Source organism: Rheinheimera soli (genome assembly GCF_031457405.1).
GTDB lineage: Bacteria > Pseudomonadota > Gammaproteobacteria > Enterobacterales > Alteromonadaceae > Pararheinheimera > Pararheinheimera soli_A.
Genome location: NZ_JAVDWR010000017.1, coordinates 1 through 57,671, shown reverse-complemented (window position 1 = coordinate 57,671; position 57,671 = coordinate 1). Strand labels below are relative to the sequence as shown.

The 57,671-nt window shown below is 46.5% G+C and carries 51 protein-coding genes and 2 tRNA genes (1 of these 53 running past the window's edge); 30 read left to right on the top strand and 23 right to left on the bottom strand.

Features of this window, described 5'->3' with window-relative positions; genetic code table 11:
- Positions 1-869: the 5' portion of a Na+/H+ antiporter NhaC family protein gene (locus tag J2W69_RS17335; RefSeq protein ID WP_310280822.1), read on the bottom strand. It extends 451 nt beyond the left edge of the window; only the first 869 of its 1,320 coding nucleotides appear in the window; it begins with the start codon at positions 867-869; the stop codon falls past the left edge of the window.
- A 241-nt stretch (positions 870-1,110) separates the two neighbouring features.
- Between J2W69_RS17335 and J2W69_RS17330 the strand changes: the two genes are divergently transcribed.
- The 6 genes from J2W69_RS17330 (at position 1,111) to J2W69_RS17305 (ending at position 8,682) form a co-directional block, all read left to right on the top strand.
- Positions 1,111-2,265 (top strand): iron-containing alcohol dehydrogenase, encoded by a 1,155-nt coding sequence (locus J2W69_RS17330; protein WP_310280820.1) that lies wholly within the window; start codon positions 1,111-1,113, stop codon positions 2,263-2,265.
- An 84-nt stretch (positions 2,266-2,349) separates the two neighbouring features.
- A complete protein-coding gene (gene dapB / locus J2W69_RS17325) occupies positions 2,350-3,159 on the top strand; it encodes a 4-hydroxy-tetrahydrodipicolinate reductase (RefSeq protein WP_310280818.1) in 810 nt (269 codons plus the stop codon).
- A 196-nt stretch (positions 3,160-3,355) separates the two neighbouring features.
- Positions 3,356-4,486, top strand: a complete 1,131-nt coding sequence (carA, locus tag J2W69_RS17320) for a glutamine-hydrolyzing carbamoyl-phosphate synthase small subunit (RefSeq protein ID WP_310280816.1) — start codon at positions 3,356-3,358, stop codon at positions 4,484-4,486.
- Between the two features lie 25 nt (positions 4,487-4,511).
- Positions 4,512-7,733, top strand: a complete 3,222-nt coding sequence (gene carB / locus J2W69_RS17315) for a carbamoyl-phosphate synthase large subunit (RefSeq protein ID WP_310280814.1) — start codon at positions 4,512-4,514, stop codon at positions 7,731-7,733.
- On the top strand, positions 7,730-8,206 hold the full coding sequence (gene greA, locus J2W69_RS17310; protein WP_008900391.1) for a transcription elongation factor GreA: 477 nt from the start codon (positions 7,730-7,732) through the stop codon (positions 8,204-8,206). Before carB ends, greA begins: the two co-directional genes overlap by 4 nt.
- Before the next feature lie 65 nt (positions 8,207-8,271).
- A complete protein-coding gene (locus J2W69_RS17305) occupies positions 8,272-8,682 on the top strand; it encodes a hypothetical protein (RefSeq protein WP_310280811.1) in 411 nt (136 codons plus the stop codon).
- On the opposite strand, the gene yhbY is transcribed toward J2W69_RS17305, so the two are convergent.
- Positions 8,679-8,975: a ribosome assembly RNA-binding protein YhbY gene (gene yhbY / locus J2W69_RS17300; RefSeq protein WP_008900389.1), complete on the bottom strand. Its 297-nt coding sequence runs from the start codon at positions 8,973-8,975 to the stop codon at positions 8,679-8,681. The genes J2W69_RS17305 and yhbY overlap by 4 nt on opposite strands.
- Positions 8,976-9,059: 84 nt before the next feature.
- On the opposite strand from yhbY, the gene rlmE reads away from it, so the two are divergent.
- From rlmE to J2W69_RS17215, 17 genes are all read left to right on the top strand, one after another.
- Complete coding sequence (gene rlmE, locus J2W69_RS17295; protein ID WP_310280809.1) at positions 9,060-9,689, top strand: 23S rRNA (uridine(2552)-2'-O)-methyltransferase RlmE; 630 nt, start codon at positions 9,060-9,062, stop codon at positions 9,687-9,689.
- Positions 9,690-9,770: 81 nt separating this feature from the next.
- Entirely contained in the window at positions 9,771-11,681 is a 1,911-nt protein-coding gene (gene ftsH, locus J2W69_RS17290) for an ATP-dependent zinc metalloprotease FtsH (protein ID WP_310280807.1), read from the top strand.
- Positions 11,682-11,889: 208 nt separating this feature from the next.
- The gene (gene folP, locus J2W69_RS17285) at positions 11,890-12,732 is read left to right on the top strand and encodes a dihydropteroate synthase (protein WP_310280804.1); all 843 of its coding nucleotides are present in this window, start codon (positions 11,890-11,892) and stop codon (positions 12,730-12,732) included.
- Complete coding sequence (gene glmM / locus J2W69_RS17280; protein WP_310280802.1) at positions 12,725-14,059, top strand: phosphoglucosamine mutase; 1,335 nt, start codon at positions 12,725-12,727, stop codon at positions 14,057-14,059. The genes folP and glmM overlap by 8 nt, the downstream gene beginning before the upstream one ends.
- An 83-nt stretch (positions 14,060-14,142) precedes the next feature.
- Positions 14,143-14,889: a triose-phosphate isomerase gene (gene tpiA, locus J2W69_RS17275; protein WP_310280800.1), complete on the top strand. Its 747-nt coding sequence runs from the start codon at positions 14,143-14,145 to the stop codon at positions 14,887-14,889.
- The gene (secG, locus tag J2W69_RS17270; protein ID WP_310280798.1) at positions 14,889-15,227 is read left to right on the top strand and encodes a preprotein translocase subunit SecG; all 339 of its coding nucleotides are present in this window, start codon (positions 14,889-14,891) and stop codon (positions 15,225-15,227) included. The genes tpiA and secG overlap by 1 nt, the downstream gene beginning before the upstream one ends.
- 18 nt (positions 15,228-15,245) lie before the next feature.
- A tRNA-Leu gene (locus tag J2W69_RS17265) sits at positions 15,246-15,330 on the top strand.
- Positions 15,331-15,414: 84 nt separating this feature from the next.
- A tRNA-Met gene (locus J2W69_RS17260) sits at positions 15,415-15,491 on the top strand.
- 459 nt (positions 15,492-15,950) lie between these two features.
- Positions 15,951-16,406, top strand: coding sequence for a ribosome maturation factor RimP (rimP, locus tag J2W69_RS17255; protein WP_233079015.1), 456 nt, complete (start codon positions 15,951-15,953; stop codon positions 16,404-16,406).
- A 28-nt stretch (positions 16,407-16,434) separates the two neighbouring features.
- Positions 16,435-17,931, top strand: coding sequence for a transcription termination factor NusA (gene nusA / locus J2W69_RS17250; RefSeq protein ID WP_310280795.1), 1,497 nt, complete (start codon positions 16,435-16,437; stop codon positions 17,929-17,931).
- A 26-nt stretch (positions 17,932-17,957) separates the two neighbouring features.
- Positions 17,958-20,639 (top strand): translation initiation factor IF-2, encoded by a 2,682-nt coding sequence (gene infB, locus J2W69_RS17245; RefSeq protein WP_310280793.1) that lies wholly within the window; start codon positions 17,958-17,960, stop codon positions 20,637-20,639.
- Between the two features lie 92 nt (positions 20,640-20,731).
- Positions 20,732-21,160, top strand: coding sequence for a 30S ribosome-binding factor RbfA (rbfA, locus tag J2W69_RS17240; protein WP_310280791.1), 429 nt, complete (start codon positions 20,732-20,734; stop codon positions 21,158-21,160).
- The gene (gene truB, locus J2W69_RS17235; protein ID WP_310280789.1) at positions 21,160-22,098 is read left to right on the top strand and encodes a tRNA pseudouridine(55) synthase TruB; all 939 of its coding nucleotides are present in this window, start codon (positions 21,160-21,162) and stop codon (positions 22,096-22,098) included. The genes rbfA and truB overlap by 1 nt, the downstream gene beginning before the upstream one ends.
- Positions 22,099-22,203: 105 nt before the next feature.
- The gene (gene rpsO, locus J2W69_RS17230) at positions 22,204-22,473 is read left to right on the top strand and encodes a 30S ribosomal protein S15 (protein ID WP_008900377.1); all 270 of its coding nucleotides are present in this window, start codon (positions 22,204-22,206) and stop codon (positions 22,471-22,473) included.
- A gap of 246 nt (positions 22,474-22,719) precedes the next feature.
- Entirely contained in the window at positions 22,720-24,852 is a 2,133-nt protein-coding gene (pnp, locus tag J2W69_RS17225; RefSeq protein WP_264343238.1) for a polyribonucleotide nucleotidyltransferase, read from the top strand.
- Positions 24,833-25,750: a lipoprotein NlpI gene (gene nlpI, locus J2W69_RS17220; protein ID WP_310280787.1), complete on the top strand. Its 918-nt coding sequence runs from the start codon at positions 24,833-24,835 to the stop codon at positions 25,748-25,750. The genes pnp and nlpI overlap by 20 nt, the downstream gene beginning before the upstream one ends.
- 7 nt (positions 25,751-25,757) lie before the next feature.
- Complete coding sequence (locus tag J2W69_RS17215) at positions 25,758-26,975, top strand: hypothetical protein (protein WP_310280785.1); 1,218 nt, start codon at positions 25,758-25,760, stop codon at positions 26,973-26,975.
- Here J2W69_RS17215 and J2W69_RS17210 read toward each other — a convergent pair.
- The 15 genes from J2W69_RS17210 to J2W69_RS17140 form a co-directional block, all read right to left on the bottom strand.
- Positions 26,956-27,309 (bottom strand): PilZ domain-containing protein, encoded by a 354-nt coding sequence (locus J2W69_RS17210; RefSeq protein ID WP_008900373.1) that lies wholly within the window; start codon positions 27,307-27,309, stop codon positions 26,956-26,958. The genes J2W69_RS17215 and J2W69_RS17210 overlap by 20 nt on opposite strands.
- A 98-nt stretch (positions 27,310-27,407) precedes the next feature.
- Positions 27,408-28,376 carry a lipoyl synthase gene (gene lipA / locus J2W69_RS17205; protein WP_405047900.1) on the bottom strand — a complete coding sequence of 323 codons (969 nt, stop codon included), beginning with the start codon at positions 28,374-28,376 and terminating at the stop codon, positions 27,408-27,410.
- A gap of 1 nt (position 28,377) precedes the next feature.
- Positions 28,378-29,031, bottom strand: a complete 654-nt coding sequence (lipB, locus tag J2W69_RS17200; protein WP_405047899.1) for a lipoyl(octanoyl) transferase LipB — start codon at positions 29,029-29,031, stop codon at positions 28,378-28,380.
- A gap of 71 nt (positions 29,032-29,102) precedes the next feature.
- The gene (ybeD, locus tag J2W69_RS17195; RefSeq protein ID WP_008900370.1) at positions 29,103-29,384 is read right to left on the bottom strand and encodes a DUF493 family protein YbeD; all 282 of its coding nucleotides are present in this window, start codon (positions 29,382-29,384) and stop codon (positions 29,103-29,105) included.
- 92 nt (positions 29,385-29,476) lie between these two features.
- Positions 29,477-30,649, bottom strand: coding sequence for a serine hydrolase (locus J2W69_RS17190; protein ID WP_310280782.1), 1,173 nt, complete (start codon positions 30,647-30,649; stop codon positions 29,477-29,479).
- Positions 30,650-30,706: 57 nt separating this feature from the next.
- Positions 30,707-31,699: a septal ring lytic transglycosylase RlpA family protein gene (locus J2W69_RS17185; protein WP_310280780.1), complete on the bottom strand. Its 993-nt coding sequence runs from the start codon at positions 31,697-31,699 to the stop codon at positions 30,707-30,709.
- Positions 31,700-31,714: 15 nt separating this feature from the next.
- The gene (rodA, locus tag J2W69_RS17180; protein WP_310280778.1) at positions 31,715-32,830 is read right to left on the bottom strand and encodes a rod shape-determining protein RodA; all 1,116 of its coding nucleotides are present in this window, start codon (positions 32,828-32,830) and stop codon (positions 31,715-31,717) included.
- Positions 32,827-34,701: a penicillin-binding protein 2 gene (mrdA, locus tag J2W69_RS17175; RefSeq protein WP_310280776.1), complete on the bottom strand. Its 1,875-nt coding sequence runs from the start codon at positions 34,699-34,701 to the stop codon at positions 32,827-32,829. The genes rodA and mrdA overlap by 4 nt, the downstream gene beginning before the upstream one ends.
- 148 nt (positions 34,702-34,849) lie before the next feature.
- Positions 34,850-35,320, bottom strand: a complete 471-nt coding sequence (gene rlmH, locus J2W69_RS17170) for a 23S rRNA (pseudouridine(1915)-N(3))-methyltransferase RlmH (protein WP_008900365.1) — start codon at positions 35,318-35,320, stop codon at positions 34,850-34,852.
- A gap of 4 nt (positions 35,321-35,324) precedes the next feature.
- Positions 35,325-35,645, bottom strand: a complete 321-nt coding sequence (gene rsfS / locus J2W69_RS17165) for a ribosome silencing factor (protein WP_310280772.1) — start codon at positions 35,643-35,645, stop codon at positions 35,325-35,327.
- A 52-nt stretch (positions 35,646-35,697) separates the two neighbouring features.
- Positions 35,698-36,360, bottom strand: a complete 663-nt coding sequence (gene nadD / locus J2W69_RS17160) for a nicotinate-nucleotide adenylyltransferase (RefSeq protein ID WP_310280770.1) — start codon at positions 36,358-36,360, stop codon at positions 35,698-35,700.
- Positions 36,341-37,393, bottom strand: a complete 1,053-nt coding sequence (holA, locus tag J2W69_RS17155; protein ID WP_310280768.1) for a DNA polymerase III subunit delta — start codon at positions 37,391-37,393, stop codon at positions 36,341-36,343. The genes nadD and holA overlap by 20 nt, the downstream gene beginning before the upstream one ends.
- Positions 37,393-37,875 (bottom strand): LPS-assembly lipoprotein LptE, encoded by a 483-nt coding sequence (locus J2W69_RS17150; RefSeq protein WP_310280765.1) that lies wholly within the window; start codon positions 37,873-37,875, stop codon positions 37,393-37,395. Before J2W69_RS17150 ends, holA begins: the two co-directional genes overlap by 1 nt.
- Position 37,876: 1 nt before the next feature.
- A complete protein-coding gene (gene leuS / locus J2W69_RS17145; protein WP_310280763.1) occupies positions 37,877-40,465 on the bottom strand; it encodes a leucine--tRNA ligase in 2,589 nt (862 codons plus the stop codon).
- 159 nt (positions 40,466-40,624) lie between these two features.
- Positions 40,625-41,794 carry a serine hydrolase domain-containing protein gene (locus J2W69_RS17140; RefSeq protein ID WP_310280760.1) on the bottom strand — a complete coding sequence of 390 codons (1,170 nt, stop codon included), beginning with the start codon at positions 41,792-41,794 and terminating at the stop codon, positions 40,625-40,627.
- Between the two features lie 149 nt (positions 41,795-41,943).
- Between J2W69_RS17140 and J2W69_RS17135 the strand changes: the two genes are divergently transcribed.
- The 3 genes from J2W69_RS17135 to yjjG all read left to right on the top strand — a co-directional run bounded on the left by J2W69_RS17135 (position 41,944) and on the right by yjjG (position 45,619).
- A complete protein-coding gene (locus tag J2W69_RS17135) occupies positions 41,944-42,399 on the top strand; it encodes a zinc ribbon-containing protein (protein ID WP_310280758.1) in 456 nt (151 codons plus the stop codon).
- A 74-nt stretch (positions 42,400-42,473) separates the two neighbouring features.
- The gene (locus J2W69_RS17130; protein WP_310280756.1) at positions 42,474-44,864 is read left to right on the top strand and encodes a Lon protease family protein; all 2,391 of its coding nucleotides are present in this window, start codon (positions 42,474-42,476) and stop codon (positions 44,862-44,864) included.
- Between the two features lie 71 nt (positions 44,865-44,935).
- Complete coding sequence (gene yjjG, locus J2W69_RS17125; protein ID WP_310280754.1) at positions 44,936-45,619, top strand: pyrimidine 5'-nucleotidase; 684 nt, start codon at positions 44,936-44,938, stop codon at positions 45,617-45,619.
- Positions 45,620-45,634: 15 nt separating this feature from the next.
- Here the strand turns inward: yjjG and J2W69_RS17120 are convergent, their stop codons facing one another.
- Positions 45,635-45,910, bottom strand: coding sequence for a hypothetical protein (locus J2W69_RS17120; RefSeq protein WP_310280752.1), 276 nt, complete (start codon positions 45,908-45,910; stop codon positions 45,635-45,637).
- A 169-nt stretch (positions 45,911-46,079) separates the two neighbouring features.
- Complete coding sequence (locus J2W69_RS17115) at positions 46,080-47,990, bottom strand: methyl-accepting chemotaxis protein (RefSeq protein WP_310280749.1); 1,911 nt, start codon at positions 47,988-47,990, stop codon at positions 46,080-46,082.
- Positions 47,991-48,205: 215 nt separating this feature from the next.
- Between J2W69_RS17115 and J2W69_RS17110 the strand changes: the two genes are divergently transcribed.
- Complete coding sequence (locus tag J2W69_RS17110) at positions 48,206-48,850, top strand: DUF2959 domain-containing protein (protein ID WP_310280748.1); 645 nt, start codon at positions 48,206-48,208, stop codon at positions 48,848-48,850.
- Here J2W69_RS17110 and J2W69_RS17105 read toward each other — a convergent pair.
- The 3 genes from J2W69_RS17105 to J2W69_RS17095 form a co-directional block, all read right to left on the bottom strand.
- Positions 48,822-49,574, bottom strand: a complete 753-nt coding sequence (locus J2W69_RS17105) for a substrate-binding periplasmic protein (RefSeq protein ID WP_310280746.1) — start codon at positions 49,572-49,574, stop codon at positions 48,822-48,824. The genes J2W69_RS17110 and J2W69_RS17105 overlap by 29 nt on opposite strands.
- 65 nt (positions 49,575-49,639) lie before the next feature.
- Positions 49,640-50,116, bottom strand: coding sequence for a hypothetical protein (locus J2W69_RS17100; RefSeq protein WP_310280744.1), 477 nt, complete (start codon positions 50,114-50,116; stop codon positions 49,640-49,642).
- A gap of 148 nt (positions 50,117-50,264) precedes the next feature.
- Positions 50,265-51,539 (bottom strand): cyanophycinase, encoded by a 1,275-nt coding sequence (locus tag J2W69_RS17095; protein ID WP_310280741.1) that lies wholly within the window; start codon positions 51,537-51,539, stop codon positions 50,265-50,267.
- 272 nt (positions 51,540-51,811) lie between these two features.
- Between J2W69_RS17095 and J2W69_RS17090 the strand changes: the two genes are divergently transcribed.
- Genes J2W69_RS17090 through J2W69_RS17080 form a run of 3 tightly spaced genes read left to right on the top strand, consistent with a single transcriptional unit; the run spans position 51,812 to position 54,457 of the window.
- Positions 51,812-53,626: a glycoside hydrolase family 3 protein gene (locus tag J2W69_RS17090; RefSeq protein WP_310280739.1), complete on the top strand. Its 1,815-nt coding sequence runs from the start codon at positions 51,812-51,814 to the stop codon at positions 53,624-53,626.
- 17 nt (positions 53,627-53,643) lie between these two features.
- Positions 53,644-54,054: an ACT domain-containing protein gene (locus tag J2W69_RS17085; RefSeq protein ID WP_310280737.1), complete on the top strand. Its 411-nt coding sequence runs from the start codon at positions 53,644-53,646 to the stop codon at positions 54,052-54,054.
- Positions 54,055-54,067: 13 nt separating this feature from the next.
- Positions 54,068-54,457 (top strand): DoxX family protein, encoded by a 390-nt coding sequence (locus J2W69_RS17080; RefSeq protein WP_310280736.1) that lies wholly within the window; start codon positions 54,068-54,070, stop codon positions 54,455-54,457.
- Positions 54,458-54,567: 110 nt separating this feature from the next.
- On the opposite strand, the gene J2W69_RS17075 is transcribed toward J2W69_RS17080, so the two are convergent.
- Complete coding sequence (locus J2W69_RS17075; RefSeq protein WP_310280734.1) at positions 54,568-57,492, bottom strand: putative Ig domain-containing protein; 2,925 nt, start codon at positions 57,490-57,492, stop codon at positions 54,568-54,570.
- Positions 57,493-57,671: the final 179 nt, after the last annotated feature.

Sequence of the window (57,671 nt, the reverse complement as noted above, 5' to 3'; positions counted from 1 at the left end):
TCCTGCATAGAGCCAAAACCTTTGTAAATGTCTTTACCCAGATTAGCCAGTTGATACTCTGCAAATACCACACCTTGCAATGCAGCCAGAACTATACCCAGCAGCAGCACAGCGAATACATTCATACCTGCGACAGCCAGTACAAGGATAGCTGCATAAGGCAAAACACCAGTCCAGCTAAAATCTTTCACTGCTACTTCCGCCTGGTTTTGCGCTAAAAACGCAAACAGAAGAAGGACTACAGCAGCAGCAGGCAAAGCAATTTTCAGGTTTTCTCTGAATTTATCTTTCATCTGTGCACCCTGAGTGCGGGTGGATGCAATAGTAGTGTCGGAAATAATAGACAAGTTATCACCAAAGATAGCACCGCTTAACAGCACACCAGCCACTAAAGCCGGGTCCAACTGAGCCTGAGAACTTAAACCTACAGCGATCGGAGCCAAAGCACCAATGGTGCCCATTGAGGTGCCCATGGCCGTGGCAATCAAGGCTGAAATAACAAATAAGCCTGGTAATAAAAATTGCGCCGGAACTATGGTTAAACCTGCATTTACCACTGCATCTACGCCGCCTGTTGCCTGAGCTACAGTGGCAAAAGCGCCAGCCAGCAGGAAAATAAAGCACATCGTAATAATATTGCTATTGCCAGCCCCTCTGACTAGTACCTCCAGAGATTCAGTTAAAGGCGCTTTATACAGCCAAATGGCTAACACCAGAGCCGGGATAATAGCTACAGGCCCTGGCAATTGATAAAAAGCATAGTCAACTCCCTGAGACTGGAGGTATAAACCTGTGCCAAGAAATAAGCTGACAAAGAGCAACAAGGGCAGCAAGGACAAGCGAGCTTGCTGTTTTTGCGATAACGTCATGAGTTTTCCTCTAAACCTAAAAGGTTTTAAAATTTTTCGGAATATAGAGACGTCCAGAAGTCCTGTCAAATATTAAAGCTGACTAAGCTATAGCAAACTGTAAGTCTCATTCGCTTAAAATCAGCCTAACTGAATTCCGGTATTTTGCCTATGGCTGAAGAAAACCCCTCAGTGCGCTTGAACTTAAAGCGGTTCAGGCCCATATAAATAGCTAGATTTTGTTTTAAGCACCGGAGCTTTTATGTTTAATTTTTCCTACCAGAATCCAACCCGTATTGTGTTTGGTGATGGTCAAATCAGCCAGTTAGGTCAGTTGATCCCAGCAGGCAGCAGAGTATTGCTGACTTATGGTGGCGGTTCTATTAAACAAAACGGTGTCTATCAGCAAGTGATGGATGCGTTAAAAAGCCATCAGGTTTTGGAGTTTTCCGGTATAGAGCCTAATCCAGGCTATGAAACTTTAAGTAAAGCTGTTGCTCTGGTAAAAGCAGAAAGGATTGATTTTATTCTGGCTGTAGGCGGCGGCTCCGTAGTGGATGGCAGCAAATACATAGCAGCTGCTGCACTGCTTGAACAGGACGGCTGGGCTATTTTAGAGAAAAAAGCCCGTATTAAAGCAGCCTTGCCATTAGGTTGTGTTTTGACATTACCTGCCACAGGTACGGAGAGTAATGCCAATGCTGTCATTACCCGCCAAAGCACTCAGCAAAAGTTGGCGTTTTCGCATCCTTCAGTTTATCCGCAGTTCGCAATTCTTGATCCAAAAGTCACTTATAGCTTGCCGGCTAAACAAATTTCTAACGGTGTAGTGGATGCTTTTGTGCATGTGATGGAGCAGTACCTGACTTATCCGGTTAATGCCGCAGTGCAGGACAGATTTGCTGAGTCTTTATTACAGGTGCTGATTGAAGAAGGGCCAAAAGCCTTAAATGAACCCGAAAATTACGATGTCAGAGCCAATGTGATGTGGGCTGCCACTATGGCGCTGAATGGTTTGATTGGGGTTGGCGTCCCACAAGATTGGGCGACTCATGGCTTAGGTCATCAACTGACTGCCTTGTATGGCTTAGACCATGCACAAACTTTGGCTATAGTGTTGCCTGCTTTAATGCAGCAGCAACGTGCAACTAAGCGTGACAAGTTACTGCAGTACGCCAGCAGAGTATGGGGGTTGCAGCAGCAGGATCCAGAGCGCCAGATTGATGAAGCCATCAGTTATACCCGTGCCTTCTTTGAACAAATGGGGGTGCCAACCCGTTTAACGGCTTATGGTCTGCCAGCCTCTTCGGTTGATGAATTGATGGCTAAGGTGATGGCACAGGGCATGGCGAAGTTGGGTGAACATGGCGATATCAACTATAACGTCAGCCGGGCTATTTTTACCGCAGCGGTTTAATGGAGTAGGGCAATTAGGGTTGCATATCCATCCGGACTGCCGTTTAATAGCGGCCGTATTGCAATAGCCACACAGGATCAACAGATGAGTACAGTAGGTATTTTAGGTGCTAACGGCCGCATGGGCAGAGCTTTAGTCAGTGTAGCTAAAGAACATCAACTGCCAATCACTGCTGCTACTGTGCGTGCCGGTTCTGCGTTAACAGGTATGGATGCAGGTGAACTGGCCGGTTGTGGCAAACTGAATCTGGCTTTTACAGAGACTTCTGTTGCTGCTTTAGCTTTGGCTGATATCTGGATTGATTTCACTATGCCAGAGGCTATGCTTGTGCATCTGGAGCTGGCGGTGCAGGCAAAAAAAGCGCTGGTGATTGGTGTGACTGGTTTAACTGATCAGCAATATGCTGCAGTGCAGCAGGCATCCAAGCATATTCCTATCGTATGGGCTCCCAATATGAGTGTTGGCGTGAATTTATTACTGCATCTGGTACAAACCGCAGCTAAGGTCATGGGGCAAACGGCTGATATCGAAATTATTGAAGCCCACCACAGATTTAAAAAAGATGCACCTTCTGGCACTGCTATGGCCATAGGTCATCAGATTGCCAAAGCTTTGGATCGTAATCTTGCCGATGTGGCTGTCTATGGTCGTGAAGGCATGACGGGGGAGCGCGATCAAAAAACTATTGGTTTTGCTACGGTAAGAGGCGGCGACATTATTGGCGATCACACCGCGCTTTTTGCGGACTTGGGTGAACGCCTGGAAATCACTCATAAAGCGTCCAGTCGCAGTACTTTTGCTCAGGGTGCTTGGCGTGCAGCGCTTTGGTTGCAAAATAAACAGCCTGGACTTTATTCTATGCAACAAGTGCTGGGTTTGGCTGACTTAGCTTAACTTTTTGAGCGATATGTTATAAAAATGCGATCAAAGCGTCATTTTCATAAAATATCAAAAAATAGTTAGACCAAATAGCTCAAATCGCCTAGAATAGTCAGGTTTGCCTAAGCAAACTTGGATACAAAAATTCTGGGTCAAAACGGGTGGTGAACAACAATGTTTTTCCCCCGTTTTCTGCTGTTTGGAGGTTATTTTGACTAAGTCCGCCCTGCTCGTACTGGAAGACGGCACCGTATTTCGCGGTACAGCCATTGGCGCTGAAGGTATTTCTGTTGGAGAGGTGGTTTTTAATACCTCGATGACCGGGTATCAGGAAATCCTCACGGATCCTTCCTATGCTGAACAAATCGTCACTCTGACATATCCTCATATTGGAAATACCGGCACAAACGATGAAGATGAGGAATCCGATAAAATTTGGGCCAAGGGCCTGATTATCCGTGACCTTCCTTTGTTAGCCAGTAATTTCCGTAATCAAGCCTCTCTTAGTCACTATCTTAGCTCCCGTAATATTTTAGGCATTGCCGATATCGACACCCGTAAGCTGACCCGTATTTTGCGTGAAAAAGGCGCACAAAACGGCTGCTTAATGGCGGGTGATAACTTAGACGAAAACAAAGCTTTAGAACTGGCGCGTGCTTTCCCTGGTTTGTCCGGTATGGACTTAGCCAAAGAAGTTTCAGTGAAAGAGCCGTATCAATGGACAGAAGGCAGCTGGACTTTAGGTCAGGGTTTTTCCAAACCAGATAATTCAGCCTTTCATGTGGTTGCCTACGATTTTGGTGTGAAACGTAATATTTTACGTATGTTGGCTGACCGCGGTTGTCGTTTAACTGTAGTTCCGGCTCAAACGCCTGCTGAACAAGTATTAGCACTGAACCCTGACGGTATTTTCTTATCCAATGGTCCTGGTGATCCGGCGCCTTGTGATTACGCTATTAAAGCCATCGAAACCTTTCTGACCACCAACATCCCTGTGTTTGGTATCTGTTTAGGCCACCAGTTACTGGCATTAGCCAGCGGTGCTAAGACGATCAAAATGACAGTAGGTCACCATGGTGGTAACCATCCGGTGAAAAATCTGGATACCAACAAGGTATTAATCACGGCACAGAACCACGGTTTTGCTGTAGAAGAAGCTACCTTACCTGCCAATTTACGTGCGACTCACAAGTCGTTGTTTGATGGTACTTTGCAGGGTATTCACCGCACCGACAAACCAGCGTTCAGCTTCCAGGGTCACCCTGAAGCCAGCCCTGGTCCACACGAAGCCAGTGAATTGTTTGACCACTTTATCGAATTGATGCAACAGCGTCAGGCTTAATTGAGATGAGAGACAGAGAATAGCTATGCCAAAACGTACCGATCTTAAAAGTATTCTTATCCTCGGCGCCGGTCCTATTGTGATTGGTCAGGCTTGTGAGTTCGATTATTCAGGTGCTCAAGCCTGTAAAGCATTAAAGGAAGAGGGTTACCGTGTCATTCTGGTGAACTCTAACCCTGCCACTATCATGACCGATCCGGAAATGGCCGATGCAACCTACATCGAACCTATCCACTGGCAAGTGGTAGAGAAAATCATTGAAAAAGAACGTCCATGTGCGGTGTTGCCGACCATGGGCGGTCAGACCGCATTAAACTGTGCGCTGGATTTAGAGCGTCATGGTGTGCTGGCAAAATACAATGTCGAAATGATTGGCGCGACTGCGGATGCCATCGACAAAGCAGAAGACCGTGGCCGTTTCGATAAAGCTATGCGTTCTATCGGCCTGTCTTGCCCACGTGCGGGTTTTGCTCACTCCATGGAAGAAGCCTACGGCGTACTGGAAACTATTGGTTTCCCGTGCATCATCCGTCCATCTTTCACTATGGGTGGTTCAGGTGGTGGTATTGCTTACAACCGCGAAGAATTTGAAGAAATCTGTACCCGTGGCCTGGATTTATCACCAACTAAAGAGTTGCTGATTGATGAATCGCTGATCGGTTGGAAAGAATACGAGATGGAAGTAGTTCGTGATAAAAACGATAACTGCATCATCGTGTGTTCTATCGAAAACTTCGACCCTATGGGTGTGCACACGGGTGACTCGATCACTGTAGCCCCGGCTCAGACCCTAACGGATAAAGAATACCAAATCATGCGTAACGCCTCTTTGGCTGTACTGCGTGAAATCGGTGTGGAAACCGGTGGTTCAAACGTACAGTTTGGTATCAATCCTGAAGATGGCCGTATGGTCATCATCGAGATGAACCCACGTGTATCGCGCTCTTCAGCTCTAGCCTCTAAAGCAACGGGTTTCCCTATCGCTAAGGTAGCAGCCAAGCTTGCTTGTGGTTATACACTGGACGAACTGGCAAACGATATTACAGGTGGTAAAACACCAGCTTCGTTTGAGCCAAGCATCGACTACGTAGTCACTAAAGTGCCACGTTTTAACTTCGAAAAATTTGCTGGTGCAAATGACCGCTTAACCACACAGATGAAGTCTGTGGGTGAAGTGATGGCTATTGGTCGTAACCAACAAGAATCGCTGCAAAAAGCCTTACGTGGTCTGGAAATTGGTGTCTGCGGTTTAGATCCAATCATTGATATTCGTGCTCCTGAAGCCAAAGAAAAAATCATCCGTGAACTGCGTGAGCCTGGTTCGCACCGCATTTGGTATATAGCCGATGCGTTTCGTTTGGGCATGAGCATGGATGAAATCTATGCGCTGACCAAAATCGATCACTGGTTCCTGGTCCAGATTGAAGATTTACTAAAAGAAGAAGCCGCAGTGCAAGCTGCTGGTTTTGCCGGTTTAGATGAAAAACGCTTAAAGGTCTTAAAACGTAAAGGTTTTGCTGACCAACGTCTGGCCGATTTATTAGGCGTAGCTGAAGGTGAAGTGCGTAAAAAGCGTCACAGCTTTGGCCTGCACCCAGTGTATAAACGTGTAGATACCTGTGCTGCTGAATTTTCATCAGACACGGCCTACATGTACAGCACCTACGATGAAGAATGCGAAGCTGCACCCACCAATCGTGACAAAATCATGATTATTGGTGGTGGTCCAAACCGCATCGGTCAGGGCATTGAGTTTGACTACTGCTGTGTACACGCTGCTCTGGCATTACGTGAAGACGGTTACGAGACTATTATGGTCAACTGTAACCCTGAAACCGTATCAACAGACTACGACACCTCAGATCGCCTGTACTTTGAATCTATTACCCTGGAAGACGTACTGGAAATCGTGATCAAAGAACAGCCCAAAGGCGTTATTGTTCAGTACGGCGGCCAGACACCGTTAAAATTAGCCCGTGCTTTAGAAGCGAATGGAGTGCCAATTATTGGTACTTCACCAGATGCTATTGACCGTGCTGAAGACCGTGAGCGTTTCCAGCACGCGGTAGAGCGTTTAGGTTTAAAGCAGCCACAAAATGCTACTGTCACCAGTCTGGAAGAAGCCATCGCCAAAGCCCCTGGCATTGGTTACCCAATGGTGGTGCGTCCATCTTATGTTTTAGGTGGCCGGGCCATGGAAATCGTCTATGACGATATCGACTTACGTCGTTATATGACCGAAGCGGTCAGCGTGTCGAACGACTCTCCTGTCCTGCTGGACCGTTTCCTTGATGACGCCATTGAAGTGGATATAGACGCCATTTGTGACGGTAAAGAAGTCATTATCGGCGGCATTATGGAACACATTGAGCAGGCTGGTGTGCATTCAGGCGACTCAGCCTGTTCTTTACCTCCACACAGCTTATCTGTTGATGTGCAGGACAGAATGCGTGAGCAGGTGAAAAAGCTGGCGCTGGAGCTGGGTGTAGTCGGCTTAATGAATACTCAGTTTGCTGTCAAAGATAACGAAATTTATCTGATTGAAGTGAACCCTCGTGCTGCCCGTACTGTGCCTTTTGTGTCAAAAGCTACAGGTATGGCAGTGGCCAAGGTCGGCGCCCGCTGTATGGCTGGCCAGTCGTTAGCATCCCAGGGTATTACTAAAGAAATCATTCCACCTTATTTCTCTGTGAAAGAAGTGGTGATCCCCTTTAATAAATTTCCTGGTGTGGATCCAATCCTCGGCCCTGAAATGCGCTCAACAGGTGAAGTGATGGGCGTGGGTGATACCTTCGCTGAAGCTTTTGCCAAAGCAGAGTTAGGCGCAGGCACTGTGATCCCAACTGGTGGTCGTGCTTTACTTTCAGTGCGTGACAGCGATAAAGTGCGCGTTGTTGAATTAGCAAGAACTATGGTTGAGCTGGGTTTCGAGCTGGATGCAACTGGTGGTACTGCCAAAGCTTTAACTGCAGCAGGCATTGAATGCCGTACTGTCAGCAAAGTATTTGAAGGTCGTCCGCATATTCTGGACCGGATCAAAAACGGCGAATACAGCTATATTGTTAACACTACTGAAGGTCGTCAGGCCATTGAAGACTCCAAAGTGTTACGACGTGGCGCGCTGCAACATAAAGCCAACTACACCACAACTTTAAATGCAGCTTTTGCAACCTGTAAAGCCAATGCAGCTAATGCCTTTGCTACAGTTGCATCAGTGCAGGAACTACATAAGAGAGTATACGGATGAGTCAGATCCCTATGACGGTTCAGGGTGCTCAACGCTTGCGGGACGAACTGCAAGAGCTGAAAACCGTGAAACGTCCGGCTATCGTTTTAGCTATTGCTGAAGCGCGTGCCCATGGTGATTTAAAAGAGAATGCGGAATACCACGCAGCCCGTGAACAACAGGGGTTTTGTGAAGGCCGTATTCAGGATATTGAAGCTAAGTTATCTAACGCACAGATCATCGATATCACTAAGTTGCCTAATAACGGCAAAGTGATTTTTGGTTCTACTGTGACTATTCTGAACCTGGATACGGAAGAGGAAGTAACCTACCGTATTGTGGGTGATGATGAGGCAGATATTAAAAACTTCAGAATATCGGTGAATTCACCTATAGCCCGGGGTTTAATTGGTAAAGCAGAAGAAGATGTTGTGACGATCAATACGCCAGCTGGTATGGTGGAGTTTGAGATCACGCAGGTGCAGTATTTATAAACTGGGCTTGTTAAAAAGTAAGGCGGCTCAGGCCGCCTTACTTATCTTTGGGGACCAGACTATCTATGCAAAGAGGCCAGACAAAAGCTTATCAACTTCAATTGATAGATCGGGTACTTTGGGTACAGGTTTTTGGCGTATCTTCAGTCTTGAGTACTGAAGAATACATCAGAGATTTTCGCACTTTAGTCTTGCCTTTGGTGGCTGAACCCTGGGCTATAGCGCTGGATATGAGACAATGGCAAGCCAGCCCCGCTCAAGCCCTGGAGTTGATGAAACAAAATTCGGTCTGGGCTTTTACGCATAATTTGCATCACGTCGAGCTGCTGTTACCAGCAGACGAGATGCTCACCTGGCAGTATTTAAAAGCAACTGAAGTGGAAAAACCTGTCTATCTGACACGGCATATTGCGGAAAATGAAGAGTCGGCCCGCTTGTCGTTGCAGGCCGCAGGTTACTTAAAAGGTACAGATTAACCTTTTGGAATATGTAACTTTTTCTCTTTGGCAGCGCGATAGATCACCAGAATATGGCCAATCACCTGTACTTTTTGAGCTTTGGCTTCACGCACTATGGCGTCCATGATGGCAACTTTTTCTTCGCGATCGATGCTTGGAACTTTGACTTTGATCAATTCATGGTGCTCTAACGCCAAATCAATCTCGGCCATTACACCTTCAGTTAATCCGTTGCCACCCAGTAAAATGGTTGGCTTTAACTCATGTGCTTTGGCTTTTAAAAACTGTTTTTGTTTATTACTAAGGTTCATATGTGTAGATTTTCCGTGTTGGAAAGCTTGAAATTGCACTATTGTACCGCCATCTTGCTATGAAGACTATTTAAGAGTACTCAGATGACAAAGAAAAAACGTTCCGCCAGCTCGTCTCGCTGGTTACAGGAACACGTAAGCGACCCTTTTGTGCAAAAAGCGCAAAAATTAGGGCTAAGATCCCGCGCTGCTTTTAAGCTGGATGAAATTCAGGACAAAGATAAACTGATCAAAACGGGCATGACGGTCGTAGATCTGGGGTCAGCACCAGGCAGTTGGTCGGCCCGTGCTGCTGAATTGGTAGGGCAGGCTGGTTGTGTGGTGGCTTGTGATATTCTGCCAATGGACCCTTTAGCTGGTGTTGCCTTTTTGCAAGGGGACTTTCGTGAAGAGGTTGTATTAAATGCGTTGTTAGAGCGTATTGGTGGCCGCAATGTGGATGTCGTATTGTCCGATATGGCCCCGAATATGAGTGGTAACAGCACAGTGGATCAGTCCAGAAGTATGTATCTGGTTGAACTGGCGCTGGAAATGTGTAACAACGTATTGAAGAAAAACGGCAGTTTTGTGGTCAAAGTATTTCATGGAGAAGGCTTCGAGCCCTTTGTACAGCAGGTTCGCAGTGTATTTACTACGGTACGAATTCGTAAACCTGACTCGTCCCGGGCACGATCCAGTGAGACATATATCGTAGCGACAGGCTTTAAAGTCTAGTAAAGTAGCGATAGTTTCATTTTAATGTAACTGTTTTTTCGTAACTGTTTTCGTAACTGAGAGGTTCTCACCTTGAGTGACATGGCAAAAAATCTCATCGTATGGCTGGTTATCGCCGTTGTATTGATGTCGGTATTTAATAGTTTTGGTCCTGCTGATAAAGCAGAAAAGCAAATGAGTTATACCCAGTTTCTGAAAGAAGCCAGTCAGGGCCAGATCCGCGAGGTGAAGGAACAGAAAGGCGTGATCACTGGTATAAAACGTTCAGGCGACCGTTTTGAAACTGTGATCCCAACTGGCTATGATCCAAAACTGATTGATGACATGTACAAAAATGACATCACCTTTTCTGGCACTGCGCCGGAAAGCCCAAGCATGCTGGGACAGATTTTTATTTCCTGGTTCCCTATGCTGTTATTAATAGGCGTCTGGATTTTCTTTATGCGCCAGATGCAAGGTGGCGGTGGCAAAGGCGCTATGTCCTTTGGTAAAAGCCGTGCCCGTTTAATGGGCGAAGATCAAATCAAAACTACTTTTGCTGACGTTGCAGGTTGTGATGAAGCGAAAGAAGAAGTGTCTGAGCTGGTGGATTATTTAAAAGACCCATCACGGTTCCAGAAGCTTGGCGGTAAAATTCCAAAAGGTATTTTAATGGTCGGCCCACCAGGTACAGGTAAAACCCTGTTAGCCAAGGCTATTGCCGGTGAAGCTAAAGTGCCATTTTTCGCGATATCAGGTTCTGATTTTGTTGAAATGTTTGTGGGTGTTGGTGCCAGCCGTGTGCGTGATATGTTCGAACAGGCTAAAAAGGCAGCGCCTTGCATTATCTTTATCGATGAAATTGACGCCGTTGGCCGTCAGCGTGGTGCAGGTTTAGGTGGTGGTCATGATGAACGTGAACAGACATTAAACCAGATGCTGGTGGAAATGGATGGTTTTGATGGTAACGAAGGGATCATCATTATCGCCGCAACCAACAGACCAGACGTATTAGACGCTGCTTTATTAAGACCAGGCCGTTTTGACCGTCAGGTGGTGGTAGGTTTACCTGATGTGCGTGGCCGTGAACAAATTCTTAAAGTACATATGCGTAAAGTGCCTTTAGGTGACGATGTGAAAGCCAGTGTCATAGCTCGTGGTACTCCGGGATTCTCCGGTGCCGATTTAGCGAACCTGGTGAACGAAGCAGCATTGTTTGCTGCCCGTGGTAACAATCGTGTAGTTGGCATGGAAGAGTTTGAAAAAGCCAAAGATAAAATCATGATGGGTGCAGAGCGCCGTTCTATGGTGATGTCGGAAGCAGAAAAAGAAATGACGGCTTATCACGAAGCAGGACACGCTATTGTGGGCTGTCTGGTGCCAGAGCATGACCCTGTGCACAAAGTCACTATCATTCCACGTGGCCGTGCTTTAGGCGTAACCTTCTTTTTACCAGAAGCCGATGCCATCAGTATCAGTCGTCGTAAACTTGAAAGTAAAATTTCAGTGGCCTACGGTGGCCGTTTGGCTGAAGAGTTGATTTACGGTATTGATTCAGTATCAACAGGCGCTTCGCAGGACATCAAATACGCGACCTCTATCGCGCGTAACATGGTGACTCAGTGGGGCTTTTCGGACAAGTTAGGTCCTCTGTTGTATGCCGAAGAAGAAGGCGAAGTATTCCTGGGCCGCAGTATGGGTAAAGCGAAAAACATGTCTGATGAAACGGCCAGTATTATTGATTCAGAGATCAAAGCTATTATCGACCGTAACTACAACAGAGCAAAAACCCTGATTGAAGAAAACATGGATATTTTGCATGCGATGAAAGAAGCGCTGATGTTGTATGAAACTATTGATTCCAGACAAATTGATGATCTGATGAATCGTCGTACTGTGCGTCAGCCAGAAAACTGGGAACCAAAGGACAAAAACAAAGGCTCGGACAGCGATGACACCAAGCCTGTTGATGCTGTAAGTCCGTCAGAACCATCCACAGAAAACCCTCTGTAAAACTTTAGTTCTGATCAAGCAAACCCCGGGAATCCCCGGGGTTTGTGCTATGTGCAGGATGTGCGGTATGTCGCAACTGTCGGGAACGTTGTTGCGACGATGTGCAGGATGTGCGGTATGTCGCAACTGTCGGGGTGATGTCGGCTAAATGCCTCAGGTGGAGGCCGGACTCTTGTTGCGGTGATGGAGAGGTTGAAGGAGTATTTTTATGGTGTTGCAGTTACCCCGCAATCGTCAGCTGGATTTATCCCGCCCTAAAGTGATGGGAATTTTGAATATCACCCCAGATTCATTTTCTGATGGCGGCCGTTTTATTGGGAAAGCAGCAGCTCTGACTGAAGCTCGCGCCATGCTTGCGGCTGGTGCTGCTATTTTGGATATTGGCGGAGAGTCGACCCGCCCTGGTGCACAAGAAGTGCCTTTACAACAAGAACTCGACAGAGTCCTGCCTGTGATTGAGGCTATTCGTTCTGAACTGGATTGTGTGATCTCCATTGATACCTGTAAAGCACAAGTGATGAAAGAAGCTGTGGCTGCTGGAGCTGATTTAATTAACGATATCAAAGCCTTGCTGGACCCCGGTGCTGTTGAGGTGGCTGTTGCCGCCAAAGTGCCTGTTTGTCTGATGCATATGCAGGGACAACCCAGAACTATGCAACAGTCTCCTCTGTATCAGGATGTGGTCAAAGAGGTGTGTGATTTTTTAAAGCAAAGGGCAGAGGTCTGTATCGCCGCAGGTATCCCCAAAAACCAGATTATTCTCGACCCTGGTTTTGGCTTTGGCAAAAGTTTGCAGCATAACTACCAGCTGTTAAGTCAGCTTTCAGAGGTACAGGCGTTAAATTACCCTCTGTTAGTTGGAATGTCGCGCAAATCGATGATTGGTCAGTTATTGAGCGTTCAACTGGATGATCGTTTGGCAGGTAGTTTGGCCTGTGCCACAATAGCTGTCATCAAAGGTGCGCGCATTATTCGTGTGCACGATGTGAAAGAAACTGTGCAAGCCGTTGCTGTTGCTTGTGCCACCTTATTTGGAGTAGAGCATGTCTAGGAAGTATTTTGGCACTGATGGTGTACGTGGCAAAGTAGGCGAGTTTCCAATTACGCCAGAATTTGCGATGAAGTTAGGCTGGGCTGCTGGCAGGGTGTTATCTCAGCGTGGCACCAAAAAAGTATTGATTGGTAAAGACACCCGTATTTCAGGGTATTTATTAGAAACTGCATTAGAAGCTGGATTAGTGGCTGCTGGTGTGGATGTGCGTTTGTTGGGCCCTATGCCAACACCTGCAGTGTCTTACCTGACACGCACTTTCCGTGCAGAAGCAGGCATTGTGATCAGCGCTTCACACAATCCTTATTATGATAACGGTATTAAGTTTTTTTCTGCCGACGGTACTAAATTACCTGATGATGTAGAGTTGGCGATCGAAGCTGCAATGGAACAGCCTATGGTTTGTGAATCGTCTGAGCGTTTAGGTAAGGCGATGCGTATTGATGATGCAGCTGGCCGTTATATCGAATTTTGTAAAAGTCATATACCAAATCATTTATCCCTGAATGGTTTAAAAATAGTATTGGATTGCGCCCATGGTGCCACTTATCACATAGCCCCTAACGTATTCCGCGAACTAGGAGCTGATGTTGAGGCCATTGGTATTCATCCAAACGGCTTAAACATCAATGATCATTGTGGTGCCACCCATACCGACCTGTTACAGAAAACTGTGGTAGAAACCGGCGCAGACTTAGGTATTGCCTACGACGGCGATGGTGACCGCGTGATGATGGTGGATCACACTGGTCGCGTCATTGATGGCGATGAAATTGTTTATATCATTGCCCGTAATGCCCAAAAGCTGAATAAGCTGCAGGGCGGTGTAGTGGGAACTCTGATGAGCAATATGGGATTAGAGCTGGCATTAGCCGAGTTAAATATTCCATTTGCCCGCTCTAATGTCGGCGACCGTTATGTGGTTGAAATGCTGGCGCAAAAAAACTGGCGTATTGGTGGTGAAAACTCTGGTCACGTACTGAACCTGGATCACGCAGGCACAGGCGACGGTATTATCGCATCCATCCAGGTTTTAACTGCCATGCTGGAAGCAAAGCTGTCTCTGGCTGATCTGGCACAGGGCATGACCAAGATGCCACAAGTGCTGGTGAACGTGAAGTTTGAGAAGGGCACAGCACCTTTAGATAATTTACACGTCAAGAAAGTGATACAACAAGTTGAGCAGGATTTAAACGGCCAGGGCCGTGTTTTGATCCGAAAATCTGGTACTGAACCCCTGATTCGTGTAATGGTTGAAGGAAGGATACAAGACGAAGTACAACAATTTGCACAAAAAATAGCCGACGCAGTGAAGATCGCCAGCTAAAAATTGCTAATTTAGCCATCAAGTCTTGTTTGAACGGGTGAGGTTCGTTACTATCTCGCCCGTTTTACTACAGAGGCAATAACATGAGACAACGTAAGCCGTTAGTGGTCGCTAACTGGAAAATGAATGGTAACTCAGATCTGGTTCAACAGATGTCAGATGCCTTGTCTGTGTTAAAACAGCCCTTACCAGAAATTTTGATCTGCCCACCGGTAATTCTTCTAACTGACTTTCCAAAACATCAGAACTACAAGTTGGGTGCTCAGAATGTGAGCGAACAGCATAGCGGGGCCTTTACCGGCGAAATTTCAGCAGATATGCTACTGGCCGCTGGTGCTTCCCATGTCATTATTGGTCATTCTGAACGCCGCGCTTTGTATGGCGAACTTGATACTGTGATCAGTCAAAAAGTGAAAGTAGCCATTGATGCAGGTTTAACCCCAGTAGTTTGTGTTGGCGAAACTCTGCAGCAAAGAGAAGAAGAAAAAACTTTAGAGGTTCTTGCACGGCAATTAGATGCGGTGTATGCTGCGCAGCCTTATTTGCTGGCGCGTTCTGTGGTAAGTTACGAACCGGTTTGGGCCATAGGCACAGGTCGGACAGCGACACCTCAGCAAGCTCAGCAAGTGCATCACTTTATCCGCCAACATCTGGCGCAATATGATGCGCAGGCAGCAGATGTGTTAAGAATTATTTATGGTGGCAGTGTCACTGCAACCAATTGTGAAGCCCTGTTTGCAGAGGCGGACATAGACGGTGCCCTTATTGGTGGCGCCAGTTTGAAAGTGGCAGAGTTTTCTGCGATTTGCACAATGGCAAAGGATTCATAATGTACGAATTGTTTATTGTATTGTATCTGTTAGTCGCATTGGCCCTGATTGTTCTGGTATTAATCCAGCACGGTAAAGGCGCAGACATGGGCGCTTCATTTGGCGCTGGCGGTTCAGCCACTATTTTTGGCTCTTCAGGTACAGGTAACTTTTTAACTCGTACTACGACTGTACTGGCGACTTTATTTTTTGCTCTGAGTCTGTTGTTAGGTAACTTAAGCACAGACCGTGTGAAAGCTGTAGACGAGTGGCAGGATTTATCTGTGCCAGTTGACACTAAAGCAGCTGACGCCGTCGAAGAGAAAAAGCCAGCATCAGATATTCCTGTAGGAAACTGATTGCACCTCTGATTTTTAGCCGAGATGGTGAAATTGGTATACACGCTACCTTGAGGTGGTAGTGCCTTCGGGCGTGCGGGTTCAAGTCCCGCTCTCGGCACCAATATACAAAGCACGGCAAGCAAAGTAGAAGAAACTAAGCTTGCGATAGTCAGACCAGGACTATATAATGTGCGTCGCTTACGGACGCGGGATGGAGCAGCCTGGTAGCTCGTCGGGCTCATAACCCGAAGGTCGTCGGTTCAAATCCGGCTCCCGCAACCAAATTCGCCAAGGTTCGAAGGAAATAAAGAAATTAGCCCACGGGCTCCTCTTTATAACCTCGGGCGAAGGTCGTCGGTTTAAATCCGGCTCCCGCAACCAAATTCGCCAAGGTTCGAAGGAAATAAAGGAATTAGCCCACGGGCTCCTCTTTATAACTCCGGGCGAAGGTCGTCGGTTCAAATCCGGCTCCCGCAACCAATTTAATTGACTGATAAATAAAACTTCGCAAGTTTCATTAAACAGACAAATTGTAACCGTAAGATGCTTTTGTTTAGCAGAAGCTATGCCCAGGTTAAACAGTTCACTGTGAAGCCTACAGAATTCAGGATTTTGATTGGCGATATCAAAGTCCAGTCAGCTCTAAAGTCGCCCCGAGATTTCGGGGCGTTTTTATATCTGGCGCCAAGGTTGTACTACTATTCTGGGCTCTATGCCCTTTTTTTATTTCTGGAGGTCTCTTTGACTAAACAAGAACAGCAGTTAACTGAGCTGTTAACGCCAACAGTAGAAGCCGCAGGCTTTGAGCTGGTCGGCATAGAGTTCGTTCGTGCTGGACGTCACTCTATTCTGCGGGTTTATATTGACCATCAGGATGGTATTACTGTGGACCACTGCGCCACCGTAAGCCGTGAAGTGAGTGCGTTACTTGATGTTGAAGACCCTATCCCGAATGAATATTTCCTTGAAGTGTCCTCTCCTGGTTTAGACCGCCCTCTTTTTACTCCAGAGCATTTTGCCAAAGTTGTTGGTCAGATCATTGATGTAAAATTGGCTATTCCTCAAGATGGACGCCGCAAATTTAAAGGCCTGCTGACACAAATCGAAGACGATATGTTAGTAGTGGAAGTGGATGGCAAACTCTACCGTTTGCTGATGGATAACGTAGATAAAGCGAACGTAGTGCCTGTGTTCTGATACACGGGTCGAAGCGAGGCAAAATAATATGGCTAAAGAAATTTTATTAGTAGTAGACGCGGTCTCGAACGAAAAATCAGTTCCGCGCGAGAAAATTTTCCAGGCGTTAGAGTACGCGTTAGCGGCCGCCACTAAAAAGAAAAACGAAGGCGACATCGAAGTCCGCGTGACTATTGATCGTAAAACCGGTTCTTATGAAACTTTCCGTCGCTGGATGGTGATACCGGACGATCAGGTACAAGAACATCCGTACCGCGAAATTACCTTGTCTGCAGCTCAATACGACGAACCTCATTTACAAGTGGGCGACTATGTTGAAGAGCAAATCGATTCTATTACCTTTGACCGTATCACCACACAAATGGCGAAACAGGTCATAGTACAAAAAGTACGTGAAGCAGAACGTTCACAAGTGGTTGAAGCTTATGTGGACCAGGTCGGTGAGTTAGTGACCGGCGTCGTGAAAAAAGTAAACCGCGACAGCATCATTGTCGACTTAGGTAACAATGCGGAAGCTATGTTAGCTAAAGAAGAGATGTTGCCACGTGAGACTTTCCGTCCAGGCGATCGTATCCGCACTTTGTTGTTTGAAGTAAAACCAGAAGCTCGTGGTGCTCAACTGTTTTTAAGCCGTACCCGTCCTGAAATGCTGATCGAATTATTCCGCATCGAAGTGCCTGAAATCGGCGAAGAGATGATTGAAATTCGTGGTGCTGCACGCGATCCAGGTTCACGCGCTAAGATAGCAGTGAAAACCAACGACCGCCGCATTGACCCTGTTGGTGCTTGTGTCGGTATGCGTGGTTCACGTGTACAGGCGGTATCCAGCGAATTAACGGGCGAACGTGTTGATATCGTTTTATTCGATGACAATCCGGCTCAGTTTGTGATTAACGCTATGTCTCCGGCAGAAGTGGCTTCTATCATCGTTGATGAAGACAAACACTCTATGGACATAGCCGTAGAAGACAGCAACCTGGCCATGGCCATTGGTCGTGCTGGTCAGAACGTACGTTTAGCCAGCCAGTTAACAGGTTGGGAATTAAACGTGATGACAGTTTCTGCAATGAAAACCAAACACCAGGAAGAAAACGCCAAGGTGTTGGAACTCTTTATGACTGCATTGGAAATCGACGAAGATTTTGCCGGTGTATTAGTAGACGAAGGTTTCTCAACCTTAGAAGAAATCGCCTATGTACCAGTCAGCGAACTGTTGTCTGTTGATGGTTTAGACGAAGATACAGTAGAAGAGTTACGTAAACGTGCTAAAGCAGTGTTAACCACACGAGCTCTGGCCAACGAAGAATCACTGGAAGGCTCAGCGCCTAGTGAAGCATTAGTTAATCTGCCAGGTGTTGGTACCCACACAGCTTATGTGTTGGCCAGCAAAGGGGTCATCACTCTTGATGATCTGGCAGAGCTTGGGGTAGATGATTTGATTGAAATCGAAAAAATGACTGAAGAAAAAGCGGCAGAGCTGATTATGGCTGCCCGTAATATTGTTTGGTTCAGTGAAGACAAATAAGTGGGTCAACGGAGGTAAAAACTGACATGGCAGATGTAACCATAGAAAAACTGGCCAGTGACGTCAATACGACTGTTGATCGTATAATCCAACAGTTTGCGGATGCAGGCATAACAAAACAAGTCGGCCAAATGGTCAATGAAGAAGAGAAAAAAACTCTTCTGGATCACTTAAGCCGTGCCCACGGCGGTCAGTCCGCTGAACCGTCCAAACTGACGTTAGTTCGTAAAGAAAAAACCACCCTGAGTGTGGCAGGTGGCGCTGGTCGCAACCGTGAAATTCAGGTTGAAGTGCGTAAGCAAAAAACTTTTGTTAAACGTCCTTCTGGCGAAGAAGCTGCAAAGCTGGCTGAAGAAGAACGTATTGCCGCAGAACAAGCAGCAGAAGCTGCAAAACGTGAACATGAGCGTTTAGCTGCAGAGCAAAAAGTGAAAGAAGAAGCCAATCGTAAAGCAAAAGAAGAAGCTGATCGTAAAGCTGCTGAACAGAAAAAACGTGACGAAGCAAAACATGCTCAGTTAATGAAAGATGATCCGGAAGAAGCGGCTCGTCGTGCAGCGAAAGAAGAAGCTAAGGCTGAAGCTGAGCGCATCAAAGCACAACAGGAAGCTGAGCAGTTACGTAAGCTGGAAGCCGAAGCTTTACAACAAGCTGAAGCTGCACGTCGTTTAGCTGAAGAAAATGCTGAACGTTGGGCTAAAGAAGAAACGAAACCTGCAGCAGAAGACGCTGATTATCACTTAACCAGTAATGTCTATGCCAAGGCCGCTGAAGACGAAGTGGACGCCCGTGAAGAACGTGGTGGCCGTCGTACAACGAAAAAAGCCCCTGCTGGCAAAGCCAAGAAAAAAGATGATGCTGATGATAAAGATGCCTTTAACCGCGCTAATCGTCACAAGAAAAAGAAAACTCCTGTCAGCATGCAGCATGGTTTTAACAAACCAGCTCAGCCGGTAGAACGTGAAGTAAAAATTGGCGAAACCATCACAGTAGCTGAATTAGCTTCGAAGATGGCCGTTAAAGCTTCTGAAGTGATCAAGGTCATGATGAAAATGGGTGCTATGGCAACCATTAACCAGGTGATTGATCAGGAAACCGCAGCTATCGTGTGTGAAGAGATGGGCCACAAGTTCACTCTGACCAAAGAAAACGAGCTGGAAGAAGCTGTCATGTCTGACCGTCAAGGTGAAGGCGAGTTAGAGCCTCGTGCTCCGGTTGTTACCGTCATGGGTCACGTTGACCACGGTAAAACCTCTACACTGGATTACATCCGTAAAGCAAAAGTAGCAGCTGGCGAAGCCGGTGGTATTACTCAGCATATAGGTGCTTACCATGTAGAAACAGAACGCGGTATGGTGACTTTCCTGGATACACCAGGTCACGCTGCCTTTACTTCAATGCGTGCCCGTGGTGCTAAAGCGACAGATATCGTTATTCTGGTGGTTGCAGCAGACGATGGCGTAATGCCACAAACCAAAGAAGCTATTCAGCATGCGAAAGCTGCTGGTGTGCCTCTGGTTGTTGCTGTCAACAAGATGGATAAACCGGATGCAGATCCGGATCGTGTTCGTAACGAATTATCTCAGTTTGGCGTTATTTCTGAAGAGTGGGGCGGTGATACTCAGTTCGTGCCTATCTCTGCAAAAACCGGTATGGGTATCGATGACCTGCTGGAAGCTATCCTGAACCAGGCCGAATTGCTTGAATTAAAAGCAGTGAGAAAAGGTCTGGCCCGTGGTGTGGTGATTGAATCACGTCTGGATAAAGGTCGTGGTCCTGTTGCTTCCATCCTGGTACAGGAAGGTACACTGCAACAAGGCGAAATCGTACTTTGTGGTTTCGAATACGGCCGTGTTCGTGCAATGCGCGATGAAAACGGTAAAGAAATCAAAGTCGCAGGCCCATCCATTCCGGTTGAGATCTTAGGTCTGTCCGGTGTGCCTCAGGCTGGTGATGAAGTGACTGTAGTGAAAGACGAGCGTAAAGCCCGTGAAGTTGCTTTGTACCGTCAGGGTAAATTCCGTGACGTCAAACTGGCTCGTCAGCAGAAGTCTAAGCTGGAGAACATGTTTGCCAACCTGGCCGAAGGCGATGTGTCAGAACTGAACATAGTTCTCAAAGCAGACGTACAAGGTTCTGTGGAAGCTATCAGTGAATCACTGAGCCGACTGTCGACTGATGAAGTGAAAATCAAAATCATCGGTAGCGGTGTGGGTGGTATTACTGAAACTGACGCTACTTTAGCCGCAGCTTCTTCAGCTATCGTTATCGGTTTCAACGTGCGTGCCGAAGGTACTGCCCGTAAGATCATCGAAGATGAGAACCTGGACTTACGTTACTACAGCATCATTTATGAACTGTTAGACGAAGTACGTGCAGCCATGACAGGTATGTTAGCTCCTGAGTTTAAACAACAGATCATTGGTCTGGCTCAGGTTCGTGCCGTGTTCCGCTCACCGAAGTTTGGTGCTATCGCAGGTTGTATGGTGACCGAAGGTATCATTAAGCGTAACGCACCAATTCGTGTACTGCGTGACAACGTAGTAATTTACGAAGGTGAACTGGAGTCGCTGCGTCGTGTTAAAGACGATGTATCCGAAGTACGCAACGGCTTCGAGTGTGGTATCGGCGTGAAGAACTACAACGACGTGCGTGAAGGCGACCAGATTGAAGTGTTTGAAGTAGTTCAGGTTGAACGTACTTTATAAACACTTTGTGCTGGTAGAAATATAGATACAGAGATCAGCAGGGGCTTACTTAGGCCCCTGTTTCTTTCTGCTCAAATGTGTTGGAAAGAGTTATGGCTAAAGAATTTACCCGGGTAGACCGTCTGTCGCAGCAAATGCAGCAGGAAATCGCAGTGATTTTACAACGTGAAATCAAAGACCCACGTTTACACAACATGATTACAGTGTCTGATGTGGACGTGTCGCGTGATTTATCACACGCCAAAATTTTTGTTACTTTTTTAGGCTTAGAAGCTGACAAGGTAAAAGCAAACCTGGATATTTTAAACGACGCCTGCGGTTATGTCCGTAGCTTGATCGCTAAGCGTATTCAGGCCCGTATTGTGCCCACTATACGTTTCTACTTTGACCAGTCTTTGGATCAGGGGATTCATATGGCAAATCTGGTTGAACAGGTACGCCGTGAAGATGAGAAACGCCGTATTGATGCAGGCCAGGAACCAGAGCGTAAACCTAAGGTCGACCAGGACGAGGACGAGTAATGGCGCGTCGTGCTGTCCACGGCATTCTGTTACTTGATAAGCCGTTAGAAATTTCCAGCAATGGTATTTTGCAGCGCGTGCGTTGGTTGTATCAGGCGGAAAAAGCCGGTCATACCGGTGCTTTAGATCCACTGGCCAGTGGTTTATTGCCGATTTGTTTTGGTGAAGCCACTAAGTTTTGTCAGTTCTTATTGGATACAGACAAAACTTATCTGGTGACAGCGCATTTTGGTTTGCGTACTGATACCAGTGATGCGGCAGGTGAAATCATCAGCCGTAAGCCAGTGACTTTTGATCAAGCCCTGCTTGAGCAAATGATGCAGCAGTTCCGTGGCCCGCAGATGCAAGTTCCGACTATGTTTTCTGCTTTAAAGTATCAGGGGCAGCCGCTGTACAAATATGCCCGTCAGGGCATTGAAGTACCACGTGAAGCCAGGCCTATCACCATATTCCGTTTTGAATTGCAGCAGTTTGACGGCGAATACGCCAGCTTTCTGGTGCATTGCAGCAAAGGCACTTATATCCGCACCTTAATCGATGATTTAGGTGAGGCTTTAGGTTCAGGTGCTTATGTCAGCGCCTTACGTCGTATTCATGTGGGGCCTTTTGATGCCGCGCAAATGCTGACGCAGGAACAGTTAGTGCCGTTTAACGAAAAGCAAGACTGGGCTGGCTTAGACGCTTTATTGTTGCCAATGGATTTAGCTTTAACCGGTTTACCGGAACTCAAGCTCACTGAAGCGCAGCAAAAACGTTTGGTGCATGGCCAGACTGTGCTGTTAAATGAATCCGAACTGACTGATCTAGGCACAGAAGCCGCTGATGCTATTAAATTGTATGGCCCTGCGCAGCAGTTTATTGGTGTGGCCTCGTTAGAGGCTGGCGTGCTGTCGGTACGACGTTTATTGAATACCAGTGTGTGGCAAACCCCAGTTTAATGCTTTATTACTTGTTTATTGGGTAGAAAGCGCATAGAATGCGCGCTCATTTTCGTTGTTGCTGGATTAGTGGCCGGCACAACATATCTCTCTATTGGAGGCTCTATGTCACTAACTACAGCTGAAAAAGCGCAAATCTTAGCAGATTTCGCAGTTAAACAAGGCGATACTGGTTCACCAGAAGTACAAGTTGCATTATTAACTGCAACTATCGCTAAGTTACAACCACACTTTGCTGACCACAAGCACGACCACCACTCACGTCGTGGCCTGTTACGTATGGTTAGCCAACGTCGTAAGTTATTAGATTACTTAAAAGGCAAAGACGGTCAGCGTTACGCTACTCTGATCGAGCGTTTAGGTCTGCGTCGTTAATTCGCAGCTTATGCCTGAAAAAGCCAGTCCTAGACTGGCTTTTTTTTCGCCTTCAAAACAGAAAAATTCATCTCAATGCAACTTAATGCCTTCATGATGTTCTTACCGCCCGGACATGCTTAAATTTTATACCCTGCGACTCTGGTGCCAGCTATCTTTTCAGCCTTGTAACAGGCTATACTGTGCCGCGAAAAACAGACCAAAAGACTCCGCGAAAAAACGCGAAAAATAGAAAGGAAATAATCAGTGAACCCCATCGTAAAATCATTCCAGTTTGGCCAACACACTATCACTCTGGAAACCGGCGTTATCGCCCGTCAAGCTGACGCGGCCGTACTTGCAAGCATGGGTGATACCTCTGTGTTAGTCACAGTGGTCGCTAAAAAACAACCAAAACCAGGTCAGGACTTTTTCCCTCTGACCGTGAACTATCAGGAAAAAACGTATGCGGCAGGCCGCATCCCTGGTGGTTTCTTCAAGCGTGAAGGCCGTCCGTCAGAAGGCGAGACGTTAACTTCACGTTTAATCGACCGTCCAATCCGTCCATTATTCCCTGAAGGCTTCACGAACGAAGTTCAGGTAATAGCTACTGTAGTTTCAGTACAACCTGAAATTCAGCCGGACATTATCTCTATCATCGCTACTTCTGCTGCTTTGGCTATCTCTGGTATCCCGTTCAGTGGTCCATTAGGCGCGGCCCGTGTAGGTTATGTAAACAGCCAGTACGTGTTAAACCCGTCAGAAACTGAATTAAAAGACAGCAAACTGGATTTAGTGGTTGCAGGTACTGCAAACGCTGTATTGATGGTTGAATCTGAAGCTGGCGTATTGTCAGAAGAAGTGATGTTAGGTGCAGTCGTATTTGGTCATGACCAGATGCAAACTGTGATCAACGCTATCAATGAATTTGCGGCTGAAGCTGCTAAACCAGTGTGGAACTGGGTTGCTCCGGTGAAAAACGCGACAGTGACCAGCAAAATTGCTGAACTGGCAACAGCTCCTGTTGGCGAAGCTTACCGTATCACTGAAAAAGCAAAACGTTACGAAGCCATTGGCGCAATCAAAGCTGAAGTCTTCGCTAAAATCAAAGCTGAATTAGCGGAAGGCGAAGGCTTTAACGAAACTGAAGCCAACGAGATTTTCCACAACCTGGAAAGCCAAATCGTACGTAGCCGTATCATCAAAGGCGAACCACGTATTGATGGTCGTGACAACGAAATGATCCGTGCTTTAAGTGTAATGACTGGTTTATTACCACGTACACACGGTTCAGCTTTGTTCACTCGTGGTGAAACTCAGGCTTTAGTAACCTGTACTTTAGGTACTGCCCGTGATGCGCAAACAGTAGATGACTTACTGAGCGAAAAAACTGACAACTTCCTGTTCCACTACAACTTCCCTCCGTACTCAGTAGGCGAGACAGGTATGGTAGGTTCACCAAAACGTCGCGAAATCGGTCACGGCCGTTTAGCGAAACGTGGTGTAGCTGCTGTAATGCCAGATTTCAATGATTTCCCATACACAGTACGTATGGTATCTGAAATCACTGAATCAAACGGTTCAAGCTCTATGGCTTCTGTGTGTGGTTCTTCATTAGCTCTGATGGATGCTGGTGTACCAATCAAAGCATCAGTAGCTGGTATTGCTATGGGTCTGGTGAAAGAAGGTAACGATTTCGTTGTTCTTTCTGACATTTTAGGTGATGAAGATCACTTAGGTGACATGGACTTTAAAGTAGCCGGTACTACTGAAGGTATCACTGCGCTGCAGATGGATATCAAAATTGAAGGTATCACCCGCGAGATCATGCAGATCGCTCTGAAACAAGCCAAAGCTGCCCGTATTCACATTCTGAACGTGATGGACCAGGCAATCAGCACGCACCGTGAAGAGCTGTCTGAACATGCTCCACGTATCTACACTTTAAAAATCAACCCGGAAAAAATCCGTGACGTGATTGGTAAAGGTGGTGCTGTGATCCGTCAGATCACTGAAGAATCTGGTACTACTATCGAAATCGAAGATGACGGTACAGTGAAAATTGCTGCGACTAACTCGCAAGCTGCCAACATTGCCATCAACCGTATCGAAGCTATTACAGCTGAAATCGAAGTGGGTGCTGTGTATCAGGGCGAAGTAGTACGTATTGTTGACTTTGGTGCTTTCGTTAACGTTCTGCCAGGCAAAGACGGTTTAGTTCACATTTCACAAATCTCTGATGAGCGCGTGAGCAATGTAGCTGATCACTTAGTCATTGGTCAGAAAGTTGCTGTAAAAGTGATGGAAGTAGACAAGCAGGGTCGTGTGCGTTTAAGCATTAAAGAAGCTCAGGACAAGCCTGCAGCTGTTGAGTCTGCCGATGCTGTTGAAGCTCAGTAAGGTCTCCGACCTGACCAAAAGTGCAGTGCTGCTTGCAGTACTGCTGGCTCTGGGCGCTTGCGCCCAGAAACCTTCAACTGAGGTTGCTGTACTGGTGGAAAATCCACTTGCACCAGAGTCAGTTCCTGTTTCTTACCGCACTGAAATCGCAATAGCGCGAATTTCTGAGCTGCTGACCAAAACCGAAACCACAGATGAACAGCGAGCCCGGTTGTTTTACGACCGCGGTGTGATGTACGACAGTGTCGGTTTACGTTCATTAGCCCGTTTTGATTTTTTGCGTGCATTACGGTTACAGCCCGATATGGCGGATGCCTATAACTTTATTGGTATTCACCACACTTTGGTGGGCAACTACACCGAAGCTTATGAGTCTTTTGATGCTGCTTTAGAGCTGGCACCTGATTATGATTATGCCTATCTAAACCGGGGTATAGCGCTGCTGTACGACAGTAAAACTGCGTTGGCTGTAGGCGACTTTGAACAGTTTCATCAGGCGAAACCTGAAGATCCATACCGTTCATTGTGGTTGTATTTTGCTGACGCCAATTTATCTGTTCCTGAAGCTCAGGCGCGTTTAGCTTTAAATCAGGCTAAATTAGATCCGGACCATTGGGCCAGCAAGATAGTGGCTTTTTATCTGGGTAAAATCTCAGAACAAGAGTTACTGGACGTTGCCGCCACTTTGAATACCGATCAACAGCAACTGGCTGAGCGTTTATGCGAAGTTTATTTCTACCTGGCCAAATGGCATCAGCAACAAAACCCAACTAAAGCGCTGGATTACTATAAAAAAGTACTGGCGACTAATGTGTATGAGTTTGTTGAACACCGTTATGCCCGTATAGAGATGAACAGATTGCGTGGTTTAGATGCCAGTGCACTTCCTGTTGAATAACAGACAGATGCGATTAAATAAAAAAAGCCGGTTTTCTGGCTTTTTTTATATAAAAAATGCTCCGGGCATTCTTTTATTCAGCTGTTTGCTTGGCTGTGAACCTGCGCTGGAGCATTTGCCTGAACAACAGTTGATGGATAAAGCACAGCAAGGTCATGGCGCTGCCGCCGTACTGCTGGCAAAAAAACGTGAACGGCAAGGTGACTTTCCTGCCGCACTGAACTGGTATCAAAAAGCGCTGGATGCAGGGCTGACCAATGAGCTTGATGCTTTACTTGCATTAAAACAGCGTCAGGATGGCTTTTTAGCGACAGCAAGCTATCTTGAGCACCATCTACAGCAACAACAGAGTGTAAACGCAGCAGAGGCTGATTTAGCCGCTGATTATGGCCTTTGGCATTATGCTCAGAGCCCGGCTTACTTTGCATCAAACTCAAATTTTTCCTGTAGTTTAACTTTACAACCTGTAGTGCAATCCAAAGCGGGTAGCCGTCAATTGCAGCTGTTACAACAACAGTGGCAACAGGACTCTCAGCTTTCCTCTTTACCAGTTTGCTTTTTACCTGAAAAGCGCATGAACAGTACCGACTTACAGTGCAGTTATCAGGCCGGACAACGGATTCAGTGTCAATATCAGGTATTGAAGCCTGATGTGGCTCAGGGCGGATTTAGTCAATTACTGGTGGTTGCAGGTGAAGGCACTGCCAATTATAACAATGGCATAGTGCAGCTGGCTGAAAGCAGCTCTTTTGAGGTATTCAGGCATGAATTCGCCCATATCCTGGGCTTTATCGATGAATACAGTTTAAGTACAGAAGTGGCGCAAGCTGAGTGTCGTAGCGATAAAATCCGGCCTAATTTACTGACTGATCAAACCCAGCTGGATTTATACCTGCAGCATTGGCAATTGCAAAGGCATGATATTCAGATGCAGCCAGTGGAAAGTTGTGACAATGCGGGCGTACAGGCTTTTGCACCAGTGGCTACTATGAGTTTTATGCGCTCACACGAAGCAGAGATTCCGGAACTGTACTTTAAACTGATGCAGAAGGTGTTGGCACAGCCAGAATTGATTATGCCGGTGCAGTATTTTTATGCTTATTTAGCCAGGCAAGAACAGGATTGGTACCATTGGCGTTTATTGATGGATCAGGCTGCTAAACAAGGTTATCCGGATGCTCAGCACTTGTTACAAGAGGCCTCGGCTATTCCGACAGCTCCGTAAGCTCGCGGCTTAATAAATCGGCATCACCTAAATTCAGCTCAAGCAAACGGCGTAAATGGCTGGCAGAGTCGATATCAATTTTATCGCAGCGTACACCCACACAAGAGCCATTCAAATGCGCCACAGTCACATCCATAAACAAATCCACGCCGGACTCGTTCAACTGAAACTGCAGTTGGAAGCTTTGGCCTGATTGCAAAGTTGTTGCTGCATCTAGTTGTAACAAAGCACCTTTGAGCGACAAATCCTGCAACTGACCTGTGTACAGAGTGTCTGCATTTTTCAGTTGTACAGGACCGGAAAATAACACCCGGCTAAAACGTCTGTTGTCCATACCAAATCCTTTAGTTCTTTGCGTTGAGCATAGTTGTTTCCGGCATGAAAAGACAGCACAGGCAGCTAAATTTAACTGCCTGCACAGTCACTTAGTTACTAGCTGACTTCCTCACCAGCTGCCTGGCGGTCGGCGTGATAACTGGATCTCACGAAAGGGCCGGAAGCGACATGTTTAAAGCCTAACTCGTAACCAATACGTTTGATCTCGTCAAATTCGTCCGGAGATACGTAGCGTTTCACTGGTAAATGGTGTTTGCTTGGCTGCAGGTATTGGCCTACGGTCAGCATATCGACGTTATGAAGACGTAAGTCCCGCATCACTTCGATAATTTCTTCTGTGGTTTCGCCTAAACCTACCATCAGGCCTGACTTAGTCGACACTTCAGGATGGGCTTCTTTGTAGCGGCGCAGCAGTTCCAATGACCATTTATAGTCAGCGCCCGGACGTGCCAGTTTGTATAAACGTGGCGCTGTTTCCAGGTTGTGGTTAAACACGTCTGGTGGCGTTTGCGTCAGAATGTCCAGCGCTGCATCCATACGGCCACGGAAATCCGGTACCAGTACTTCAATTTTGATGGCCGGGCTTTCACGACGAATAGAGCTGATACAGTCGGCAAAATGTTGAGCACCGCCATCACGTAAGTCATCACGGTCTACCGAAGTGATCACCACGTATTTCAGCGCCATGTCTTTAATAGTTAAGGCCAGTTTTTCCGGCTCTTCCGCGCTTGGAGGCAAAGGGCGGCCATGAGCCACATCACAAAACGGGCAACGTCTGGTGCAAATGGCACCTAAAATCATAAAAGTTGCTGTGCCGTGGTTAAAACATTCTGACAGGTTAGGGCAGGAGGCTTCTTCACAGACTGAGTGCAAACCATGTTTACGCATAGCGCCTTTGATTTGTTCTATGCGGTCTGTGCTGCGTGGTAATTTGATTTTTAACCAGTCAGGTTTACGTAACAATTCTTCACGTTCAGTTGGCAACACTTTGATTGGGATCAGGGCCATTTTGTCGGCATCCCGTAATTTGACGCCTGGTTCCATACGAGCTGTTTTGATGGTCATATTACTCACTTAACCCTGTTTTGTGTTCAGTCTGGCTTGCGGCCAACCGGGCAACAAATTGTGACTGCAGCGCCTGTCTGGCTTCATCCACAGATTGTGGACCTGCAATATCTTTGGTTTGGATCATCTGCATGCCGGCATAACCACATGGGTTGATCCTGGAAAAAGGTGACAAATCCATATTCACGTTTAAAGCCAGACCATGAAAGGTACAGCCTTTTCTTACCCGCAATCCAAGCGAGGCGACTTTTTGTTCCTGCACGTACACACCAGGTGCATCGGCTTTGGCATAAGCTTCAATGCCATAAGGAGCTAAAGCTTTAATGATCACCTGTTCAATTAAGGTCACCAGTTCCCGTACGCCCAGCTTACGTCTTTTGATATCCAGCAACACATAGGCAACCAGTTGACCAGGGCCGTGATAAGTGACCTGGCCGCCTCTGTCGACTTGCACCACAGGAATATCACCAGGCATCAGCAGATGTTCTGCTTTACCGGCCTGACCCTGGGTAAATACCGGGTCATGTTCAACAAACCACAGCTCGTCCGGACTATCTTCAGTCCGCTCATCTGTGTATTTTTGCATGGCCTGCCATACCTGAATATAAGGCTTTTGCCCTAAATTCCGTATCACTAAGCCTTGAGAATCAACCACAACGAACTCCGGTTCAGTTGAAAGTGCCGGCATTATACCCGCACTACCACTAAAAAGGGCAGTGTCACTCATCAGATCACATAGCGAACCAGTTCTAAACGGCCAAGTTCTGTGTACAGCAGCTCCATATGTTCTTTGCTGGTCACGGTCACAGATACTGATACAGAGTGATAGCTGCCTTTGCTGCTAGGCCGAATTTGCGGATTGTAGTCGTCCGCTTTGGCGTGTTCCTGCAGCACAACCACTATATGATCCACCAGCTCTGGCACAGCGACGCCCAGCACTTTAAAGTTTACAGAGCATGGAAACTCTAAAAATTCATCAAAGCGGGTGTCTTTTACTTCAATTGTCATGATGTTCTGCTCACAAAAATAATCTTGATCTATTCTAACAAAAAGTCCCGGACTTGCCGGGACTGTTTTTATCTCTGGCTATGTTTCCATACTTATTGGAAGCGCATTTTCACCATATCTACTAAGCGGCTGAATAAGCCAGCCTGTTCGATATCTTCCAGCGCGACCAGCGGGAACTCGGCGATATCTTTGTCACCTAATTTCAGATAAACAGTACCCAGTACCTGGCCTTTAGATATGGGGGCAATCAGTTCCTGATTCAATTTAAAGTCAGCTTTTAAATCTTTACGCTGATTACGCTGCAAAGTAATAGGGGTTTCAGAAAGCACACCTAAAGTAATGATCTCTTTGGTACCTTGCCATACCCGTTGTTCAGCAAACTTTTCACCGGCTTTATAAGGAGAAAATGTTTCGAAAAAACGAAAGCCATAGGTCAGTAATTTTTTGTTTTCTGCTTCACGGATTTTTGCGCTGTCAGTACCCATGACGACAGAAATCAGCCGCATATCATCTTTAGTAGCCGAGGTCACCAGGCTATAACCAGCCTCTGAGGTGTGGCCTGTTTTGATGCCGTCTACGTTCAGGCTTTTATCCCACAACAAACCGTTACGGTTGTATTGTTTAATGCCGTTAAACACATACTCTTTTTCAGCGTAAATTTTGTATTCTTCCGGCGTGTCCCGAATTAAAGCGATAGACAGTTTGGCCATATCACGGGCTGTGGTTCGCTGGTTTTCATCAGGTAAACCATGGCTATTGGTGAAGGTACTGTTGTCCATGCCCAAACGCACCGCATGGGCGTTCATCAGTTCCACAAAAGCGCCTTCAGTGCCTGCTATATGTTCCGCCATTGCTACACAAGCGTCGTTACCTGATTGCACTATAATGCCGCGGTTTAACTCTTCCACACTGATGGTTTTGCCTACTTCGATAAACATTTTGGAAGAGTCTGAATACTGTTTAGCCCAGGCATTTTCAGTGATAGTGACAGGATCCGAGGGTTTGATAGTACCGTTTTTAATTTCTGTACCAATAATGTAGCTGGTCATCATTTTAGTCAGGCTGGCTGGTGCTAATAAACCGTCTGCATTGCCTTCGGCCAAAACAGCACCTGTATGGTAATCCATCAGGATATAACCTTTGGCATTCACTTCAGGAGGTTGTGGCGTCATTTGTGACGCTGTCAGTGGTGCTGTTTGTCCGGCTGCTAAAAAACTGGCAACACCAAAGGAGCAAGCAATAAAAATTCTGGAGTACGTATTCATGAGACCTTTCTTATGTTGTTGAGCTGAGTTCATTCTTAAACGAAATCAACCGTGGTTTTAACCACAGCTTTTTTTATCTGTAATATAAGCCGATGGATAATCAGCACTTTTAAAACGTTCCAGCCAGCTGTTCGCTTCGGCCGCAGATGGCATTGGACCCGCCAGTAAACGGAAAATTCCATTGCCATCGTTAATTTGTGTGGATATAGACCATTGTTGCTGTAAATCCATACCTAACTTCTGCAGTTTGTCTTTATTACTGCTGGCAACCAATTGAATAAAGCAGCCTGTCACTTTGGATCCCGCAGCTACCGGCGCCGGTATGGCGGCAGCTGGAGTTGTTCTAACAGGAGTAGCAGGGGCAGCGACACTTCCTGGCCTTGGACCAGCAGGGTTTGAGGCTATTGTCGTTTCTTCAAACTGATTGCCTTTATTGCCCAATCCCATGGCATAACTTTCCTGATTGACCATAGCAGGAGATGCCAGCAGTTCTACCTGAACCCGGGCCGTGCCTCTGCCCATCATGCCAATTTTATAAGCAGCCGAATAAGACAAGTCGATCACTCTGTCCTGATGAAAAGGGCCACGGTCATTCACCCGTACTATGGCTGATTTACCGTTGTCGAGGTTGGTGACCCGGACATAAGAAGGTAAAGGCAGTGTTTTATGTGCAGCTGACATGGCAAACACATTATAAACTTCACCGTTGGAGGTCAGATGACCATGAAATTTATGACCATACCAGGAGGCTATACCAGTTTCTTTGTATTCCATCAGATCGGTGCGGGGTGAATAATCCACACCATAAATATTGTAAGGCTTGTTACCACCACGGCTGAGTGCTTCTGCCCTTGGTTCAGGATCCGTCATCTCCAGTAAGGTTGGTAACCGATCCGGATGGCTGTCCGTCGCCTGTGAATAACGGCCTTTGTTAGGTTCTTCCCAGCTTGGTGCTGGTTTAGTTTGGGCTGATTTTTGTGCCGGTGCCGGAGTTTGTGAACAGGAAGCCAGCATCAAAGTACAACATAACGCGCTTAATTTTTTTATCATTCTCTTCTGTATCTTCTACTGCTGAGCTAAAAGTCGTTTATGGGTGCTGATGGACATTAGCATACCAAAACCTGCCATCAGTGTAACCATGGATGTCCCGCCGTAGCTCACCAAAGGCAGGGGAACTCCCACTACAGGTAATAATCCGGATACCATACCAATGTTGACAAAAACATAAACAAAAAATGTCAGGGTAATACTGCCAGCCAGCAACTTGCTGAAATTGTCCTGAGCCTGACTTGCGATAATCAAACCACGGGCAATGATGAAGGCATACAGGGCCAGCAGGAATAATACTCCTATCATGCCAAGCTCTTCGCTGAAGACAGAAAATATAAAGTCAGTATGACGCTCCGGTAAAAATTCGAGCTGAGACTGAGTACCATGCATCCAGCCTTTGCCCTCAAAACCACCTGAACCTATAGCGATTTTTGACTGAATAATATGATAGCCAGAGCCTAAAGGATCACTTTCAGGATTGATAAAGGTTAACACCCGGCGTTTCTGGTAGTCGTGCATCACAAAAAGCCACATACTGTAGCAACCTGCAGGAATAATAAACGCCAGTGCTGTGATTATTCTCCAGCTCATACCGCCTAAAAACAGTACAAAAATGCCAGCTACAAAAATGAGAATGGAGGTGCCTAAATCGGGTTGTTGTTGAATAAGCACAGTTGGAATAGCGCACATTATAAAACCGATGATCAAATGCCGGAATTTCAGCGGTAATGGGTGGGAGGATACATACCAGGCCACAGCCATAGGCACGGCCAGTTTCATCACTTCAGAAGGCTGAAACTTCATAAAACCTAAATCCAGCCAACGTTGTGCGCCTTTGCCAACATGGCCAAAAGCCAATACCATAACGAGCATCGCAGTACCTGCCAAAAACAACGGTACAGACCAGAAGCTAAAAGTTTGAGGCTTCACCTGGGCTAAAAACAACATAGCACCAAATGCAATGACTAATCTGGTACTGTGCGCCGCCATCATATCCCAGTGCTGGCCACTGGCACTGTAGAGCACAAATAACCCTGTAATACACAGTAGTAACAAACCCGCTAATAAAGGGCCATCTAAGTGCAGCTTGGCCAGCAGTCCTTTATGGCTTGGGTCTTTCAGCAGACTCATGGTTGGGCTCCTGCTGCGCTTTGACGTGTGAAGTAATAATCCATCATTTTACGGGCTATTGGCGCAGCATTTGAACCACCACCGCCAGCGTTTTCAACAGTTACCGTCAATGAAATGGTTGGATTTTCTGCTGGTGCGTAGCCGATAAACATAGCGTTGTCACGATGGACTTCTTTAATTGCATTGGCATCATACTTTTGGTTGGCTGCCATATTAATCACCTGTGCTGTGCCTGTTTTGCCGCCGGCGCTATAACTGATGCCTTTAAAGGCATTAAAACCGGTGCCGCCTTGTACCATCAGAGTTTGACGCATAGCTTCTTTGGAAATGTGCCAGTTTTTGGGGTTTTTGACCTCTATAACACGTTCCAGCGGAGCAATAAGGTTGGTATCTTTCAGCTGGTTACGAAAATAACGGCCCATATGCGGCGTAGGTTTTAAACCGTCGTTCAGCAGAATAGCGGTAGATAATGCCAGCTGCATAGGGGTTGTGCTCCAGTAGCTTTGGCCTATCCCCAAAGACACTGTGTCACCAGGAAACCAGTTTTGTTTGTGCCGTGCTCTTTTCCATTCTTTTGATGGCATAAGGCCTGCACTCTCTTCCATTACATCTATACCGGTACGGGAGCCAAAACCAAACTTTTTCATATAATCAGAAATACGATCTATGCCAAGCTTTACCGCTAAGTCATAAAAGTAGGTATCACAACTTTTAGTAATTGCAGTGTACACATCCACCCAGCCATGGCCCCATCTGACGTGGTCGCGGTAAGGCCGGCTGTAATTCGGCAGCTTGTAAAAGCCCGGATCAGCGATACGGCTTTGTTCTGTGACAGTTCCGTGCTCCAAACCTAATATCGCCATATGAGGTTTGATGGTTGAGGCGGGTGGATACACGCCCTGAGTAACACGGTTTACTAAAGGACGGTCAGGAGATTCCAGCAATTCGCGGTAGTTTTTACCGCTGATGCCGTGCACAAATAAATTCGGGTCGTAGCTTGGATTACTGTAAAAAGCGATCACGGCACCATCACGCGGATCCATAGCCACTATAGCTCCACGGTTTTCGCCCAGCAGCTCTTTGGCTTTTTGTTGCAGATGCATATCAATGGACAGGATCAGATCATCACCTGAAGTCGCAGGTTTGGAATCGAGAATACGGATCACCCGGCCTCTGTTATTTACTTCCACCTGCTGAAACCCCACCTGACCATGCAGCTGGCTTTCGTAATAACGTTCAAGACCAATTTTGCCTATATCCCGGCTGGCAGCGTAGTTTGCTGTAACGCCTTCTTCTTCAAGTTTATCCAGCTCTTTGGCGTTAATTTTACCGATATAACCTATGGCATGAGTAAAGAGTTCAGCATAAGGATAGTGGCGGGTTAAACGGGCTTCTAAAGTGACTCCAGGTAATCTGTGCTGATTAACCGCTATGATAGCCACTTCCTGTTCAGTCAGATGCTCTTTGACAGCTATGCTGACAAAACGTCTGTGGTATTTCACTTCTTTTAAAAACTCTTGCTGACGCTCTGGAGAAATCTCAATCAGTTTGGCTAGTTCTGCCAGCATTTCAGGGATGTTTTTCACTTGCTCTGGGATCAATTCTACCGAATGAATAGGACGATTTTCGGCCAATAAAATACCGTTGCGATCGTAAATCAGCCCCCTGTTTGGCGGCTGTGGAATAAGTTTGATCCTGTTGCCATCGGCACGAGTCACGTAATGGTCGTGCATCACCACCTGTAACTTATATTGGTTAAACACCACCACCAAAAAACAAATCATCACCACCATAAAACCAAACAAAGCCCTTTGATTAAACATCTGGCTTTCAGCTGCAGGGTCCTGAATGGAGGGGCGTCTTTTAATCATGGTTATTCGCGGTTATATGCAAGGAGAGGGTGGTTGGTACTGATACTCCCACAAATCATTGCCTTAGCAAAATCAAACCAGGCCTTTTGATGAAATAGCTGGTTTTGTGTGGCGTTTGTTTGAATGGATGGGAGCTGCTTCATCATGGTTATTCGCGATGGTATGGGTGGTTTGTACTGATGCTCCATGCCCGGTACAGGCTTTCTGCCAATACCACACGAACCATGGGGTGTGGCATAGTCAAAGCAGACAATGACCATTTGCCTTCACTGGCCGCTATACAAGCTGGTGCTAAACCCTCCGGGCCTCCCACCAGTAAACAGACATCCCGGCCATCCATTTGCCATTGTGTCAGTTTTTGTGCCAGCTGTGGACTGCTCCAGTTGGCGCCTTCCACCTCCAGCGTAATAATGCGGGCGCCTTTTGGGACAGCTGCCAGCATTTTTTCGCCTTCGGTTTCCAGAATACGTTTAATGTCCGCATTTTTCCCGCGTTTACCAGCAGGAATTTCAATCAAATCCAGTGGCAAATCACGTGGAAAACGACGGGCATATTCTTCATAAGCCGTAGTGACCCAATCAGGCATTTTAGTGCCGACTGCAATCAGCATTAACTTCATGCCGTTAAACGCTCCAGAGTTTCTCTAACTGGTAAAAACTGCGGCTGTCTTCCTGCATAACATGGGCAATCACGTCACCCAAATCAATCAGAACCCACTCACCTGAACCTTCACCTTCAATGCCTAACACACTGATACCCGCTTTTTTCGCTTCTTTGGCCAGATGATCTGCAATAGAACGGGTATGACGGTTTGAGGTGCCTGAGCAGATCACCATCGAATCCGTCACATTGGATTTTTCACTGACATCCAGGCTGACAATATCCTTGGCTTTCATGTCGTCCAGCTTGTCGAGGACGAATGCTAATAACTCTTGTGCTTGCACTTTTTACTCCGGGATCTAAAAACGCGGTATGTTAACACTTCTTGCAGCGATCTTATACGTTGCTGTACAGCCTTTCTGTTTTTATATACTGCAATACTTCGGCTGGTATCAGCTGACTTAGTTCGGCACTTTGCTGGTTTTTTCCCAGCAAGGCCCGGATTTCAGTAGCGCTAAGCTCAAGAGGGGGATTATCCAGCAACATGATTTTGCCCGAATCCAGTAAATGCAGATCTTGTAAGGCCCTGGTGCCATACTGTTCGAGTAGTTCCGGGCAATCGCCATCTGCTGCTGTACTGCCAGGTCGTTGACAGACTACCAGATGCGCCAGCTGCAAAATACTTTGCCACTGATGCCATTGTTTAAAGTACGCCAATGAATCCATACCCATCACAAACAATAAGCCACCCCGTGGATGTTGTTCCCGCAATAAACGCAAACTGTCGACAGTGTAGGAAGGGCTATGTTTATTTAGCTCCAGTGGCTGAAGAGAAAGGCCAGGAACATGCTCAATGGCAAGTTGTACCATGGCCGCTCTGTGTTCTGCACTAACGCCAGGACTGGCGCGATGCGCCGGCAGGTGACAAGGCATTAATTGCACTTCACTGACAGCGCAATGTGCTAACACGTACTGAGCACAAGCTAAATGTGCCTTATGTATTGGGTCAAAGGTGCCGCCAAACACGGCAAAGGCGCGATCAGGGCGTGAAGTCGGCATAACGCTGCTGCAATAAAAATACTTTGGATATGGGGCTGACCAGTAAACTGACTAAATGCGCCAAAGCCAGTTCAGGTTTATTTAAAGCACCGGATTTAAAAGCACGGTCAAAAGCGGCTAGTTCCTGTTGTACATAACCCAGCCATTTTGCCGGTAAACGTGATACCGCTGTTTGATACATAGGCTGACGCTTAGGCCAGATGGCATTCTTTTTGAAAAAATCCGCCAGTGGTTTACCTTGCTGCTGGGCTAAATGCATTTGCATCAGGGTGGTGACTTCTTTTTGCAATTGCCAGGCAATAATCACAGGTTCGGTATCTTGCTGTAATAAACGGTCAAGGCGGTGCAAGGCTTCGTTGCCTTGACCTGACAGCAAGGCATCCACTAATTGAAATACAGAAAAATGCGATTGGTCGGCTAAATGCTGCTCTAAAAGTTCTGCATCTACAGTACCGCTAACCAGACTTAAGCCGAGTTTTTCCAGCTCTTGTGCCGCAGCCAACAGATTACCTGCGCAGTGATGCTGCATCAGCGTGATGGCATCCGGGGTTAAATGCAGTTTCAATGCAGAGGCACGTTGCTGTAACCAGCGGTGAAACTGCTGATCGTCCAGTGGATAAAACTGCACCTGCACTGCCTGTTCTGCCAGAGTTTTAAACCAGGCCGATTTAGCGTAGTCATTGGCATTTTTGGCAGCGTGTAACACCAGGATCAGATCCGGATGCAATAAAGAGGGCAGTTGTTTTAACAGGTCGGTGGCGCCTGTGGGCAATTTAGCCGGCAGTTCGAGCTCAAACACACGACGTGGCGAAAATAAGGATAAATTATTCAGTTCCATCAGAAAGTCGTTCCAGCTGAAACTGTTGTCCCAGCTGTAACTTTGCCTTTCATCAAAGCCATGTTTTTTCGCAACAGCACGAATTAAATCTATGCTTTCCTGTTTTTGCAACGGCTCTTCACCAAACACCAGATACACCGGTGCCAGGTTTTTTTGTAACTGTGCAGCAAGCTGATTGCTATACAGTTTTAGCATTAGTGGATCCGGTTTAACTGACGAATAATACGGCTGGCCGCTTGAGAACGTAACTCCTGAAGCAGCAGATCAAGTTCTTTGGCTTTCGCAAGAGCGAGGTTTGGATCGTCCTGATAATCACGGGTCAATTCAAACTGAAACTCTTGCAGTTCTTGATCCGGCAGCAATAACTGGTACTTCACTCTGTAGATCAGTTCATATTCTGCGACCTGACCGTTAGGGAATAAGGATAAAGTACGGCGTTCCAGGCTATCTTGCTGCAGCATCAGAGCCGGAGCTTTTGGATCCAGCTCGCTCAGCAGTTTTACTTTATTACTTTCCAATTGTTCCGATAACAAGCTTGCCAGTTCCGAATGCTTTTTGGCATCGACAAAAATAGCCGGGTAACGTTCCAGCGGCAGGCTGCCACGAAAGTGGAAACCGCAGCTGGTCAATAACAGGCTGCCTGCAAGCAGCCCTGTCCATACGGAGTGTTTTTTCATTTTATCCTACGGCTAAGCTCAGCAGTTTACCCGGCACATAAATCACTTTACGAATAGTGACACCTTCAAGGAAACGCTGCACATTTTCTTCAGCATGGGCCAGTTCCAGCACCTGTTGTTCAGTAGCATCAGCTGACACTGTCACTTTGGCGCGGACTTTACCGTTAATTTGCACCACCACCAGTTTTTCATCTTCGACCATAGCAGCGGCATCAGCCACCGGCCACGGGCTTTGTTCCAGTGCAACACTGAACCCTAATTCCTGCCACAGGTGCTGAGACAAGTGAGGCGTGATTGGGTTCAGTAACTGAATTAAAGTCTGAATACCTTCACGTTTCACTTGTTTGTCGGCGTCTGTCTCCACCGGGGCTTTTTGCACCTTATTCGCCAGCTCCATAATGGCAGCAATAGCGGTATTAAAGGTGTAACGACGGCCAATATCATCCGATACTTTGGCAATAGTTTTATGAATGTCGCGGCGTAAGGCTTTTTGGTCTGAGTTTAATTCCAGCGCCGTGGCAGCTGCGCCAAACAAGTCTTTGTGCTCAGAAGCTAAAGTCCAGATACGGCGTAAGAAACGGTTTGCACCTTCAACAGCTGAATCCTGCCATTCCAGAGTTTGCTCCGGTGGCGCGGTAAACATCATAAATAAACGCACTGTATCGGCACCGTACTGATCGATTACCAACTGAGGGTCAATACCGTTGTTTTTTGATTTGGACATTTTGCTCATGCCAGCCGACAACACAGGTAGGCCATCTGCTTTTAATACTGCAGCAGTAATACGGCCTTTGTCGTCACGTTCTGTGGCTACATCGGCAGGGGAGAACCATTCTTTGCCGCCGTTTTCAGTTTCACGGTAGAAGGTTTCTGCCAATACCATGCCCTGACACAATAAACGTTTAAAGGGTTCGTCACACTGGACTAAACCTACGTCACGTAACAGTTTGTGGAAGAAGCGGGCGTACAATAAATGCAGGATCGCATGTTCAATACCACCCACGTACTGATCAACAGGCAGCCAGTAGTTGGCTTTGGCCGGGTCCAGCATGGCTTTGTCATGATCCGGGCTGCAGTAACGGGCATAGTACCAGCTCGATTCCATAAAGGTGTCGAAGGTGTCGGTTTCATGGAAAGCGGCCTGGCCGTTGTAGGTGGTTTTTGCCCACTCCGGGTCGGCTTTGATAGGCGAAGTCACGCCGTTCATCACCACATCTTCTGGTAAACGCACCGGCAGCATATCTTCTGGTACTGGCACTTGAGTACCATCTTCCAGCGTCAGCATAGGTATAGGTGAACCCCAATAACGCTGACGGGATACACCCCAGTCACGTAAACGGTAATTCACTTTGACCTGACCAATACCCATGGCAGTTAATTTGTCGGCAATAGCTTTAAAAGCAGCGGCAAAATCTAAACCGTTAAATTCGGCAGAATTGACCAGCACACCTTTTTCTGTAAAGGCGGCAGTGGTTAAATCGCAAACTAAGGCGCTGCCAGCTTCAGGTTGCACTACTTGTTTAATCGCCAGGCCGTACTTGGTGGCAAACTCAAAGTCGCGCTGATCGTGACCAGGCACGGCCATTACTGCGCCTGAGCCGTAATGCATCAGGACAAAGTTAGCAACCCAGACCGGGACTTGTTCACCTGTTAAGGGGTGAATAGCAAATAAACCTGTTGGCGCGCCTTTTTTCTCCATGGTCGCCATATCGGCTTCGGCCATTTTGCCGCCTTTGCAGTCGTCAATAAAAGCTTGTAATTCAGGGTTATTCACAGCAGCTTGCTGGGCTAATGGATGCTGGGCAGCAACGGCAACGTAAGTCACACCATATAAGGTATCAGGGCGGGTGGTGTAGACCGACATGGTCTGGTCAGAATTAGCTACTTTAAACTCGATCTCAACGCCTTCTGAGCGGCCGATCCAGTTTTTCTGCATGGTTTTAACTTGCTCAGGCCAGTCGTCTAACTGATCTAAGTCTTGTAATAACTCTTCGGCGTAGTCGGTGATTTTAATAAACCACTGCGCCAGTTCACGCTGTTCTACCAAGGCGCCTGAACGCCAGCCGCGGCCGTCGATCACTTGCTCGTTCGCTAAAACGCACTGATCCACAGGGTCCCAGTTCACTGTCGCCATTTTTTTGAAGACTAAGCCTTTTTCAAACAACTTAGTGAAAAACCATTGTTCCCACTTGTAGTATTCAGGTTTACAGGTCGCCACTTCGCGGTCCCAGTCGTAACCAAAACCTAAGCGTTTCAGCTGGCCTTTCATATAGTCGATATTGGCGTAAGTCCATTTAGCTGGTGCTGTTTTATTGGCAATAGCAGCGTTTTCCGCTGGTAAACCAAAGGCGTCCCAACCCATAGGTTGCATCACGTTTTTGCCTTGCATGCGCTGAAAGCGGCTGATCACATCACCTATGGTGTAGTTACGCACATGGCCCATATGCAAACGGCCACTTGGGTACGGAAACATGGAGAGGCAGTAGAATTTTTCTTTCGAAGCATCTTCCACTACTTTAAAGGCCTTTGTTTGTTCCCATTCCTGTTGCAGTTGTTGTTCAATCAACTGCGGATTATATTGTTCGTGCATTAAAAACCTTCCAACGTGAAGTCAAAACCAGACCGATAAAACCGGCGGGAAAAATTGCCGCTAGCATACCGCAAGCGAGGGGGGCGCAACAACACTAAGGCTGCGGAATATCGCTATTACACAGCATAAAAAGCTCGCAGCAGAAAAATGGGGTGTCAGTTATTTACTTGCGTTGGATGGCAGGGACTTCAGCACTTTGCCCACCAGTTGATCCAACTCATCACCATTACCTATCCAGCGCGCGACCATCAGCAGATCGTTTTTTTTGTCGATGTAGATGATATTACGGCCAGCGCCCTGGAAGGTTACCGCCGTTTCAGGTGCGTTCGGCAACGCTTTACGGCCCGGGTTTAAAAACCAGTTGGCAAAGCCATATTCAGGGTTGGCTGAGCCGCCAGTGCTGGCCATTTTGATCCATTCTTTGCTGACGAGTTGCTTGTCCTGCCATTGACCGTCGCGTAAAAACAGATAACCAAAACGGGCTAAATCCCAGGCATTAATAAAGATACCGCCGCCCCAATGACCACCACCGGACACCGACTGCATTTTCTGACCATCCAGTTCAATCCAGCTATTGTCGTAACCATACCAGCGCCAGGTGGATGAGGCGCCTATAGGAGTCATAATCTGCTCATTCAGCACTTGGGGTAAAGGTTTACGCCAGACATACAAAGTGGATAACGCCAGCAGATTAATTCGCACATCATTGTATTTGTAATGGCTTCCTGGTGCGCGCAAAGGCCGTTTTGGCCAGTCGGATGGTGTTTTGCCTTCAGGTCTGTCGGCCCAGTCAGGTTTGCCCCATAAGGTTCCTTGCCAGTCACTGGTTTGGCGCAGCAAATGATCCCAGCGAATCTGGCTGTTGTGTTCACCCTGATATAAATCGACGCCGTGCGGCATGTAGGGGTTCACTTTATCCTGTAGGTTATGTATTAGTCCTTGTTGCCAGGCAAGACCTGTCACAGTCGTTAAAAAGGTTTTGGCGATGCTGTGGGTCATATCTACAGCCTGGGTATCGCCCCACTGCGCTATCACTGAACCCTTGTAAATAATGATGCCGTTGGCTGGGGCGCGGGTTTTCATTGGGCCAATAATCTGATCGTAGGGCTCTTTGGCACCAAAAGTGGTGGCCTGCACTATGGCCTGATCCCGGTCTGCTTTGTTTTCTGCAGCTATGGCGTAGTCGACTGCCTGCTGCAGCAAAGTTGCATTTACTTTTAATTCGGCGGCAGGTTTTTGTTGCCACTGCCCTGCAGGAGGAAAGTAGTGTGCAGTGCTGCAGGCACTGAATAACAAAGCAAAAGCGCTAAAAGCAAAATAAAATTTCATTCACAATCCCTTTTCAAGTTCTGTGTGCAGACTGAGCTTCAGAGCAAAAAGCCGCAATAGCCTTGCGACTAAAAAGCCTTGCAACAGGTTTAAAACACAGTGGCTTGTTTGCAGCCGACTATACTAAAGAAAAGTAGTAAGGAGGTTTTATGTCCGAATTTAAAGATAAATATCAGAAATGGCTCAATGAGTTAGCGGATATGTTCAACGAAGGGCGGCAGCAGCAACTGGATCATCTGGTCGAATTTGCCGACACAGTTAAAGCTTATGTCAAAGCGGGCAAAGAGCTGACAGCTTATGAAACACAACTCTTTATCGAAACCTTTAAACGTCAGGCCAGTGAAGCTGAACAGGCGCCATCACTCTGGCCTGAAACTTTGTGGTATGAGCTTTCGCTTATTACCGACAAAACTCAGATTGAGTGGCAGGAATTGATGCAGGATTTTGAACATCAGGGCACTTATCAACAAGGAGAAGAAGTGGGGATGGGTTTATACCAATGCCAACAGTGTCAGCAACAACAGGCCTTTTATCATCCGGCTGAATTAGGGGCTTGTGTGTATTGCGGCGGCACGCACTTTAGTCGCGAGGGTCTGCCTTTTTAAAACCTTCATTTTATTCAATGATTTGTTAAGATGACGTCATTGTAGTTTTCATCTTTCAACACTGAGCAGGTTGCATGACGCACAACAGCCATAAGTATGCTTTAACCGCCGAACATTTAGGCCCACAACTTGATAAAAACCTGATCCAGCAAGCTTTGGATGTGAGCGGTTTATCCAGTACTTTTATTGGCCAGGACAGAGCAAAGGCGGCTCTTAATTTTGCCATCGGCATGGATATGCCGGGTTATAACCTTTATGTGATGGGCGAGCCTGCTTTAGGCCGCTATACCTTAGTCCAGGATATTCTGCAGCAAGCTGCCAGCGAAAAAGCCACGCCGGACGACTGGTGTTATATCAATAACTTTGACGACGAGCGTATTCCGGGCACCTTACGTTTAGTGCCTGGCGAAGGCAAAGTGCTGGTGAAAAAGGTGGAAGCCTTAATAGACGAGCTGTTGGATACTTTCCCTGCCGCTTTTGATAACCCTGGTTATCAGCGCAAGAAAAAAGCCATTCATCAGGAATTTGATGATAAATACGAAGCCGCCATTGAGTTAGTGGAACGTAAAGCCTTAGAGCAGCAAGTGGTGTTGTATGAAGAAAACGGCGCAGTCAGCTTTTCGCCTGTGGTGGATGGCAAAGCGCTGGATGACAATGAATTTGCTAATTTATCTGAAGAAAAACGCCAGTTTTTTTACGATTTAGTCTCAGAGCTTGAAACCATTCTGAACGAACAGTTGCTGGAATTACCGCAGTGGAAACGTGAGCTGTCGGAAAACCTGCGGGCGCTGCGTCGTGAAACCATAGAACAAGCCATTAAACCTTTACTAAAGCAGTTAGAACACGACTATTCAGGTGAGTTGGGTGTATTACGTTATCTGCGTGAAATGAAACCCGCTTTGGTCAAAGCCATGCTGGAGCTGCTTCCGGAAGAAGCCGAAAGCGATAAGCTGGAAGAGCTGGATATTCGTGGCATTTTTGTCGGCGACTTTGTACCTAATGTCTTGATGCATCACGAGCTGATGGACGGCGCCCCTATTATTTTTGAGCCCAACCCAAGCTACGGCAATTTATTTGGCCGGGTGGAATACAGCTCAATGCAGGGCTCCTTGTACACCAATTACCGTATGATCCGCCCCGGCGCTTTGCATAAAGCCAATGGCGGTTATCTGGTGTTGGACGCCGATCGTTTATTGTCACAGCCAAGCTTGTGGGATGCGCTGAAACTGGCGCTGAAAACCGGCGAAATTCTGATTGATACTTTAAGCGATCATGCAGTGACTAACTCCACCATTATTACGCCAAAGGCGATACCGCTCAGCGTCAAAATTGTGCTGCTGGGTTCACGTGATTTGTATTATCTGGTGCAGGACGTCGACGACGAGTTTAACGAGCTGTTCAGGGTGTTAGCTGACTTTGAACACTATTTACCGTTTAACGAGCAGACAGTGCGTTATATGTCGCTGCAAATTCAGGATCAAATTCAGCAAATGGATATGGAAACTTTATCCGCTTGCGGTTTAAAGCAGTTGCTGAATTTCAGTTTCCGTCAGGCAGAACATCAGCGCAAACTCTCAGCCCGTTTTGCTGAAGTGCTGGAGCTGGTGCGCGAAGCTTGTTTTTACGCCGCTCAGCATGACTCGACTGAGCTGCGCGCTGAGCATGTGCAAATGGCACTGGAAGGCAAACAATACCGCACAGGCCGCATCAGCGAATCCTTTTTAGAAGATATTCAGGAAGGCCAGATTTTAATAGACACAGACGACTGGGCCGTTGGCAAAATTAACGGTTTAACAGTGCTGGAAATTGGCGACACCGCTTTTGGTACGCCAGCCCGTATCAGTACCACTGTATTTGCCGGCTCCACCGGTGTGGTCGATATTGAGCGCGAAGTAGAGCTGGGTAAATCCATTCATTCCAAAGGCGTAATGCTTTTGACAGGGTATTTAGGCGCTAAATACGCTCAGCATTTTCCGCTGACCTTGTCGGCCAATATAGCGATGGAGCAATCCTACGGTTTAATAGATGGTGATAGTGCATCCTTGGCTGAAGTTTGTGCACTGATTTCAGGCATAGCCGATATTCCTATTACCCAAAGTCTGGCGGTCACTGGTTCTATTAACCAGCATGGTCAGGTGCAGGCGATAGGTGGCGTGAACGAAAAAATTGAAGGTTTCTTCCGCTTGTGCCAGTCCCGGGGTTTAACTGGTAAACAAGGTTGTATTATTCCTGCCAGCAACCAGTTGAATCTGGTGCTGAATGATGAAGTGATCAAAGCGGTAGAGCAGGGCCAGTTCCATATTTATGTGGTCAAAGGTGTGGATGAAGCACTGGAACTGTTGATGGATATGCCGGCCGGTGAGCGTAACAGCAAAGGCCAGTATCCAAAACGTACCATCAACTATCTGGCACTGCGCCGCCTGGAAGAGATAGCAGAGATAGTTAACGGTTCATCTGACAGTTAAGCTTCAGGCTCAGAGCTATCAGCTCTGAGCCACAAATACGAAGTTTTTTTACACATATTAAGAGTACTTAAGTGAAAGCTTTTTCCTGGATTTTATTCGACGCCGACGAAACCTTATTTCATTTTGATGCTTATGCCGGTTTACAGCTGATGTTTAAAGGTTATGGAGTTGATTTTACGCTTGAGCATTATCAAGTCTATCAGGCATTAAATCAGCCACTCTGGCTGCAATATCAAAGCGCAGAAATCAGTGCAAAACAGCTGCAGGAACAGCGTTTTAGCTATTGGGGGCAGCAGCTTAATGTTGCGCCTTCTGTGCTCAACTCAGGTTTTTTGCAGGCGATGGCAGAGGTCTGTACGCCTTTGCCCGGCGCTGTCAGTTTGCTCAATGCACTGCAAGGTAAAGCCAAATTAGGCATTATCACCAACGGTTTTACCGACCTTCAGCAAATTCGCTTAGAGCGCACAGGCTTACATAACCACTTTGATATTCTGGTGATTTCTGAGCAAGTGGGCGCTGCTAAACCTCATCCGCAGATATTTACGCATGCCAAAGAACTAATGGGGTTACCTGATCCAGCCAGCGTGCTGATGGTCGGTGATAACCCTATAGCTGATATTGGCGGTGGTAAACAGGCAGGTTTTTATACCTGCTGGTTAAACCGCTTTGATGCAACTTTACCAGCAGGTATTACAGCGGATCTGGAAGTGCAGTCTCTGGAACAACTGGAAACTGCACTCAGCACCTTTCTCTGATGAAAATATGACAGCTCAGAACATGGAGTTCAATTTACCGCTGAACCATAAAGCGGCGACAAAAGCCGGTGTTGCCACTAGCTGAACCGCCCATAAGCCGATTTTTTGTGCCTTGCTCAGCGGGCCAAAACGATGGATCAGAGTAAAGAGACTCGCCATCGCCATCAGATAACAAAGCAGCGGCATAAACCAGCCGGAACTATAACTACAGGCCGCATTAAAGGCGGCAGCAGCTGTAATAGTGATAGCCAGGTGAAGCTGAATTGAAGTGGAAACTGTTGTAGATTTCATCGATATGTCCTTTGTTTTGTGTTGCAATAACCAGCGTTATTACAAAGACACGACGACATTTAAAACTGTGACAAAATTTTAGAAAATAACTTAACCTGATTAGATCAAAGACTGCCATGGTCATTAAAAGCAGAGCGGAGTTTTAGTTCCGCTCTGTCTGCTGAGTGATTTAGCAGGAGAAACGGCTGGCGAGTTGATTAAGTTGTTGAGCCAGTGTTAACAAGCCTTGGGAGGCTTGTTGCATCTGCTCAGCGCTGCTGACGTTCGCCTTATTCACGCTGTTCATCAGGGATAATTGACTGCTGACGTCAGCTGTCACCATAGCTTGTTGCTCTGTGGCTGCGGCAATTTGCAGGCTCATACTTTCCAGACTTTGAATTTGGCCGGCGATAGCGCTCAGGCTGTGGCTGACCTGCTGACTGAGTTCAACTCCTTGCTGAGCTTTTGCATCAGCCTTAGTGACAGCTGTTACCGCCGCTGAAGTGCTGGAAAGCAGACTGCTGATCACATCCTGTATTTCTGTCGTAGAACGTTGGGTGCGTGCCGCCAGATTACGAACTTCATCTGCAACCACGGCAAAACCACGGCCTTGTTCACCCGCTCTGGCTGCCTCTATGGCCGCATTCAGTGCTAATAAATTGGTTTGTTCGGCCACATTACGGATCACATCGAGAATTTGGCTGATGCTATCGGCTTTTTCTGCCAGCAACTTGATCACGGTTTCCACTTGAGTGACTTCAGCAGACAAACTGCTGATATGAGCACTGGCCTGATCAACACAGGATTTACTCTTTGAGCCTAACTGACTGACATTGCTGGTGCTATCGGCAGCCAGAGCTGAATTCTGCGCTATGTCGGCCACAGTTGCTTCCATTTGGTCCATCGCTTGCTGCACATTGTTATAGGATGCCAGCTGTTGTTGATTTTGCTCCAGACTCAGCGAAGATTGTTCTGATAAGGCTTTTGCCTGGGCATTAAGAGTGATGCTGCTCTGATGAATATCGCTGATTAAATTAGCAATTTTGCTGATGAATTGGTTAAAGCCATCTGTCAGTTGTTGCAGTTCAGCACCTTTTTGCTGTTCAATTCTGACCGATAAATTCGCTTCCCCCTGACCCATACGCGCAAAAAGTTCACCTAATTGCTGAATAGGGCGGCTAATGCTGTTACTGAGCAGTATAGATATAAAAGCAAAAACCAGGGTCACCAGAAATGCCGTTACCCAACTGGTTTGTTTGATCTGATCCAACACAGAGAAGACTTCATTTTCTGGGACCTGAGCCACTAAATACCAGTCCATACTTGGTACATAAACGGAGGCCAGCACCAGTTTCTGCTCTTTCACCGTTGCAGAAAGCACTTGAATACCTTGTGGTTTTAGCAGGGCACTGAGATCGACTTCAGGTAAAACAGCGGATAATGCAGTACCAATACTTTGCTCTGGATGCAATTGGATCTGACCCTGAGGGTTCACCAGATAAACAAAACCTGTCTGTTCGATTTTGTACTGACTGATCATGGTCACCATTTCAGTCAGCGGCTTGGCGATGCCAGACAAACCTCTGCCATCCAGCTGCTGATAGTTGACAAAAATCTGGTAACCCACTTCCGGACTGTTGAAGACTGAAACCTGACTGGCTTTGCCACTGTCTTTAAATGCAAAAAACCAGCTGTCCTCCTGCTGATTTAACCTGCGTAAAAAGCCAGCTTCGTTCCAGTAATCTCCCAGTTCTCTGTTGCAAAAAGACGCCGCCTGCAAAGCATGGCGTTGCTTTATATTTTCCAGTTCAGCGACCAGCAATTGTTCACGCGCCGGATCTCTGTTGCTGTCCAAAAAGTCATGAAACTGGGGCGACGTTGCTAATTGCTGTGCAATACGGCTCAGATGGTCAATTTCGGTTTCTATACTGGTTTTAATCTGTTGCAGACTTTTTGGCAGTTCGCTGTTGAGCATTCTGTCGGTTAATACCGTCTGAGTCATAGACTGGCTGATCAGACTGATCAGCACACTGGCAATCAGCACTGCACTACTTAAACTGAGTAACAACTTGTGTCTGATAGACAAATGGTTAAATTGCATAACTTCCTCTATTTAACCTGAAATGGGGAATAAAAGCCGGAAAAGGCTGACATTTTCTGAGTACAGCCTGTCAATTTTGCCTGTGCTGTGTGTATTTTTTGTGAATGGTAGCCTGAGTTAAAACAAGACTCAAATAGTGTTTGGGTTTCGAGCCAGATGATTTCAGAGCCTTAAGCTAGTACTATGGTTTTTTATACAGAATTCCGGAGTACAGAATGCGACAATTAAGTGGTTTACTGCTGCTTGTTTTATGTCTGACAGGCTGCCAACAAGCCTATTACGCCACCATGGAAAAGTTTGGTGTGGAGAAACGTGAAATTCTGGTCGATAGGGTCAAAGACGCCCGCGATGCGCAGGTGGAAGGGCAGCAGCAGTTTAAAGACGCGCTGGACGAACTCAGTCAGTTGCTGAAATTTCATGGTGGTGATTTACAGCAGAAATACGAAGCGCTGGATGCTGAATACAGGCAGAGTGTCAAAGCTGCTGAACGGGTCAGTTCCCGCATCAACAAAGTGGAGTCTGTGGCTGATGCGTTATTCAACGAGTGGCGTGATGAGCTGGAGCAATACCAGAGCGCCAGTTTAAAAGCTCAAAGCAAACAAAAGCTGGTGAGCACGGAAAAACAATTTAGTCAGTTGCTGAAAAAAATGCGTTCTGCTGAAAAGAAAATGCAGCCTGTGCTTAAAATCATGCATGACAATGTATTGTTTTTAAAACATAACTTAAATGCCAAAGCTATTGGTTCTATTCAGACTGATTTTGCCGGTTTACAGCAGGATGTCAGCAGTTTGATCAGTGAAATGAACAAGGCAATAGCAGATTCGAATAAGTTTATTGCTCAGATGCAGTCTGATTCTTAAGCTGGATTTTCAGCAACAGGTTCAGCTGTTCTACACAAGCTTCAGGCACTGTTTTTTTACTCAACATCAAATGAATACTGCTGTGATGTAACAGAAAAGGCAATAATCTGAGCTCTGACAGTTCTTTGTGCTGCCGGATATGATAATGGGCCACATTGTGGTCCACTATCGAATAATGAGCCCGGCCTTGAGCCACCATTTGTAAACGCCTGAATTCTTCCGCTACATGAAACAACCGGCCTTGGCCTTCGTTTTGTTTAAAGTGTTCAAATTCATCACCATAGTAGCCTGCTGTATTGACAGCACCAGACCAGCGTTTAGCTGCAAGTTGATAAAAGTCGGATCTGGTTTTTAGTTCAGGATGTTGCGCTATTAAGTCGGTACTTAGCACTGCAGTAATGTTTTCTTCCCGATAAGGCAGTGAAAAATAGGCGTAACCGGCACGTTCTTTTGTGTAAGAAGCGGCAAACACCAAATCCAGTTCGCCCTGTTTGAGTTGTTGCAGGGCTCGTTGTTCTGACATTCTGACCAGTTGCAAAGCGCTGCCCAGTGTGTGAACCAGGCTTCGCACCAACTCAATATCTGAACCCGTGACTGTTTCATCCGTCAGTTGGACATAAGGTAACCAGTTATTGTTGTAAGCCATACGCAGCTGCAATGGACATGGCATAGCAGCAGACACTGTAAAGAAAAATAAAACACAGCACAGCAACAGAACCTTCATCTGCCTGACTCCAGACTTCAGCCAATGCTCTGACTATAGTCAAAAATGGAGCAGACGCCTTGAGTTTAAGGGGGGCTGACAGCAGGTATTACAGGGGCAGGTTTTAATAGCTCCAACTGGGCTTTGGCTTGTTGCTCTTCATCTTTTTGTTTAATGCGTACCAGCGAAGCATAAAACTGCGCCGCAGTAAAAGAGTGGGTGGACTGGATTAAATCGCTGACGTCAGCTGTGCTTTGTTGCAGCATCTGGCGGAAAATCTCCAGATGGCCATTTTTCTGTAACAAAGGCGCAAGGTTGGTTTCTTCAGCACCATCCCGGATGGTGTAGTACTTCAGTAATAACTCTGCTCTGGTGGCCAGACTTAGTGTTGGCGCATCGACAACTGAAGTTGAACTGGCCGCTAGCGTATTTTGTTCTGCTTCGATCGGGATTTGTTCTGATGCAACTTCAGTTTGAGTCAAGGAGTTAAATAAAAAAGCGGAGACAATCAAACCACTAAACAGCCCCCAGAAATAGCTTAACAATGGTGTGGGTTTATACATAACAACCTGCCCGACTACGGCTTAACAACAAAAGACTGCGGCGATTATAACTGGGTAAGCTGCAACCAAGGCAACCTTTTATAGGTTTTTTCCTGCGGTTAAACGAGAAAAAAGCCGGATCTCTGCCGATCTCCGGCTTTTTATACCCTTACAAGTCAGCTTGTGGTGTTAAATCAATTTGCATCCGGCCTGGTACTATATCTAAACGGACCTGATGGGCGCTGCTATTGTCCTTTAAACCATCCAGATATTGCCAGTACCCTCTGGTTTTTTCATCTTTGCTGAAGGTTAAACCAAACACCAGACCATTGCCCTGATGCAGGTAACTAATGGCTTTGCTGGCCGCTTTATTGTCGGTCAGTTCAAAAGTAATAAAGTCTTTCAGGCGGGTATTGGCACTAAAAACCCCGGACATCACAGGCTGTGGATTGTGGCCGTACTCAGCGCCTGTAGTGGTCACTTTGTCCGGATGAGGTAACAGCTGCTGGCTTTGAACATCGTATTTATCGCCACCTTGCAGATAACTTAAGCGGATATTTTCCATTTGAAAACCCAGCGGGTTCGTCACTTTTTTAGCCTGACGTAAATCAATCACAGTGACACCGCCTGAACCTAAGGCCTGAAATTGCCGGGTTTTGGCCTGGTAAAATAAAGCGGAGTCTTCATCCACACCATAACCTATAGCAGAACCAGACTTTTGTTCTGCCACTGCGACAATCAAACGCCCAAAGCGGGCTCTGCGGTCAAAGTGTTGATCAATCACCCCCTCAGGGAAAAAACCTAAGCCGCAGCGTAATTGCTGGGGCTCATCCGCGGCTTCGTCGACTTGTGTGTCAGGCTCTGCAATGGTTCTGGCTAAAGCTGTCCAGGACGAACCTGAGGCAATCATAGTTTCACTCATTACTGCAGCGCCTGCACTGGTGCCTCCGATAATACCGCCGCGCTGATAGACCTGCCAAACCGCATCAAGTACAGGGCTGTTTTTCCCTTTTGCTCTTAAGGTATCAACCAGATGATTTTGGTCGCCACCTAAAAACCAGACGGCTGTGGCTTGTTGCACTTGTGCCGCCAGTTTTGGGTTTGCAGCATTATTACGCCATAAAGATTCATCTTCTGTGGTGCTTTTGTCATCTTTTACCGCTATGGGCACAAGTTGCACTTGCTGCTCAGGCACGCCATATAAGGCTAAATCCTGCTGGAATTGACGAAAGTATTTCACCGGTTGACTGCTGGCCGCAGGGATCACCACTATTCTGGCTTTATCTGCTCCGCCAGCACTTTGAATAAACTGTTGGTATACCGCCTGGTTGGAACTGGCTAAAGCTCCACCTACTATCATCAGTTCGCCCGCAGGCTGAGTTTTTGCGTATAAAAAGGGGCTGCCAAGGCTCAGACTAAGAGCCAGCAGGTAGGTTTTTTTCATCAGGTTCAGACTCCATTTTTGCTTTATTGATTTTGATCTATGTGCTTCATCTGTTGCCACATCCGGCATCTTTGGCCAGGTTTTTTATTGATCTTTGAATGACAACAGCCCGAGCATAACAAAAGCCGGCAGGCTCTCAAAGCGCTGAACGAGGATAAACACAGCTTCTGCGCTTAAAGAATGAACAAACAAAAACCATTACAACTGATGCGGTTACAGAGCTTGTGTTGCCCTGATATAGTGCTCTGATAAACTCAGAATGTGGTGGCAAGATGAAACAATATGCACTGCTGCTGGCTGTAGCGGCGTTAAATGCGGGAGGTTGTGTGGCACAAACATCAATGGATCAGCAGGAATTACGCCGTCAGATTGGGCAAAAGCTGATGATCGATTTACGGCATTTTTGTACTCAAGGTTTATCAGCACAATGCAAAACCGATTTGACGGAGTTACCCAAAGAATTTGCCGAAGCTATACAGCAGCTGCATTTAGGCGGGGTGATCTTATTCGCCAATAACTTAAAAGATAAAAACCAAATTCGCCGTTTAACTGCTGATTTGCAAGCGGCCAGCAGCGATGGTTTACCGCTGCTGATAGGTATTGATCAGGAAGGCGGTCGTGTGGCTCGTCTACCGACTCACGAGTTTCCTGCCTTTGCCGGTAATATGGCCATTGGTGCCACTTTGGCTAGGTCTGGCAACAGCTACGCTAAGGATGTTGGCCGATCTATAGCGCAGCAATTAAGCTCGCTTGGTATTAACTTAAATTTCGCTCCCAGCCTGGATGTGAATAATAATCCGGCTAACCCTGTGATTAATGCCCGCTCCTTTGGCGATAACCCTGTCGCTGTAGCAGCGGCTGGTGGCGCTATGCTGGATGCCATGCAACAGGCGGGCGTCTTAGGCACCATTAAACATTTTCCTGGACATGGTGACACTCATGTTGATAGCCACACAGGTTTACCTTTAGTGGAACATGACAAAGCCACGGTAGAAGCTGTTGATTTATATCCATTTCGCCAACTGATTAAACAGCATCAGCCTGCCATGGTGATGACGGCTCATATTCAGTATCCGGCTTTGGATAACAGCCGTCTGATCAGCAAATCCGGTGAGGCTCTGATTAAGCCTGCTACTTTATCCCGTGCCATTCTGACCGGCTTGTTACGTGACGACATGGGCTTTGATGGCATTATCATCACAGATGCACTGAATATGGCTGGCATCAGTCAGTTTTTTACGCCAGCAGAAGCTGTGATCCACACTTTTGCTGCTGGTGCTGATATAGCGCTGATGCCTTATGAAATGAAAACTCCTGCTGATATGACAGCTTTGGCAAAACTGATTGATCAAGTGGTGCTGGCTGTACAGCAAGGCCAGCTGGACAGCGCTGAAATAGCACAATCGGCCAGGCGTATTACCAGATTGCGTCAGCAGCTCAAAGCCAGCCCGGCTCAAAAGCTGTTACCTGACGCCAGACGTTTAGAAAAGGATCTGCAACTGGAGAGGGAACTGGCAGAGGCAAGCCTGACTCTGGTGGGCACTAATAAATTACAGTTACCCTTAAATCTGGCCGCTTTAAAACTACACCTGATTGCCCCTGATCAAACCAAATGCCAAAGCTGGTTACAGGCGTTAAGCGGCTGGGGGATAAAGCCAAAGTCTGTCAGCTGCAGCGATTTAACCTCTTTTGATCAAAAGCTGGCAATACAGCAAATAGCTCAGGCTGATCTGGTGTTAGGTTCACTGATTTCGCCAGCCCAAAGCGCAGCTGAGCTGGGAGTATTAGCCGACTTGCAAGCTTTACCTGCGATGAAATTAACGGTGACAGAACAAAAGACCTTGTTAATGCAGCTCTTGCAGCAAGCTAAAGCTTCAGGCAAAAAAACTGTGATGGTGTCTTTGCGTACCCCTTACGAGCTGACTGATTTTGCCAACAGTGCTGACTTACGACTGGCGACTTATAGCTACAACCAAAAACCTCAAACCGCAGAGCGACCATTTTCAGGGCCAGCTTATGATGCGGTGATTGGATTTTTAGTTGGAAAGGCCAAAGCGCAAGGCCAGTTACCTGTAGTACTCAAATAACTAAGTGGAGAGCATCAATGACAAAGGCTATTCAAGCTCTGGACCAGTTGCTGAACACTATGCAGCCAGTACTGGAGCCAGAAGTCTATGTGTATTGTATCTGGCCTTTGGATAAAAGCTGGCTTGGGCCTTTGCCTTTAGCCAGCTTCAAAGAAAAAGAAGGTCTGACCTTAGTGCTGACCGAACAACAAGCGGCAGAGTATCAACTGGATATTTTATTCAGGGCGCGTTGGATCAGCCTGACAGTACATTCTGATTTAGAAGCTATTGGTTTAACTGCAGCTTTTGCCACGGCATTAGCTGATACCGGTTTAAGTTGTAATGTATTTGCCGGCGCTTTTCATGATCATATTCTGGTGCCTGTGCATCAGGCAGAGGCCGCAATGCTGGTGTTACAGCATTTACAACAAAAATCAGCAAAGCAGTAAGAAGGGAGATTTTATGTCACTACAACAGATTTTTGGCTGGGGTACCTTACGACTGGCTGTCGCAGGAATAATAGGAGCACACGGTTGGCACAGAGCTTTAACTGGTGGTGTAGAACCTTTTGGTCAGTGGCTGGATAATCAGGGCTGGCCTATGGGGGTATTAATAGCAGTCGCCATCACTGCTTTTGAAATTATTGGCACTTTATTTCTGGCCTTAAACCGTTATGTCACTCTGGTCTGTCTGGGGTATGTTGGCATCTACGCCACTGGTATTGCCATTTTGCACGCCAAAGTCGGCTGGTTTGTTGTAGGGCCTGGCCGCAACGGTGCAGAATTCAGTGCCTTGCTGATACTGGTGTTGTTGTCTGTAGCAGTACATCACTGGCCGTCACGCAGAGCATAAGATTCTGTGGCTGGTCAGTGTTTAATTCTTGCTTTGAATAAAAGCTGATTTGCACAACCATAGTGGATAAAAAAAGGGGCTCAACTGAGCCCCTTATGATTAAAAAACAATTAAGCTTTTCTGAAACGACGACCTAACACTAAAGCAATTAAAGCAAAGACCGAAATCCAGCCTGAGCTGCCACCAGAGCTTTTAGGTTGTTGAGTTGCTACAAAGTTTAATGTTGCTTGTGAGGTGGCGCCCGCACTGTCTGTCGCAGTGATCAGCGCGCTGAAGGAACCTGCTGTAGTCACTTTGCCAGAAATGGTGCTGCCGGACAGAGTTAAGCCTGCAGGTAAGTTCATTGCACTGAAACTGATGCTTTGTCCTTCTGCATCCGTGAATAGGCTGGCCAGATTAATGGACACCGTCTCCTCAGTGAACATGGTCAGACTGCCAGAACCTGATAATACAGGAGCAGCGTTAACATTTAATGGCAAGGTATGGCTACTGATTGCCCCTTTGTTATCTTTTACCACTACGTTTAACTGATGAGCTTGTCCTGTGGTGATAGTGCCGCTGACAATGCCTTTCGCCGTCACCGTCAGAGCTGCGGTAGACGTGATTTCATAGCTTAATACAGAACCTTCAGGGTCGACAAAAAACTCATTTAAATCCAGTAAAAAGGCTTGGTTTTGGTTCAGTGCAGGTGCTATCCATTCCTGGCTTAATACTGGCGCTTTATTGCCATTAAACGTCAGGGTGATATCTGAATACAGACCTGTATTGTCTGTTGCTCTGACTGTGATTGTGCTGGCAGATAAAGCACTACCGTCATAACTCAGAGTCCCTTGTTCTGACAGCGTTATTCCAGTGACTGCATTGACCAGACTGAATACTACTGTATTACCTGCATCTGCATCTGATACTAAGCCTGCCAGTTCTGTGCTGTAACTTACCCCTTCGTGCAACGCTATTGCGGCAGGTGTAGTGGTTAAATCCGGAGCCCTGTTGACCATAAATTGTATAAAACCAGCCGGAGACTCAGAATTTTGCAGATAAAGATAAGGACCAAACATAAAGGCATTTCGTAAATACCAGGAGTCATCAACAGTAATATCATTGATGACTTCTGGAATACCTGAAGTTTTATCAAATTGCAGTATTTCTATAGCATCTGAATTGTATTGATTTAATGCAAAATTCTTATCAATGTAAAACAGCGGGTTAGAGTTAATGTTGCTCAGTGACAACAAGGTAAATTTAGAGTCTATCTGTTGGAAAACATAAAGCGTTGAGCCAGACTTGACATGTAGCTGCTGTCCTGCCGCTACGACTTGTGTTGAACCCCAGCCTGAGGATGGCATTTCGAACACTTCTTTTTGCTTTAATCTGTTGTTTTCAACACTTAGTTCATGAATAGCATTGTAACCATTGTTATAGATGTAAAGCTTGCCGTTGAATTCAGCGCTCGAAGTCAGTTCTGGAATTGCCGTGACGTTATTTACACCTGCTACCGCTGTATCTAAATAAGACAAAGTGTTATCCAAAACCTGAAACAGATGCAGTTTGGAATTAGCCCGTACCAGTAAATGAGAACCTAACATGCGCATGCTGTCGCTATAGTTAAAGCTGTTTGCTTCAGGTACCAGTTTGTTTAAGTCAATTTCTTTAATCAAAGTTAAACGCTCAGTTGCCGTATCAAAGCTCAGCAAACGCGCCTTATTACCTTTTGCGGTTATTATGGTTGTATCGCTAAGTTTGGCGATAGTACCTTGACCGTTTCCATCTTCCGGCATCATTGCAAAGGCGGAATAGGTCCTCACTATACTGAGTTTACCTGCACTGTCTGCTTTGTATAACTCACTATACTGTGAGGATGATCTTAGTAAGTAGTTGCCAGCCAACTGGATTTGCTGGCCTAATGCAGGGTCATGTTGTACCCATGCAAGGCCTTGTGCTCCGCGTTGCAATGAGGTTCGCGGTGCATTAAATCCCTGACTGTAATAATGAAGACCTTCATTATGCAGAGTCAGCAGATTACCGCCCAATTGCGCTATGCTTGGGTAGTATTGGTTAGACAAATTTTCTTTGCCAGTAATTGTTGTACCAGTTAAAGACAAAGCATGAATTTCACTATTATAGGATGCAAAGAGTTTATTGGCAGACAATACAAGCTTGCGTGGGTAACTATTAGGTAAATTAAAACCACTGTTATTGGTAATTTGCTGTAACACCCCATTATCCTGAACATGGAACTGATAGGTTGTGCCTGTAGCAATAAATAAGTTTCCTGAATCACTGGAATAGGCAACATTATCCTGCCCCAGAGAACCTGAAGGCAGCTCAATGGTTGAAATCAAACTAAATTGATTGAATGCATCGCCTTTATAAGTTTTTACTTCATGTCTGTAGGAGCTGTATGAAAAACTGCCGACAATCAGCAGGTTTTTGCTTTCGTCGTACACCGCAAAATTCATATTATTAGGCTGGCGGACTAAATCTTTTGACGTAAAACGGTTAGCACTGGCATTAAAACTATTTAAAACCAAGTTATACCCGGATTGACTGTATTCAGAGCTGATATAGCTGTTGCCTTCAGAACCGTAATTGTACCTGTAATTGTTGCTACTGCTATGGGTTGCCAGTTTGCTCAGGCTACCGTCAGGTGCGACAGAGAAAGCGTTGACTTCATTGTAATCCCGAATAAAAAGCACAGACGCGTCTGAGTTAAAACGTAAAACAGAACCTGAATCCAGATCTAATTCTTTAAAGGTATAATCTTTCAGCAATGTGTACTGGCCGTCAGTAAAACGTACCAGGCTGAAACCTGTGTTGTTAGAAGCCGCTATCAGATTGTGACCTGTCACTATAGTTGAGGCCAGGTGAACAAAGCTTTCTTGTTGCAAGGCTTTGTTGGACAACACTAAAGGTTGTGGGCTTTCTGCCTGCAATGAACTGTTTGGAATTTGTTCGTACAGTGGGATTTCAAGGGCGGACAAGGGGGTCGATAAAAGCACGGCAATAGCGCATGCCATAGATTTAACACGAAACATCAATACAGTTCCTTGTAGTTTGTATAATTGAGGGGTTAAAGGTCGGAAATCATACATTCAGACAGAATATAAAATCAAATTTTTGGAGTATGTAAAATTTTCTGTGTAAGTGGCTGTTTATCATAGTGATACACGATCACCGTACATGATGATGAACTGATTCATCGCCGGTTTCCAGT

What these genes read in the sequence shown, in the direction of transcription:
- J2W69_RS17330 (WP_310280820.1), top strand. Translation starts at nt 1,111, where the DNA reads ATGTTTAATTTTTCCTACCAGAATCCAACCCGTATTGTGTTTGGTGAT.
- dapB (WP_310280818.1), top strand. Translation starts at nt 2,350, where the DNA reads ATGAGTACAGTAGGTATTTTAGGTGCTAACGGCCGCATGGGCAGAGCT.
- carB (WP_310280814.1), top strand. Translation starts at nt 4,512, where the DNA reads ATGCCAAAACGTACCGATCTTAAAAGTATTCTTATCCTCGGCGCCGGT.
- greA (WP_008900391.1), top strand. Translation starts at nt 7,730, where the DNA reads ATGAGTCAGATCCCTATGACGGTTCAGGGTGCTCAACGCTTGCGGGAC.
- J2W69_RS17305 (WP_310280811.1), top strand. Translation starts at nt 8,272, where the DNA reads ATGCAAAGAGGCCAGACAAAAGCTTATCAACTTCAATTGATAGATCGG.
- yhbY (WP_008900389.1), bottom strand. Translation starts at nt 8,975, where the DNA reads ATGAACCTTAGTAATAAACAAAAACAGTTTTTAAAAGCCAAAGCACAT.
- rlmE (WP_310280809.1), top strand. Translation starts at nt 9,060, where the DNA reads ATGACAAAGAAAAAACGTTCCGCCAGCTCGTCTCGCTGGTTACAGGAA.
- ftsH (WP_310280807.1), top strand. Translation starts at nt 9,771, where the DNA reads ATGGCAAAAAATCTCATCGTATGGCTGGTTATCGCCGTTGTATTGATG.
- folP (WP_310280804.1), top strand. Translation starts at nt 11,890, where the DNA reads ATGGTGTTGCAGTTACCCCGCAATCGTCAGCTGGATTTATCCCGCCCT.
- glmM (WP_310280802.1), top strand. Translation starts at nt 12,725, where the DNA reads ATGTCTAGGAAGTATTTTGGCACTGATGGTGTACGTGGCAAAGTAGGC.
- tpiA (WP_310280800.1), top strand. Translation starts at nt 14,143, where the DNA reads ATGAGACAACGTAAGCCGTTAGTGGTCGCTAACTGGAAAATGAATGGT.
- secG (WP_310280798.1), top strand. Translation starts at nt 14,889, where the DNA reads ATGTACGAATTGTTTATTGTATTGTATCTGTTAGTCGCATTGGCCCTG.
- nusA (WP_310280795.1), top strand. Translation starts at nt 16,435, where the DNA reads ATGGCTAAAGAAATTTTATTAGTAGTAGACGCGGTCTCGAACGAAAAA.
- infB (WP_310280793.1), top strand. Translation starts at nt 17,958, where the DNA reads ATGGCAGATGTAACCATAGAAAAACTGGCCAGTGACGTCAATACGACT.
- rbfA (WP_310280791.1), top strand. Translation starts at nt 20,732, where the DNA reads ATGGCTAAAGAATTTACCCGGGTAGACCGTCTGTCGCAGCAAATGCAG.
- truB (WP_310280789.1), top strand. Translation starts at nt 21,160, where the DNA reads ATGGCGCGTCGTGCTGTCCACGGCATTCTGTTACTTGATAAGCCGTTA.
- rpsO (WP_008900377.1), top strand. Translation starts at nt 22,204, where the DNA reads ATGTCACTAACTACAGCTGAAAAAGCGCAAATCTTAGCAGATTTCGCA.
- nlpI (WP_310280787.1), top strand. Translation starts at nt 24,833, where the DNA reads ATGCTGTTGAAGCTCAGTAAGGTCTCCGACCTGACCAAAAGTGCAGTG.
- J2W69_RS17215 (WP_310280785.1), top strand. Translation starts at nt 25,758, where the DNA reads ATGCGATTAAATAAAAAAAGCCGGTTTTCTGGCTTTTTTTATATAAAA.
- J2W69_RS17210 (WP_008900373.1), bottom strand. Translation starts at nt 27,309, where the DNA reads ATGGACAACAGACGTTTTAGCCGGGTGTTATTTTCCGGTCCTGTACAA.
- lipA (WP_405047900.1), bottom strand. Translation starts at nt 28,376, where the DNA reads ATGACCATCAAAACAGCTCGTATGGAACCAGGCGTCAAATTACGGGAT.
- ybeD (WP_008900370.1), bottom strand. Translation starts at nt 29,384, where the DNA reads ATGACAATTGAAGTAAAAGACACCCGCTTTGATGAATTTTTAGAGTTT.
- J2W69_RS17190 (WP_310280782.1), bottom strand. Translation starts at nt 30,649, where the DNA reads ATGAATACGTACTCCAGAATTTTTATTGCTTGCTCCTTTGGTGTTGCC.
- J2W69_RS17185 (WP_310280780.1), bottom strand. Translation starts at nt 31,699, where the DNA reads ATGATAAAAAAATTAAGCGCGTTATGTTGTACTTTGATGCTGGCTTCC.
- rodA (WP_310280778.1), bottom strand. Translation starts at nt 32,830, where the DNA reads ATGAGTCTGCTGAAAGACCCAAGCCATAAAGGACTGCTGGCCAAGCTG.
- mrdA (WP_310280776.1), bottom strand. Translation starts at nt 34,701, where the DNA reads ATGATTAAAAGACGCCCCTCCATTCAGGACCCTGCAGCTGAAAGCCAG.
- rlmH (WP_008900365.1), bottom strand. Translation starts at nt 35,320, where the DNA reads ATGAAGTTAATGCTGATTGCAGTCGGCACTAAAATGCCTGATTGGGTC.
- nadD (WP_310280770.1), bottom strand. Translation starts at nt 36,360, where the DNA reads ATGCCGACTTCACGCCCTGATCGCGCCTTTGCCGTGTTTGGCGGCACC.
- holA (WP_310280768.1), bottom strand. Translation starts at nt 37,393, where the DNA reads ATGCTAAAACTGTATAGCAATCAGCTTGCTGCACAGTTACAAAAAAAC.
- J2W69_RS17150 (WP_310280765.1), bottom strand. Translation starts at nt 37,875, where the DNA reads ATGAAAAAACACTCCGTATGGACAGGGCTGCTTGCAGGCAGCCTGTTA.
- leuS (WP_310280763.1), bottom strand. Translation starts at nt 40,465, where the DNA reads ATGCACGAACAATATAATCCGCAGTTGATTGAACAACAACTGCAACAG.
- J2W69_RS17140 (WP_310280760.1), bottom strand. Translation starts at nt 41,794, where the DNA reads ATGAAATTTTATTTTGCTTTTAGCGCTTTTGCTTTGTTATTCAGTGCC.
- J2W69_RS17135 (WP_310280758.1), top strand. Translation starts at nt 41,944, where the DNA reads ATGTCCGAATTTAAAGATAAATATCAGAAATGGCTCAATGAGTTAGCG.
- J2W69_RS17130 (WP_310280756.1), top strand. Translation starts at nt 42,474, where the DNA reads ATGACGCACAACAGCCATAAGTATGCTTTAACCGCCGAACATTTAGGC.
- J2W69_RS17120 (WP_310280752.1), bottom strand. Translation starts at nt 45,910, where the DNA reads ATGAAATCTACAACAGTTTCCACTTCAATTCAGCTTCACCTGGCTATC.
- J2W69_RS17115 (WP_310280749.1), bottom strand. Translation starts at nt 47,990, where the DNA reads ATGCAATTTAACCATTTGTCTATCAGACACAAGTTGTTACTCAGTTTA.
- J2W69_RS17110 (WP_310280748.1), top strand. Translation starts at nt 48,206, where the DNA reads ATGCGACAATTAAGTGGTTTACTGCTGCTTGTTTTATGTCTGACAGGC.
- J2W69_RS17105 (WP_310280746.1), bottom strand. Translation starts at nt 49,574, where the DNA reads ATGAAGGTTCTGTTGCTGTGCTGTGTTTTATTTTTCTTTACAGTGTCT.
- J2W69_RS17100 (WP_310280744.1), bottom strand. Translation starts at nt 50,116, where the DNA reads ATGTATAAACCCACACCATTGTTAAGCTATTTCTGGGGGCTGTTTAGT.
- J2W69_RS17095 (WP_310280741.1), bottom strand. Translation starts at nt 51,539, where the DNA reads ATGAAAAAAACCTACCTGCTGGCTCTTAGTCTGAGCCTTGGCAGCCCC.
- J2W69_RS17090 (WP_310280739.1), top strand. Translation starts at nt 51,812, where the DNA reads ATGAAACAATATGCACTGCTGCTGGCTGTAGCGGCGTTAAATGCGGGA.
- J2W69_RS17085 (WP_310280737.1), top strand. Translation starts at nt 53,644, where the DNA reads ATGACAAAGGCTATTCAAGCTCTGGACCAGTTGCTGAACACTATGCAG.
- J2W69_RS17080 (WP_310280736.1), top strand. Translation starts at nt 54,068, where the DNA reads ATGTCACTACAACAGATTTTTGGCTGGGGTACCTTACGACTGGCTGTC.
- J2W69_RS17075 (WP_310280734.1), bottom strand. Translation starts at nt 57,492, where the DNA reads ATGTTTCGTGTTAAATCTATGGCATGCGCTATTGCCGTGCTTTTATCG.